The organism is Mycobacterium sp. 852002-50816_SCH5313054-b, assembly GCF_001667185.1.
Classification (GTDB): Bacteria; Actinomycetota; Actinomycetes; order Mycobacteriales; family Mycobacteriaceae; genus Mycobacterium.
Genome location: NZ_LZIC01000034.1, coordinates 1 through 57671, shown reverse-complemented (window position 1 = coordinate 57671; position 57671 = coordinate 1). Strand labels below are relative to the sequence as shown.

Sequence of the window (57671 nt, the reverse complement as noted above, 5' to 3'; positions counted from 1 at the left end):
GGCAGGGAACCGGAACCGTTGCAACGCCTCTCGACCAGCAAAGTCTACGTCGTCCCCCGATCGACGTCTGGACGCCCAACTCATCGCCGAAATCGACAGCTCGCGGATCCTGTCGGCGACGTAGTAGTTACCAAGGTTAACCAGTTTGCAGCCGAACGTATTTCGGAGCGGTGTGCGTTGGCGGCAGTCACGCCATAAGGATAGTCGTCCTATGCAATACGCCCAGAGGTTGACAGGTCTCTGCCAGCCTCGCGGAACGGCGCAGGCGGTTTGCAGCAGGCCGTACGCTGATTCTGTGACCTTGCCGGATCGTGGCCCGGAAGCCCGTGCGCTGCCCGAACTGCACAACGCCGTCGTCGTGGCGGCGTTCGAGGGCTGGAACGACGCGGGCGACGCCGCCAGCGACGCGCTCGAGCACCTCGACGCCATCTGGGAGGCCGACCCGATCGTCGAGATCGACGACGAGGCGTACTACGACTATCAGGTGAATCGCCCGGTCATCCGGCAGATCGACGGGGTGACCCGGGAGCTGGTGTGGCCGGCGATGCGGATCACCCACTGCCGGCCCCCGGGCAGCGACCGCGACGTCGTGTTGATGCACGGCGTGGAGCCCAACATGCGCTGGCGCACGTTCTGCGCCGAGTTGCTGGCCATCGCCGACAAGCTCAATGTCGACACCGTCGTCATCATCGGCGCCCTGCTGGCCGACACGCCGCACACCCGGCCGGTCCCGGTGTCGGGCGCGGCCTACTCCCCCGAGTCGGCGAAGCGCTTCGGCCTCGAGGAAACCCGCTACGAGGGCCCGACCGGGATCGCCGGGGTGTTCCAGGACGCGTGCGTGGCCGCCGGGATCCCCGCCGTCACGTTCTGGGCGGCGGTGCCGCACTACGTGTCCAACCCGCCGAACCCGAAGGCGACGGTGGCGCTGCTGCGCCGCGTCGAGGACGTGCTGGACATCGAGGTGCCGCTGGGTGACCTGCCGGCCCAGGCCGAGGAGTGGGAGCAGGCGATCACCGAGATGGCCGCCGAGGACGAGGACCTGGCCGAATACGTGTCGTCGCTCGAGCAGCGCGGCGACGCCGAGGTCGACATGAACGAGGCCCTCGGCAAGATCGACGGCGACGCGCTGGCGGCGGAGTTCGAGCGCTACCTTCGCCGCCGGCGCAAATAGCCGCGGGTCGCCACCGTCGACTAGTGGCGATCGCAAGCGCGGCGTAGCCGGGCGCCGCGGGTCGCCACCGTCGACTAGTTGGGTGAAAAGCCCTGAGTTTCGCGCAAAATCTCCACGTTGGACGCGGACATGGACCGGCCGAGCGCGGCGGCCTCGGCGTCCATCCGCGGCAACAGCTCGGCGGCGGTCTTGCGGATGGGAAGTTCCCCGAGGGGCGTGGACAGCACCGGCTTGAGCCACCGGAACAGGCCAACCCAGCGCGGGCAGTAGACGCGGTCGGCGCGGGCCTCGATGCCCCGCACGAACGCGTCCGCGCATTCCTCGACGGTGGTGGTCTTGTTCAACGGCCACGGCAGCCTGGCGAGCATCTCGCCGAAGGAGGGGATGTCGGCCTTGCTGTCGCGGACCAGGGCGGTGTCGATCCAGGACATGTGCGCCGAGCCGACGCCGACCCCCCGCTGGCCGACCTCCAGGCGCAGCGCGTTGGCGAGGATCTCGATGCCGGCCTTTGAGGCGTTGTACGGGGCCAGGCCCGGGGCCGCCGCGTACGCGGCCAGCGACGACACGATCAGCACGTAGCCGCGGCGGTCGATCACCGACGGCAGCGTGGCGCGCACAGTGTGGAACACGCCGAGCACGTTGACGTCCAGCACCCGCTTGAATGCCTCCGGGTCGACTTGGAGCACCGACCCGTAGCTGGCGATGCCGGCGTTGGCCACGACGACGTCGATGCCGCCGAAGCGTTCGACGGCCTTGGCCGCCGCCGCCTGCATGGCGGGCAGGTCGCGCACGTCGGCGACCGCGGTGAGCACTCGATCCTCGCCGAGTTCGGCGGCGACCGCCGCCAGTTCGGCCTGGTCGAGATCGGTCAGCACCAGCCTGGCGCCCTTGTTGCGCAGGCGGCGGGCGGCCTCGGCGCCGATCCCCCGCGCACCGCCGGTGATGAAGACGACTTTGTCGTGCAGCGACATCATGGGCGAAACGTACCCCTCTTTACAGCTGCACTCCCAGCAGCGCATCAACCGCGGTCGCCACCAGCCTCGGCGCCGCGGCGTCGTGACCGCCGTACTCCAGCGCGTCGGTTGCCCAACCATCCAGCGCGGCAAGGGATTTCGGTGTATCGAGGTCGTCGGCCAAGTAGCGGCGGACCCGGCCGACGACGTCGGTGGCATCCGGGCCGCCCGGCAGCGCCGTCGCCGCGCGCCACCGCTGCAGCCGGGCGATCGCCTCGTCGAGCACGTCGGAGTTCCAGAACCGGTCGGCGCGGTAGTGCCCGGCCAGCAGGCCCAGCCGGATGGCCGCCGGCTCAATGCCTTTCGCGCGCAGATTCGACACCAGCACCAGGTTGCCGCGGCTCTTGGACATCTTGTGCCCCTCCCAGCCGATCATCCCCGCGTGCACGTAGTGCCGGGCGAATCGCCGTTCGCCGCGGACACATTCGGCGTGGGCGGCGGTGAATTCGTGGTGCGGGAAGATCAGGTCGCTGCCCCCGCCCTGGATGTCCAGGCCGCTGCCGATGCGGCTGAGCGCGATCGCGGCGCATTCGACGTGCCAGCCGGGCCGCCCCGGACCGAATGGCGAGGGCCAGCTGGGCTCGCCCGGCCGCGCGGCCCGCCACAGCAGGGCGTCGAGCTCGTCGGTCTTGCCGGGGCGGCGCGGGTCGCCGCCGCGCTCGGCGAACAGCTGCAGCATGGTGTCGCGGTCATAGCCGGATTCGTAGCCGAACTGTAGGGTGGCGTCGGCCCGGTAGTAGACGTCCGGGTATTCGCCGTCGAGGACGTACGCGGCGCCGGAGGCCAGCATCTTCTCGACGAGTTCGACGACCTCGGCGATCGCCTCCGTCGCCCCGACGTACTCCCGCGGCGGCAGGATCCGCAGCGCCGTCATGTCCTCGCGAAACAGGGCGACCTCGCGGTCGCCCAGCTCGCGCCAGTCCACGCCGTCGCGCTCGGCGCGCTCCAGCAGGGGGTCGTCGATGTCGGTGACGTTCTGCACGTAGTGCACGTCGTGACCGAGGTCCAGCCATTGCCGATGCACCAGGTCGAAGGCCAGGTAGGTGGCGGCGTGGCCCAGGTGGGTCGCGTCGTAGGGGGTGATCCCGCAGACGTACATGGTGGCCTTCGACCCGGCCGCCACCGGGCGCACCTGCCGGTCGGAGGTGTCATACAGCCGCAACTCGGGACCGCGCCCCGGCACCACCGGGACCTGTGCGGAAGACCACGCCTGCATAACGTCGACTCTAAACGCGGGCGAGGTCAGTGAAATTCCTGGCGGATGGCGCCGAGCAGGATCGGCGCCAGCTCCGCGCGGCACATGACGAAGTCCGGCAGGTACGGGTCGAGCTGGTTGTAGCGCAGCGGCGAGCCGTCCAGCCGCGAGGCGTGCATGCCGGCGGCCATCAGCACCCCGGCCGGGGCCGCCGAGTCCCATTCCCACTGGCCGCCCGCGTGCACGTAGGCGTCGACGTCGCCGTCGATGACTGCCATCGCCTTCGCACCCGCCGAGCCGATCGCCACCGGTTGGATGTGCAGCGTCTGGCGCATGCGGTACAGCACCGCGGGCGGCCGGGTGGCGCTGACGGCGATCCGGATGGTCCCCGGGATGCCGGCGCGCGCGGCGTCGGCGGTCACGGTGTCGCTGCGGTACACCGTGTTTCCGCGCGCGGGCAACGAGACCGCCGCGTCGGTGATCTCCCGCCGCCCGTCGGTGGGGCGCTGCCACAGCGCGATGTGGACCGCCCAGTCGTCGCGGCCCGGCGTGGAGAATTCGCGGGTGCCGTCGAGCGGGTCGACGATCCACACCCGGTCGTGATTCACCCGGGACACGTCGTCGTACGCCTCCTCGCTGAGCACCGCGTCGCCGGGCCGCTCGGCCCGCAGCCGCCGCAGGATCAGCGCGTTCGCCAGGCTGTCACCCGCGTCGCCGAGCACCCAGGGATGGCCGAATCCGACCTCGTCGCGCACCTTCAGCAACAGTTCCCCCGCGTCGGCGGCGAGATCGGCGGCCAGCGCGGCGTCCGTCATCTCGTCCGGGGCCGACGTCACCGGTTCAGTATCGCCGACGGCGGAATCGCATTAACCGATGGCGGCGACCCGCCGCGCCCGGCTCCGCCGCGCTTGCGATCGCCTCGCTAGAAAGCCGGCCACGGAATCGGGCGATGGCGGTTGGGCGTGGGCATGATCGGATTGTCCAGCAGCGCGAGCGCGCGCCCGCGCAGCGCCGCGATCTCGGCCCGCGTGATGTGCCCGGCCAGCTCGTCGCAGAGCGAGCCGGTGAGGGCCTCGGCGAGCCCGGCTACCGCCTGGCACGTGTCGTCGTCGATCGGCTTGCCCGCCCAGCCCCACAACACCGTGCGCAGCTTGTTCTCCACGTGCAGGGACACCCCGTGGTCGACGCCGTAGATGTGGCCCTCGAGGTCGCGCAGGACGTGGCCGCCCTTGCGATCGGCGTTGTTGATCAGGACGTCGAACACCGCCATCCGCCACAACCGGATGTCGTCGGCGTGCACCAGGACGACCTCGTCGCCGGCGTAGTCGTAGGCCCGCAGCACCGGCAGGTAGCCCGGCTGCACCTTGTTGGCGGGAAACAGGTCGACCAGGTCCGGGCCCGGCGGCGGGTCAGAGTCGGCCGCGTCGCCGGCCTGCTCGACCCACAGCTGCAGCATCCCCGGGCCCGCCGGCCCGTGCCGAATGATGGTGTAGGGCACGATCTTCCAACCCAGCTGCGTCGCTATCCGGTACGCGGCGAGCTCGCGGCCGGCCAGGGTGCCGTCCGGGAAGTCCCACAGCGGCGCCTCGCCGGAGACCGGCTTGTAGACGCAGTGCACGCGCGACTCGCCCAGCGTCGATTCGCACAAGAAGGTGGCGTTGCTGGCTGAGCGGATGCGCCCGAGGACCGTCAGCTCGCCGTCCCGCAGCACCTCCCGCTCGTGGGCCTCGCTATTCCTCGGGTTCATCGTCGGGCCCGAGAAGCGCGCTGCGCTTATAGCCGTTGGTGCGCGCGCAGATGTGGCCCTCGGGATCCAGCGGTTCGTCGCACAGCGGGCATGGTGGACGCCCGGCGGAGATCACGCGATTGGACCGGGTGGCGAACTGGCGTGCCGATTCCGGCGTCAAGAACACCCGCACCGCGTCGGGCCCCTCCTCGGTGTCGTCGAGCACCACGGAAGCGTCGAACTCGGCGTCGGTGACGGCCAGCAACTCGACCACCACCGTCTGCGCTTCCGAATCCCAGCCGAGCCCCATGGTCCCGACCCGGAACTCCGCATCGACCGGCGTGATCAACGGGTTGAGGTCGTCGACCTCGGCGGGCTCCGGGGGCACCGGCGTGCCGAACCGGCGATTCACCTCGAGCAGCAACGCACCGATCCGTTCGGCGAGCACCGCCACTTGTTGCTTCTCCAAGATCACCGACACCACCCGCGAATCGCCCACCGCCTGGATGTAAAAGGTGCGGTTTCCGGGCTGGCCAACGGTCCCGGCCACGAAGCGGTCGGGCGTGCGGAAGACATGAATTGCGCGGGACATGGCACCTCCAAAATACCGGCTGTTGCCGCTGCCGTGCGATTCGATTGCCCCGCCAGAGCGGAATTAAGCGCGATCAGTCCGACGAGCCGCCGACCACCGCGTCGCTCGTCGGCACGGCCCCGTTCGGCTCAGTTTGTGCCTCGCCCTTCGGTTCACCGTGAGCCTGATCGCCCTTGGATTCGTCTTTCGGTGGCGGCCCGGCCCGCAGCGCGGCGGACAGCCGCGCGCCGGTGTGGTTGACGTGCAACACGAACGGGCGCAGCGGCGTGTAACGGATCACGGTCACCGACCCCGGGTCGGCGGTGACGCGCTGGAACCCGTCCAGGTGCATGCCGTAGGCGTCGGCGACGACGGACTTGATGACGTCGCCGTGGGTGCACGCGACCCAGAGCGCGTCGGCGCCGTGCTGGTCGGCCAACCGCCGGTCGTGCTCGCGGACGGCCGCGACGGCGCGCGCCTGCACCTGCGCCAGGCCCTCGCCGCCGGGAAACACTGCCGCGCTGGGATGGGCCTGGACGACACGCCACAGGGGCTCCTTGGTGAGCTCGCCGATCTTGCGCCCGGTCCAGTCCCCGTAGTCCACCTCGGCGAGCTGGTCGTCGATCAGCGGCTCGAGGCACAGGGCTTCGGCGAGCGGCTCGACGGTGCGCCGGCAGCGCAGCAACGGCGAACTGACGAGAGCCCGGATCGGCAGGTCGCCGATGCGGTCGATCAGCCCGGCGGCCTGCTCCCGACCCTTGTCGTCCAGGTCGACGCCCTCGGAGCGGCCGGCCAGGACGCCGGCGGTGTTGGAGGTCGAACGGCCGTGCCGCAGCAGGATGACGGTCACGACGACGACCGTACAGGGACGGGAGTTGACGTGCGGGATGGTGGCTACCCGCAGCGCCCGGCTACGCCGCGCGTGCGATCCCCGCTAACGGCTTACCGGTACCGCGTGCGCGACGGAATCGCGCACGGCGGCCGTCAGGCTGCGCTCGTCGGTGAGGTCGATGTCGACCAGGCCGCGGACCGCCCTGGCCACCACGTCCTCGGCCTGCGGAACGGGGCCCGCGAGGCGCGGCCGGTAAATTTCTACGACGAGGGACCGGTGCTCAATGTGGAAGGAAAAACTGCGCCCATCACCGACTTGCCCGTACCCGCTGGCGAAGATTCCCGCCGAGATATCTTCGACAGCAAACTCTTTCTCCGCGGTATGCCGGTCCACAATGACGGTCATGACGCGACGATACCTCTCCAGTCCGGCCCGATGCAGGCAACATGGCCATATTGGATGCGAAACCGTTCCTTAAAATTTGACGTTCCCGTAGGTGACGCGAAGGAAAATAATTGCTGCAACGGCATAAGGACAAGAGACGCGCAGTTCAGCACCGTTTCGCCGCGGTGCCGGTTTTGCTGGCCATGGTCGTGGGGGCCGCTGGGTGTTCCTCGGGTCCGTTCAACGGCGCGCCACCGACCATCGAACCTGCCCAGCCGGCGGCGTCTCCGCCGGCGTCCCAGAACCCGGCCGGGGCGGTGCGCCCGCTGGGCGGTCGCGGCGCGGCCGCGATCTTCGACGGCGGCACCCGGCAACTGGCCGTCCTGGCCTCCGGCGCCGACCCGGCGGGCCCCGCCACCCTGACCGAGTTCGGCGATCCGCGCGTGCCGCCCCGCGTGATCGACCTGCCGGGTCCGGCGAGCGCGCTGACGGGCGACGGCCGCGGCACCGCCTACCTGGCCACCCGCGGCGGCTATCTCGTCGTCGACCTGGCCGCGGGCCACGCCACGCAGGTGCCGCTCGCCAGCGCCCCGCAGACCGACTTCACCGCGATCGCGCAACGCGCCGACGGCACGCTGGTGCTGGGCAGCGCCGACGGGGCCGTCTACACCCTTGCCTCCCGGGCGCCGGACTCGGTCAAGAGCGCCACCATCGCCGGCCGGAGCAAAATCTTCGCGCGCGTGGATGCCCTTGCCGCACAAGGGAACACGACGGTGGTTCTGGACCGAGGGCAGACCTCGGTGACGACGATCGGCGCCGACGGCCGTGTCGAGCAGGCGTTGCGTGCCGGGGAGGGCGCGACCACCTTGGCCGTCGATCCGCTGGGCCGGGCGCTCGTGGCGGACACCCGCGGCGGGCAGCTGCTGGTGTACGGCGTCGACCCGCTGATCCTGCGCCAGGCCTACCCGGTGCGGCAGTCCCCGTACGGCCTGGCCGGTTCGCGCGGGCTCGCCTGGGTGTCCCAGACCGCTTCGAACGTCGTCATTGGTTACGATCTGTCAACCGGAATTCCCGTCGAAAGGGTGCGATACCCAACCGTGCAGCAGCCGAACTCGCTGGCTTTTGACGAAGCGTCGGGCACCTTGTACGTGGTGTCGGGATCGGGGGCGGGCGTCCAGGTCATCGAGCACGCGGCGGGTGCGCCGTGACGGCGCCGCGGTGGAGCCGGCTGCCCGCGGGCTGGGCGGCGGAGATGTCGGACGAATACGAGTGGATACCGCTGCGCCTGCCGCCGGAAGTGACCCGGCTCAGCGCGTCCATCCGGCTGTCCATCGAGGCCGAGTACCGCGGATGGGAGCTGACGCGGGTACGCCTCTACAACGACGGCAGCCGGCGGGTTTTGTTGCGCCGCAAGAAGTCTCGCCTGGAAAGCCGGCTGCCCGACCAGCCGGAATTGTGATGTACCGGCTCACCCGCCGGCTGTTTTTCCTGGTCCCGCCCGAGCGCATCCACACGCTGGTCTTCGCGATCCTGCGCGGCGTCACGGCTGTGACCGCGGCGCGGCGGCTGCTGCACCGACTGGCCGGTCCCGCCGATCCGGTGCTGGCCAGCACCGTGTTCGGCGTGCGTTTTCCCGCGCCGCTCGGCCTGGCCGCCGGCTTCGACAAGAACGGCCTGGGCCTGCTCACCTGGGGCGCGCTGGGTTTCGGCTACGCGGAGGTCGGCACGGTCACGGCGCAGCCCCAGCCCGGCAACCCCGCCCCCCGCCTGTTCCGGCTGCCCGCCGACCGGGCGCTGCTGAACCGGATGGGCTTCAACAATCGCGGCGCGGGCGCGCTGGCCCTCCAGTTGGCGCGCCATCGGCCCGAGGTGCCGATCGGCGTCAACATCGGCAAAACGAAGACCACTCCCGCCGGCGACGCCGTCGGCGACTACCGGACCAGCGCCCGGCTGGTCGGCCCGCTGGCGTCGTACCTGGTGGTCAACGTCAGCTCGCCCAACACGCCCGGGCTGCGCGACCTGCAGGCGGTCGAGTCGCTGCGGCCCATCCTGGAAGGCGTCCTTGCCGAAACCTCCTCACCGGTCCTGGTGAAGATCGCGCCCGACGTCTCGGATTCCGACGTCGACGACATCGCGGATCTGGCCGTCGAATTGGGCCTGGCCGGCATCGTCGCGACCAACACCACCGTGTCGCGCGACGGCCTGAGCACACCCGGGGTTGAAAAGCTCGGCGCCGGCGGCATCTCCGGGCCGCCGGTGGCGCGCAGGGCCGTCGAGGTGCTGCGCCGGCTCTACGGGCGGGTCGGCGACCGCCTGGTCTTGATCAGCGTGGGCGGCATCGAGACGGCCGACGACGCGTGGGAGCGGATCACCGCGGGCGCCTCGCTGCTGCAGGGCTACACCGGCTTCATCTACGGAGGGGGCTTGTGGGCCAAGCACATTCACGACGGCATCGCCCGCCGGTTGCACGAGGGCGGGTTCGCCTCGCTGCGTGACGCGGTGGGGTCGGCGGCCATCGACCCGGACGGACCGAAGGAGCCCGGGTAGGCGCCTTATTACGCGTGTGTCGATTAATTCGGTTGATTGCCTTGCGGATACACGGTTGCAGATACACGGTTGTGCATCTGTAGAACTAGCTGTTAGAACAGAGGAACGGCCGTTTTCGTTCGTCACGAGTTTGTCGACATCGTGACTGGTATGACGTAGTTGCCTATTGGGGATTGTCTTCGAGGGGAGACCACGATGTCCTTTGTAGTTGCTGCTCCGGAGGCGATGGGGGCGGTCGCCGGCGATTTGGCGGGCATCGGCTCCACACTGCGAGAGGCCACCGCGGCCGCCGCGGGCCAGACGACCGCAATCACCTCCGCTGCCGCCGACGATGTGTCGCTCGCCATCTCGGAATTCTTCGGTACCTACGGGCAGCAATTCCAAATGATGAGCGCTCAGGCGGCGGCATTTCACCACGAGTTTGTGGGCGTGTTGAACGGCGGAGCGACAGCCTACCTCGGCACCGAGATCGCCAATGCCGAGCAGGCGATGATCGGCGGCTTCACCGCCAGCGGCGCGGCCGCGTCCACGCCGATCCTCGGCGGGCTTCTCGGCTTGGGCGGCTCGAGCGGCGGTGCCGGCCTGCTCGGCGGCTTGCTCGGCGGCGGTTCGGGCGGAGGCGGCCTGCTCGGTGGACTGGACGGACTGCTGGGCCTGGGCACCGGAGGGGGTGGGCTGCTCGGCGGATTGAGCAGCGGGTTGAGCCAGCTCCTCGGCCCCTTCAACAGCATCGGGACCCAATTCGCCAACGGCTTTGGCTCCCTGTTCTTCAACCCCGCGATCCTCAATGCGTTCCCGACCCTGAGCGACTTCTTCGGGCCGATAAACCTCGGCAACCTGACCCCGGGCTTGAGCCTCACCTCTGGGCCCCTCGGCGCATTGTTGGGCCCGACCCTCAACGGCGTCGGACTGGACCTGGGCAACTTCGTGTCCAACGAACTGGTCAACGGAATAACGCTGACCAACGTCGTCGGAACCGTGACCGGGCTCTTCCAGGACGTGCCGCTGCTGAATTCGTTGCTGCCAGGGCTTTTCGCGCCGATGCCGGCAGGCACGGTGCCCTACCCGAACCCGTACACCGTCCTCGGCGACACCACGGTGTTCGATCTGAACCTGATGGGCGCGCAGTTCGCAAGCCACCCGTTCCCGATCCTGAATCAGATTGCCGCCAACCAGAACCACTACGCGCAGATCTTCACGAGCGGGGTCCTGACCGACCTGCAGGGTTTCCCCGCGAACGTGCCGGCGAACATCCAACTCACCCTCGCCGGCGCTGCCACCTTCAACCCGGTTGCCATCGGACAGGACTTCGTCAACGGCACCACCGGGTTCTGGGGGACGGTCGGCTCGTCGCTGACCAAGATGGGCTCGGATCTCACGCAGACGGTTCCCATTGCCAGCAACGACATGGCGATGGCCGGCCAAGCGATACAGGCGGGCAACTACTACGGCGCGGTGCAGGACGCGGCACACGCCCCCATCGATCTCTTCATCACGGGATTCGACACCAGCCACTTGGCGATCGGCGGCAGCATCACCAGCCTCCTCCCGCCCAACTTCCAGATCACCATCGCCGGTCCGGTCGGGTTGGAGGGCCCGGCCGCCGAGTTGCTCCCCATCCTGACCGCCCTCGGACAGCAGCCCGTGGGCCTGGCGAGCCTGGTCCCGCACGGCTCCATCGCCGGAATGATGGTGGGCAACTTCGCCAACGCGATCGACACGCTCGTCAATGCCAATGTCACCGCGAGCTTCGCGGTGAATCTCTCTGGCATACCCCCCGCCGGCACGCTGGCCGGCGCCGCCATCTTCGGGCTGCCGTTGCAGCTGGGCTTTGCGATACTGGGCCCACCGTTCGCCATGGCGAACGGAATCGCCCAGGGGGCAACGGCCTTCGGTGCCGCCGCGCAGGCCGGCAACGTGTTGGGAATGCTCAACGCGATCGGCGACATGCCCGCGTACGCGATGAACGGCTTCCTCAACGGCCAACTCCTCGTGGATCTGCCGCTGCCGATCACGGTGTCGACGCCGGTGCTGGGCTCTCTCACGTTGCCGGCCATCGCCCACGTCCCGTTCGACGGGCTGCTCACGCCGCCCGAACCGCTGACGGTCACCATCCCCGCCGGCGTGGCGGGCATCACCGTTCCCATCAATGCCACCCTCGGCGGCACGGAATTCGGCGGTCTGTTCCCGACGTTGTTCAACACCATTTCGGAATCGATCGCCGCGGCAATCACACCCACCGGTTAGCCAGGATCGCCCCGCGGATTAGTCTTTTCGAAACCACGGGCATGCGAGGGGTCGAGGGCATGGGACACCAGACCTATCTCATCGCCTCCACTCCTCGCTCGGGTAGTTCGTTCCTCGCCGCCGGCCTGGTGGCGACTGGAGTCGCCGGACGGCCCGAGGAGTACCTGGCGGCCGCACACATGGGGGCGTACAAGGAGGATCTGCAGCTATCGCAGGACTGCTCGTGGCCCGAGTATCTGGCGAAGGTCATGGCGTACGCGGCGACGGACAACGGGGTCCGGGGAGTCAAGATTCATTGGCGCGATGTCGTCGCGCTGGCAGCAGCCCTGGGTTTTCGTGACGATCCGGGGGCTGTACTCGAAATGCTCTTCCCGACAGCGGTTTTCGTCAACATCGTCCGCGCCGATCGGCGCGCGCAGGCCATCTCGCTGTTTCGTGCCGAAGCGACCGGCGAATGGTTTCGCTCATCCGCCCCGTCGCAGGGGGCGCGCCCGTGGGGGCTCTACCTGGCCCGGTCCACACCAGGGCGGGCCACGGTCGATCTCACCGCCGTCGCGCCCACCTACGAGCAGATCGCCGGGATCGAACGCCGCCTCGACGCCGAGCAGGCGGCGTGGACCGCCTACTTCCGCACCCGTTCTCGCACGGCCCTGACGGTCCGGTACGAAGATCTCGACGCGAACTACCGCGGCGAGATCGCGCGGGTGTTGCGGTTCCTCGGCGCCGATCCCGCGCACGCCGCTCGCGTGCCCGAGCCCCCGCTCGAGCGTCAGTCCGACCACGTCAACGAACACTGGCGCCGACTCATCGACCGGGGCCACGCGCACCGCGAAAGTGCAACTGCCGACGCGTTTCCCGAGTGACCGTCGGTGGTCGCACTTTCGCGGATGAATCCAGCTACGTCTGCTCGTACGTGCCGTAGATGTAGGCCCGGGCGATCGCATGCTGGAACAGGTTGAATCCCAGGAATGCGGGGCTGGCGTCCTCGGGCAGGTCGAGTTTATCGACGTCCACGGCGTGCACGGCGACGTAGTAACGGTGCGGACCGTGGCCGGGCGGCGGCGCTGCGCCGACGTACCGTCGCATGCCGGCGTCGTTGACCAGGGTCAGCGCCCCACCCGGCAGCTCGTTGCCGTCGCCGGCGTTGTCGGGCAGCTCGGTGACCTCGGCGGGCAGGTTGGCCACCGCCCAGTGCCAGAAGCCGGACAACGTCGGGGCGTCCGGGTCGTAGACGGTGACCGCGAAGCTGCGGGTCTCCTCCGGGAATCCCGACCAGCTCAGCTGCGGGCTGACATCCTCACCCCCGGCGCCCATGATCCCGCTGATCTGCGGGGTCGCCAGCGGCTGACCGTTGGTGATCGAGTTCGACTGCAGGCTGAACAGCGGCAGCTTGGGCAGCGCGTCGTAGGGGTCGGGCGGCAGGCTCATGGGCAGTCCTCTCGTGTCGTGTCGACTAGCAGTGTGTCAGGAAGTGCGCCAGCACCTCGGTGCCGAACCTCAGCGCATCGACGGGTACCCGTTCGTCGACGCCGTGGAACAGCGCGCTGAAGTCCAGATCGGGCGGCAACCGCAGCGGGCTGAAACCAAAACAGCGAATACCCAAGCGCGCGAAAGCTTTCGCGTCGGTACCACCGGACATCATGTAGGGCACCGTGCGCCCGTCCGGGTCGAGCGCCAACACCGCGGCGTTCATGGCGTCGACCAGATCGCCGTCGAAGCTGGTCTCATACGACTCGAAATCCCTGATCCACTCCCGGGTCACGTGGGGGCCGATCAGCTCGTCGACCTCGGCCTCGAACGCGGCCTTGCGGCCCGGCAGGATCCGGCAGTCCACCACCGCCTCCGCCGAGCCCGGGATGACGTTGGCCTTGTACCCGGCCTTGAGCATGGTGGGGTTGGCGGTGTCGTGCAGCACGGCCTTGAGCATGCGGGCGGTCGGGCCGAGCTTGTCGATCGTCCCCGCCAGATCGTCCGACTCCACGTCGAACGTCAGCCCGGTCTCCTCGCTGACGACGGCCAGGAACTGCGCGACGGTGTCGGTCACCACGAGCGGAAACTGGTGCCGGCCCAGGCGGGCAACCGCCTCGGCGACGGCCGTGACGGCGTTGCGGTCGTGCACCATCGACCCGTGCCCGGCCGGGCCGCGGGCGGTCAGCCGCATCCAGGACAGCCCCTTTTCGGCCGTCTCGATCAGGTACAGCCGGCGTTCGCCCCCGTCGCGGCGTGGCACGGTCAGCGAGAACCCGCCCACTTCCCCGATCGCCTCGGTGACGCCGGCGAACAGCTCGGGCCGGTGGTTGACCAGCCATTGGGCCCCGTAGTGGCCGCCGTGCTCCTCGTCGGCGAGGAACGCGAACACCAGGTCGCGGGGCGGCACGATGCCGGCCCGCTTCAGCTGCCGGGCCACCACGATCATCATGCCGACCATGTCCTTCATGTCGACCGCGCCGCGGCCCCACACGTAGCCGTCCCGGATCGCACCGGAAAACGGGTGCACCGTCCAATCCGCCGGCTCGGCGGGCACCACGTCGAGATGCCCATGGATCAGCAGGGCGCCGCGCGAGCTGTCCGCGCCGCGCAGGCGCGCGATCACGTTGCCGCGCCCGGGTGCGCCGGATTCGACGTATTGCGGCAAGTAGCCGACCTCTTGGAGCTGCTCGGCGACCCACTGGGCGCACGCCGCCTCACCCTGCGTGGTCTCGGGTTCGCCGGTATTGGTGGTATCGAACCGGATCAACCGGCTCACCACCTGGACCACATCGTCGCGGGGATCGGCAGGGTCGACGGCCCCAGTATCGATGGTCACAACCACCTTTCCTACCACTGCCGGGCGTGCCGGGCTCGGGCCCGCGGCGGCCGGCGAGCTGGGTTGGGTCCGCGCGGGCCGATCCGATAGCCTTAGCTGCCAACTCTCGTTGGGTCTTGTCCGAGTGGCGGAATGGCAGACGCGCTAGCTTGAGGTGCTAGTGCCCTACTAATGGGCGTGGGGGTTCAAGTCCCCCCTCGGACACAATTTCTTAGCTACACAGATAGGAAACCTGCTCCAAACTCGTCAGAACTGGTTTTCTGTATTTGCTGATGTTGATCGAAGTTGCGTCCGGCGGCCTTCTATATCGCATATAGCTGTCAGGCCAAATGCGCACAGCCCTCATCGACCGGTGAATCGGCGCAGCGCCCATAGCACCAGCCGGTCCCGATCCTTTGAGTCACGTTTTCTGTCGTGTAGGTGCAGTCCTTCGACCAGCGCGGTGATCGCCCGCGCGGCCATAAATGCGTCGCCGTCGGTGAGGCCCTCGCGTTGGAAGGCTTCTTGCAAGGAGCGCTCGGCCACTTCGTGGAAGCCGTGATGAAACTCGGCCACCGCCGGCACATGTGCCGCGCGGTCGTGCACGGTGGCCGTCAGCGATGCGGTGCGGTCGAGTTCATGCAGCGCCGCAAGGACCAGCTCGGTTAGTGGCGGCAGCGGTTCGGTCAGCAGCCGTGCCAGCGCCTCTTCCAGCCGCCGCCGGAGCACCGCGACAAACAGGTCATCTTTGGTGGGGAAATACCAGTGCACGGAGTTGGTCGCGATGCCGGCTTGGGCGGCGATCGCCGCGATGGTGGTATTTCGGAAGCCACCCGGCCCCAGAAACGCGGCTTCGGCGGCATCGAGGATCTCTTCCTCCTTGAGCTGGCGGTCGACCCCGGCACGGTTTTTCGGCACACTCACCTCCTCTTGATTGATAGACAAGAGACAATGTACCGTCTTGATCAACAGTCAAGAACCCTATGGCGGCGTCGGATCCAGACAGGCGTCGCTGCCGCGCCCGGAACGAGGGCGAATGAGAATGGGAGGTTTAGCGCGTGATCGGAACAGACTGCCCGCAGAAGCTGTCAGCGGCGGCACATCTGCTGGGCAGATCCGCCGATAGCCACGACCGTGACAGCAAGCGGCTGCGCGGCAAGGTGGCGATCGTCACCGGCGCATCTCAAGGGCTCGGCCAGCACATCGCGGTCCAGCTGGCAGCCGAGGGCGCCCATGTTGTCCTGGCTGCCCGTAATGCACAGCGCCTCAACGATATTCAATCGCAGATCGCGACCGCAGGAGGCACCGCGCGGGCAGTCGCCGTGGACCTAGCCAACGAGGAGGACTGTGCGCGCCTGATCGACACAACCGTGGCGGCCTTCGGTGGAATCGACATGTTGGTGCTCAATGCGGGTCTAGCGACGCATGGACGACTCGAGGAGCTTGAGTCCTTCGACCCGATCACGGCGGCGATGCGGGTCAACTTCTTCGGCGCCGCCTACCCGACCTATCTGGCGCTGCAGCATCTCGTCGCGGCCCGGGGTGTCATTGCTTATGTGACATCCGGAGCGGGACACCTGCCGATGGCGGGTTATTTGGGCTACACCACCAGCAAACACGCCATGAACGGATTCTTCGAAGCGCTGCGGCTGGAGCTCTATCCCCGGGCTGTGCACGTGTTGACTATCAACCCCGGTGATATGTACAGCGACGATGGGGCCGGGCGCACGGTGATCGGAGCAAACGGCGCTGAGGTCAAGGTCGACTTGTCGGTGCAGCGGCGCAATGACATCCCGCGGGTGGCGGCGAGCACAGTGGCAACACGGTGTGTGGATGCAATCGTCGACCGGCGCCGTGAAGTCGATGCCTCACCGTTAATCCAAAAGATCGGCACCCGCATCCGACCGTTGCTGCCCACCCTGATCGACCAGCGCATCTATGCCAAGACCAAGACGATGCGCACGGCGTTCGCTGATGTGGCCGAATTGCACGCGGTGTCGGCACAACCGGCCGCAGATCCACCCCACAACGTGCCCGACAAACCATAACCGGGTGCACCGGGCGGCCGAACTCAAAAGCACTGGACGTATCCACATGGTGGTCCAATCCCACCCGCTTCCTGAACGTCAAGCCCGACACCAGCACGTGGATCTCCTACGGGGGTGGCCTCCGTCGATGCCTCGGTGCGGCATTCGCCAACACCGAAATGCTCAAGTCCACCGGCGCAGCGCCACACACTACGGTGGCACTGACAGCTCGAACGCGTACGAGTGCACGTTCGCCGGCCGAGGTGGGTGGCTACGTCAATGACACGTCCCTGGTTCGCCGAACTCAAACCGACTGCGCGGCAGACGTTGCCAGTCGACTCGGTACTCCCCACACGAGCTGCGGAACTAGCGGCACTCCTGGGACCGGGGCCGGCGGAGTGGGCGGTTGAATTGGGTGCTCTGATGGCGGCCAGCATCGCCGCAGCAATCCCGGAGCTGGCCGTGGATGCGGTCGCCGACGAGGTCCACAAGGGCTGTGAGGCCGTGGCGCTGGGCGCCCTGACTGCGCTCGCGCTAGACGACGACGTGACGTTCGCGCCGATGCCGGAGGTTCTCACGGGACCGATGGAGGTGGTGGCGCGCGGCATCGGTATCGAACACATGCTGCGCAGCATCCACGTCGCCCACGCCACCGCCGCGGGCGTGCTGCTCGACGCCGCCGAACGCGTGGTGCCCGAGTCACAGCGCTTCGTCGAGATGAGGCGGATCAACCAGGCACTGTTCGGCATTGTCGACGTCCTGACCGAACGAATGGCCGGTGAATACACTCGCGCCCACGAAGCGTGGCTGAGCAATTCGGTAGCTCTGCGCATGGAGATCGTGGAGGACCTCCTGCAGGGAACCGCTGTTCCGCTCGAGCGGGCCACCCGGATCCTGCGATACGACATGAGCCGCTGGCACCTGGCCGTGATCGTCTGGACTGATGCGACCATGCCCGCTGAACCCATCCAGCTCAGAACTGCTGCTGCCGAAGTCCTTTCCGCTGCGGGCTGCGTCTCGACGCTCGTTCTTCCAGTGGGAGCCCACCGAGTTTGGGCGTGGGGCTCGCGAACGGCGCACGCCCCCGCACCGGCCGCTTCGTCGGCGCCGCCGCCGGCGGGCGTGCGCGTCGCGATCGGGCTGGCGGGTGCCGGCGTCGAGGGGTTCCGGGACAGCCATCGGCAGGCAGCCGAGGTAGCGCGGGTCGGCGCCATGTCGACGCGTGACGCGTCGTCGTTCTGCTATCAGGACCTCGACATCGTCGCGATGCTCAGCACCGACCTGCCGGCCGCCCGCGAGTTCGTCGCCCGCGAACTCCGCGACTTGGCCGGTGAGACCGAATCCGTTGCCACGCTGCGTCGCACCCTCAAGCGTTACCTCGACCGGGACAGGAGCCTGGCCGCCACCGCGGCCGATCTCCACGTCGCGCGCAACACCGTGGCCTACCGGGTGCAGCGCGCCGAGCAACTTCGTGGCCGGCCCGCGACCGATCGCCGCCTGCAGCTGCACGCTGCACTCACGCTTGCCGACGAACTCGGTGACGCGGTACTGCCGCCAGTAGCGGCACCATTGGACTGAAGTCCAGCCGGAACCGCTCAATTCTGGACTTGAGCCCAGGCGTTGGTTGGTCGCCGCGCAGTTGACTGAGCACGGAGCCCGTCGAATGACGGGCAGACGTGGAGCAGTCAGTGGTCGTACACCTCGTCCGATACCAGGACAACAAGCGAACCTCGTGGGGTGTCCTCGCTGGTGACGTCATCTCGCCACTCACCGGGCCATACCCCCGCACCGCCGACCTCATCGAACGCGGTGAATCCGACTGGCTGGCGGCGGAGGCCAATCCCGGTGAGGTGGCGCTGACCGACGTCGAGCTGCTCTCTCCGGTCACCACGCCGTGCCGGCTGATGTGTCAGGGCGCCAACTACCGCCAACACGCCATCGAGTCCGGGATGAACCCCGACGACCGCGCGTTCAACCTGTTCTTCGACAAGACCGACGCCGCCGTCACCGGGCCCTGCACCGCGGTCACCCGCCCGGCTCACGTCACCCTGCTCGACTACGAGATCGAGCTGGCGCTGGTCCTGCGCCGAACGGTAGACGCGCCGGCCACGGTGACCGTTGAGAACCTGCACGAGTACGTCTTCGGCGTCACCATCGCCAACGACCTCTCCGCCCGCGACATCCAACTGCCGCAGGGACAGTTCCTCAAGGGCAAGAGCTACCGCGGATTCTGTCCGCTGGGGCCGGTGCTGGCGATGCTGGAACCCGACGACTTCGGTCTGCTCGACGACCTCGAGCTGCGACTCGAGGTCAATGGGTCGCTACGGCAGACCGACAACACCGCGAACATGCTCTACCGGCCCGCCGAGACGCTGACCGAGTTGAGCGAGTTCTGCAACACCAGTCCCGGCGACGTGCTGCTGACCGGCACCCCGCACGGCTGCGTGGCGACCTCCCCGCCGCCCCTGGTCCGCCGACTCGCGACCGCGCTGCTGCCCGAGGACAAGTTGTGGGCGGCCTTCGTCAAGCAAAACCAACGCAAACCCTACCAGCGCCCCGGTGACGTCGTCACCGCGTCCATAGGCAACGCCGCTGGAACGCTCGACCTGGGTACCCAGCGAAACACCATCATCGCCCCCAATCAGTGGAGAATGGATCCGCGATGAGCGCCACACCCAGCCCGCTGCATCCCTCCGGCCGGGAGAACCACGACAGCACGACCTCCGCGCCTGATCTCGCGGAACTTCCGGACCGCCCCGTACCCGATTACATCGCCCATTGGGTGGTCAAGACCGCCCGCTGCGCCGAGATGATCGACTGGTACGGACAGGTTTTCGGCGCCCGCGTCGTTCATGAAGACAATCAGATCGCCTTCCTCACTTGGGATCACGAGAGCCATCGGCTGGCGCTGGTCAAACTTCCGCCGCCGTTGCGGTATGTCTTCCCGCTGTCGCGGTGGCGCCGCAAGGCCTACGGCATCGACCATCTCGCCTTCACCTTCACCTCGGTGGCGACGTTGCTGTTGACCTATGAACGGCTAAAGGGAGTCGGCATAACGCCGGTCTGGTCCATCTACCACGGGCCGACGACCAGTCTGTACTACGAGGATCCCGAAGGTATCCGGCTGGAATTTCAGACCGAGAACTTCCCCACCGCCCAGCAGACCGCCGACTACTTCTACAGCGACGAGTTCAGCGAGAACCCGATCGGCACGAACATCGAGCCGGACTACCTTCTTGAACAGCTCCGCGCAGGTTCAGATGAACAGCACCTGCTCAAGCGTGGCGCCGGTACTCGCCCCGGTACCAAGCCCCGGTCGAACAAGCGTGCCATTACCTGGAAGACGCTGTGAGGCATGGGTTCTGATTCGGTTGTCATCATCGGCGCCGGCGCCGCAGGGTCCACGCTGGCCTTGCTGCTGGCCCGCTATGACATTCCCAGCATGCTCATCGAGCAGCGCAGTGATCCGCGCCTGCACCCGGCCGCACACGTGATCAACGCCCGCACCCTGGAGATCTGGGATCAGGCATCGCCTGCGCTGGGGCGTGCCCTCGCGTCGATCACTCCGCCGATCGACACGGTCAACATCATTCGCTGGTGCACCGACGTGCGCACCGAAGCGTTCGGGGAGATCGACCTGCTCTCTCAACCCGAGCGGCTCGCCGAAGTCCGTGCGCACAGCCGCTATCTCATCTCCCACATCGGTCAGCACCTGCTCATGCCGGCGATGTGGGAAGTCCTCGACAACGAACCCCTCGTCGACTTCCGGCGCGGGTGGCGCGCCGAGACGGATGCCGAGAGGTTGATCCTGCGCTCGTCAGGCGCCGAGCCGACCGTCGTATCGCCGCGGTATGTCATCGCCGCGGACGGGGCGAACAGCATGCTGCGCGACGCTGCCGGGATCGCCATGAGAGGTCCGGTACTGGCCAACATGTGCAGCGTCTTCTTCAACGCACCCGAGCTGTACCCCGACGGCGCCGACCGGCCGCTGCTCAGTTGGATCTACCATCCGCGATTCAGCGGCGTGATGATCGCCCACGCCGACGATGACTACGTGCTGATGACCCCCTATCTGCATGAGGCGCAACCGATCGCCCGTGACAGCCGGCGATACTGGGATCGCGTCCTGCCCAACGTGATTGGCTCCAGCGACTACCGGATCCGCTCCACGGGAACCTGGACCATGACCAAGCAGATCGCCGATCGGTTCCGCCGCGGATCGCTGCTGCTCATCGGAGACGCGGCTCACCGATTCCCCCACACTGGCGGCTTCGGGCTCAACAGCGGCGTGCAGGACGCCCACAACCTCGCCTGGAAACTCGCCGCGGTCCTGCACGATGGGGCATCAGGATCGCTGCTGGACACCTACGAGACCGAACGGCGGCCCGTCGTCACGCGGTTCGCCGAGCAGAGCACCGACAACCACTTCAAGCTCGACGAAGTCACCGCGCCGCTGGGCATCACCAACCGCTCGCTACACCAAGCGACCGAACTCATGGGCAAGCTGCCGCTGAACTGGGTTCCCGATCCGGTCATCGCTCGCGTTGCCGACGCCATGACCGCCGCTCAAACGTCACGGACCAAACGGCTGCTGCGCCAGAGCGCCCGCAGCAGGCGACTGCGGCAGCGCATGGCCGCTGCGATTCCCTGGCAAGAGGAGCACTTCGTGGCCAGCGGCCTCGAATTCGGCTACGCCTACGCTAGCCCGTTGATCGACGCCGCCGAGGGCCCTTGTCCTCACGAGGACGTTGCCTCCTATCACCCCACCACCCATCCCGGTGCACGCCTACCGCACGCGTTCATCCGCGGCCAAGACAATTCGGAGGTGTCGACCCACGACGCGATCGCCCTCAGAGGGCTCACCCTGTTCACCGCCGACCCGCAAAGCTGGACCGAGGGCCTCGCCCGCACCCCGACGACGGTGCCGCCCACGGTGGTCGCGCTGACCGCCGCAAGCGAGGACCGTCACGCCGCGATGATCGAGCTGTTCGAGGTCGGCGAACGTGGTGCCGTCGTGGTGCGACCCGATGGCCACGTGGTGTGGCGCACCGGCTCAGGCCCGCTGGCGGTCGACCGGCTGCGAAAGTTCGTCGAACGCGCCTGGCGTGATGTCTATCCGCACGCGAGCGCCGACGTAAATCAACACTCCGCCTAGGCCGCGAAGGAATCCCTGACACCGTGACGATCCCTCATCCCTTGGATGCCGTGCCCAGCGCCGAAGCGCGGGCGGCCACGCCCGACCTCGACCTCATCGCCTCGCGTGTGCTGTGGCTGTCGACGGCGATGGTCCACCACGCCAACCGAATTCGGCCGAATCCCAGTGGCCTGAAAGTTGGCGGACATCAAGCATCGTCTGCCTCAATCGTGGGCATCATGACAGCGTTGTACTTCGGGCAACTCCAGCCCGACGACCGGGTCTCGGTGAAACCGCATGCCTCCCCGGTACTGCACAGCATCAACTATCTGCTCGGAACACTCGACGATCGGTATATGACGACGTTGCGAGAATTCGGCGGCCTGCAAAGTTATCCAAGCCGGTCCAAAGACCCCGACCCGGTCGACTACTCCACGGGATCGGTGGGAATCGGTGCCACCGCCCCTATTTGGGCTACGTTCGCTCGCCGGTACGTCGACACCGTATTCGGGGGCGCCGGAACGGGACGCCAATACTCTCTGGTGGGCGACGCAGAACTGGACGAGGGCGCGATCTGGGAAGCGGTCATGGATCCCACCGTGCAGGAACTGGGCGAGATCGTCTGGATCGTCGACATGAACCGCCAGTCCTTAGATCGCGTCGTACCCCATATCGCCTCCCAGCGCCTGCAGGACATGTTCACCGCCGCGGGCTGGCAAGTGCTCACTGCGAAATTCGGAACGCTGCTCGAAGAGCTGTTCAGCCGACCCGGCGGCGATCCGCTACGTACCCGCATCCTGACCATGCCCAACCCCGAATATCAACGCCTACTGCGCTGTTCAGCTCACGAACTACGCTCGAGGCTGCCCGGGAACGGCTCGGATGCCGCCACTGTTGCCGCCGTGATCGAGCATCTCGACGACGCCACACTGTTGAAGACGATCGGCAACCTCGGCGGCCACGACATCATCACAATGCAACAGGCCTACGACCAGATCGACGACTCCCGTCCCACGATCATCCTCGTCTACAGCATCAAAGGGCACGGGCTACCCACCCAGGGTCATCCGCAAAACCACTCCTCGCTACTAACCGATGAACAGTTCATTCAGCTGGCCCACACATTAGGCGAAGACTCTCAAAATCCCTTCCGGCGCTTCGACTCTCAGTCATCGCCCGGCCAGCTCTGCGAGCAGACCGCCGAACGATTAAGCCGGCGCGAGATTCGCACCACTGAACCACCGCCAGTGCCGACCGACCTGGGACGTACCCCTGCGGCGGTGTCGAACACCCAAAGCGCGCTGGGGCGCACGCTGCTCGATCTCACCCGCGAGGCACCCGACGTCGCACGACGAGTCGTCACCGTCAGCCCCGACGTCAGCTCCAGCACCAACCTCGCCGGATGGCTAAACAAAGTAGGCGTCTGGTCACCTTCGGAGCGGCCCGACTGGTTCGCCGACGACACCGACACCATCATGCACTGGCGCGAACAGCCCACCGGGCAACACATGGAACTCGGCATCGCCGAAGTCAACCTGGTAGGCCTGCTCGGCGAGCTCGGGGCTACGTGGAGCCGGTGGGGCCAACCCCTGTTTCCCATCGGAGTCCTCTACGACCCATTCGTCGAACGCGCCTTGGAGCCATGGTCTTTCGGCATCTATGCCGGCGGACAATCCATCCTGGTCGGCACTCCGTCGGGGGTCACGCTGGCCGCTGAAGGCGGGGCGCACCAATCGATCAAGACGCCGTCGATCGGCCTCGAACAGCCGGGCTGCATCAGCTACGAGCCGGCTTTCGCTACCGAGGTCGAGTGGATCCTCTTGCAATGCATCAGCAAATTGGGACGACCCGACGGAACGTCGTCCTACCTTCGGCTGTCCACCCGGCCGGTGCGCCAGGAACTAGCCAGAATCCCGCAGGATCCGGCCGCCCGCGAACGCCGACGCCGCCACGTACTCGCCGGTGCGTACACGCTACGCCCGGTCGCCACGCCGGCGGTCTGCATCGCCGCGATGGGCGCGCTGGCCACCGAGGCCGCCGACGCCGCGGACCGGCTCGCCGACATGGGCGTTGACGCCGAAGTCGTATGCGTGACGAGCCCAGACCTCCTCTACCGCGCCGTCCGGAGTCGCGACGGGCTGACCGAGGCATCCTCCTGGATCCTGGATCAAGTCTTCCCCATCGAGCGATCCGCACCCATGGTCACCGTTCTCGATGGGCATCCGCATACCCTCGCTTTCCTGGCAACTATCAATCAGGTGCGCTGTAAATCGTTGGGAGTAAACACGTTCGGGCAGGTTGGCGACCTCGACGCCGTGTACCGCTACCACGGCATCGACACCGACAGCATCGTGCGCGTAGCGCTTGACGTCACCTCGTGAAACCCCAGAATCGAGGCCGCCCTGCACTTTAATCGCCAAGTAGCGATGATTAGATGCGCCACCTTGCTTAACAATTCGGCGCGTTTGTTCACCATCGTTGCATCTCGCAGCGGCAGCGCGACGACGGGAGAATTCGGCGTGGCGCCAGCCGGGGATATCGTCATCCTCGCCTTATTGTTCGACAGCGTTTTTCCTGTCGTCGCCGGGTATGGAAACGCGTTGGCGGACAAGGGGAATGTTGACATCAGCAACCCCTTCAATGCGGCGGCCGATGGGCTCGCCATCCCCGATGACACCTCGGTCGCACTGGAAGTCGCCAAGGCGGCCCCGCCCGGCGCCAGTGTGGTGAAGGCATTCAACACCGTCTTCGGCCATGTGCTCGAGAAGGGCCCGACGCCGGATGTGTTCATCGCCGGCGACCAAGCGGAGGCCAAGGCGCGCGTGTCGACATTGATCGAGAGTCTCGGGATGCGTCCGCTGGACGTCGGCGGCTTGAACATGGCGCACTGGCGGGAGAGAACGGGCCTGGTCCTCATGGGTCTCGCTCGTGACGGGCTGGACAACTTCGACATTGCCCTCGGCGCCACCGAGTTTCCCGGCTGAGCCGCACAAAGTATTTCACGGCTGAGCCGCACAAAGTAGTGGACGAACACGGGCACTGCCGTCCGCACTCAATCAGCGATGGATCGAGATTCGCCATGTCGGATGTCAACGTCAGCCGACGAACGTCCGTTTGGAGAGGGTTTACGCGATGAGATTGCGGTCTCGACCTCGTTGTGCAGAGCCGGGCGGGAATGTGGTGGTCGACAGCTAGCTGTTGCGCAGTCCTCGATAACTCACGCCGTAAACTCGCTGGTCAGAGACTCAGTTGAAAGATCTCGACCCGTGTCGTAGGTGGCCAAGTCCCCCCTCGGACACACGACTGAGGCGAGCGAAATGAACGCTCGCGTTCATTTCCGAGCCGATGGAGTGTGTTGAGCGGCGAAGCCGCGATCACACATCCGGCGACACGACTCAAGCCGGCCGTCGCCTTAACTTGTCGCAGTTGCGGAACGTAATCAAGGCGGAGCCCAGGCTCGCGTACCCCTATCTGATCCGACCATCCGGTCCCGCACAGCCAGTATCACCTGACCCAGCGCGCGGTTGGCCTCGCGCGGAAGGCAATAGTGCCTCGGTTCCGTGCACAAACGGATCAAAGGCGGGACGGACCGCGTCGATAACTTGGGCGCGGGTCCGCTCGTCCTTGCCTTGAAGTGCTAGACCGACAGTACCCAGCTGTCTGATGAAACCGATCAACTCCGGCCCGGGCAGGGTGCACTCGACGTCGATCGGCTGGAGGTCGACGTCGGCCCAGCCCCCCGCGTCGAGGATCGCGGCGACCCGTTGCGGGTCGGCGAAGGAGAACTGTCCCGGGCCGTCTGCCGCGGGGGCGGCAAGGTTCGGCAGCAGCGGGGCCGCCTCACGCAGGCCGGCCGTCATGAACGGATTCTCCGCGGCGCTGCGCCAGGCGATGACGTGAAGCGCCGTCGTCGGTCGTGGCGCGCCGCAGGTTCGCGAAGGCCTGGACCGGGTCATTGAAGAACATGACACCGAATCGCGAGATGATCGTGTCGACGCTTGCGCGCTCAAACGGATGTGTCTGCACGTCGGCGAGGATGAAACTCGCTGGTATGCCCTCCCGTTCGGCCCGGGCGCGGGCGGCGGCGATCATCGGCTCGGACACGTCGGCGCCGACGCACCTGCCCTCGGCGCCGAGCCTGCGCGCGACGGCGAGTGTGGTGCCACCGGTACCGCAGCCGACGTCGAGCACCCGTCGCCCCGATCCGGCAACCACGCCGTCGACGAGCAGGTCTTCCAATCCCTTCATCATCTGGTCCAGCAGGTCCTGCGCGTCGACCCAGGCGCATCCAGTTGTTGCGTTCCAGTGATTGGTCTGTTCGTCGTCGGTCGGTTGTGTGATGTCCATCGGTCGATTCCTTGAGGAATCGTTTGTAGGGTGCATTGGCCAGAGTCCTTTGATTCCAAGGAAATTGGTGCCACATATATGTGCGGCCGTCAGAACCAGCTGTCGCCCATCGGCCGTCGTTCACCAAAACTCGACTTAGCTGGCCGTGTGGCTTTCGAGCCCGTCATTGCCGCCAACGCTCTGGGACTGCGGTTCATGATTCAGCTCGCCGTTGACGGTGGTCCGGTTCATTCCGGTGTCGGTAGGCCGGCGTCCTCGGCCAACAAGCTCTGCACAATCGATGTGGCCGCGAGCGAACCTGTCGCGATCGCCGAGGCTACCTGCGGCATTTGTGCACTGGCGTCGTCCCCGGCCGCGAAGACTCCAGGAACTGTTGTCCGGCAGAGCGCATCGATTGCGATGGGACTCGCCGTCGCTGGCGTCGGCTCGCCGAATCCGACCCCGAGCTGTTCAACCAACTGCGACCGCTGATGCAGTGTCGTCGCGACGAGCAGACCGCTGCGTGCCAGCCGGGTTCCGTCGGTGAACACGATGGCTTCCAATTCGCCATTGGTTGAGGCGAGTTCGGCAACGGGCCGGTCGTCGACCGCGATGCCTACCGCGGCCAACTGAGATCGGGCGTCACCATCGAGCTCCGCAGGTCCTCCAGTTAGGAGCACAACGTCGTCGCTCCATCCCCTGAGCAATACCGACGATTGCACTGCCCGCTTGCCGTTCGCCAATACCGCCAACGGTTGATCGCGAACCTCCCAGCCGTGGCAGAACGGGCAGTGGAACACCGACCGCCCCCACAACTGCGCGAGCCCGGGCAGCGCAGGCGGCCGGTACTCCATACCAGCGGCCAGCAGCACCCGACGCGTGCGTTCACGCCGACCGTCGGACAGTTCCAGTTCGAACACATCTCCGGCACGCTCACCCGCCACCACCTCACCGGTCCGCACTTCGACGGACGGATAGGCGGCAATCTCACGCCGCCCGGCCTCGTACAGCTCGCCCGGCGGGCGGCCGTCGTGACCCAACAACCCACCGATGCCGTGGGCGGCCAGGTTGCTCTGCTGACCCGCGTCGACCAGCAGCGTTCGCCGCCGCGCCCGGCCCAATACCAGAGCCGCGCTCAAGCCCGCGGCTCCGCCACCGACGACGATGCAGTCCCATGTGGTGCTCATGACCTGATCCTCCTCATTGTTTCGAGTGTTTATGGGGTGGCTACCTGTCCTGCTATGCCGCGCCGTCTTCGATGCGCGATCCGCCCGTTCGGTCATGCTCCAGCGGTCCCGACCGTCGAGGGTGTGGGATCGGTTCCCAACAGTCTGCGGACGGAGATCCGCGAACCGAATGGCTGCAGCATCTGACTGGCCGGCCTGGTGCGCACGTTTAACGGCCACCAGAACCAGCGGCCCAGTAGCGCCGCAATCGACGGTGTCAACAGCGATCGCACGATCAACGTGTCAAAGACGAGGCCCAGGCAGATCGTGGTGCCAATCTGCTGGATCATGACCAGGTCGCTGACGATGAACGAGCCGAGGGTGAAGGCGAACACCAGTCCTGCGGCGGTGACCACTCCGCCGGTGCCGCCGATCGCGCGGATGATGCCGGTATTCAATCCGGCACCGACCTCCTCCTTGAATCGGGAGATCAGGAGCAGGTTGTAGTCCGCCCCGACCGCGAGCAGGATGATGATCGCGAGGGCGGGCACGAGCCAGAACAGCTGGACTCCGAAGATGTACTGCCACAACAGTATCGATAGCCCGAGCGCGGCTCCCAGTGAAAGGACGACGGTGCCCACGATCACGATGGAGGCCACGAAGCTGCGGGTGATGAGGATCATCACCAGCAGGATCAACGCGACCGCCGCCAACGTGACGATCATCAGGTCGTACAGCGATGCCTCTTGGATGTCCTTGTACGTCGACGCCGTCCCGGCGATGTAGATGTTCGCGTCGGCCAGGGGGGTCGCCTTGATCGCGTCGAAGGCAGAGTTCCGGATGGCGTTGATGTGCGAGATGCCCTCGGGGCTGGCGGGTTTGCCCTCGTGGGTGATCGTCATCCGGGCGGCGTTGCCGTCGGGCGACATGAACAGCTCGAGGCCGCGCTTGAAATCGGCGTTGTCGAACGCCTCCGGTGGCAGGTAGAACGAATCGTCGTTCTTGGCATCGTCGAAGGCCTTGCCCAGCTCGGTGGCGTTCTGCAGCGCGTCTTGACCCTGTTTCAGCGTGCCGCTGATGGTGGCGTAATTCGACTGCAGCAACGCGCGATTGGTCTGCTGGATGTCGACCTGGGGTGGGATCAGCGCCAGCACCTGCGGTTGCAGCGCGTTGAGTTTGTCGAGGCTCGCGGTGATCTTGCCGAATTGTTCACTGAGTTTGTCGATTCCGTCGAGTGAGTCGAACACCGATCGCAGGGCCGCACACGACGGGATGTCGAAGCAGTGTCGCTCCCAGTAGAAGTAACTGCGGAGCGGCCGGAAGAAGTCGTCGAAGTTGGCGAGGTTGTCTCGGATCTCGTTGATGGTGTCGACCGTGTCGTGGAATGCCCGCACCTGCTCGGCGGTGGCATCGGTGGCTTGCTGTTGTAAGGAGAGCTGACGTTGCAAGATGTCGATCGCTTTACCGGTCTGATCGATTTGGGTCAGGAGGTCGCGGGCCCGGTCCCCCTGGTAGCTCAGGTTCATGACCTGGCCCGCGCTCTGGGCGCTGATCTGAAATGGAATGGAACTGTGCTTGATTGGCGTACCGAGGGGTCGTGTGATCGACTGCACCAGTGCGACCCCGGGGGTGTGCAACACCGCCTTGGCGACGCGTTCCAGGGTCAGCATGTCCGATGGATTGCGCATGTCGTGATCGGATTCGATCATCAGCAACTCGGGGTTGAGCCGGGCCTCCGAGAAGTGGCGTTCCGCGGCGGTGTATCCGATGTTGGCCGGGGCGCTGTTGGGCATGTAGGGCCGTCCGTCGAAGCTGATCTGCGCTCCCGGCAGGGCGAGTAGGCCCACCGCGGACACCGCCAACGAGGCGACGAGCACGGGCCCCGGCCACCGCACGATCGTCGTGCCGACGCGGCGCCAGCCCGTGGAGCGACGCACACGTTTGGGATCGAGGAACCCGAACCGCGAAGCACTCGTCACCACCGCCGGCCCGAGGGTCAACGCCGCGGACAACGTCACGACGAGGCCCAGCGCCGTAGGGATGCCGATGGTGCTGAAATACGGGAGCCGGGTGAAGTGTAGGCACGCCACTGCTCCGATGATGGTGAGTCCGGAGCCTACGATGACATGGACGGTGCCACGGAACATGTCGTGGTACGCGGCCTCGCGATCTAGGCCCTTGCCCCGGGCTTCTTGGTAACGCCCGACGAGGAAGATGGCGTAGTCGGTGCCCGCGGCGATGGCCATGCCCGTCAGAAGGTTCACCGCGTAGGTGGAGAGGTCGAACAGGCCCGCGTTGCCCAGCAGCGCGACCACCCCCCGCGTTGCGGCGAGTTCGACGGCGACCACAACGAGAACGATCAGCATGGTGACCACGGAGCGGTAGACGATGAGCAGCATCACCGCGATGACGAGAAACGTGACGGCAGTGATGAGGTGGGTGCCTTCGTTGCCGATCTCGAAGTTATCGGTGATCAGCGGGGCGGCGCCGGTGACGTATGCCTTGACCCCTGGTGGGGGCGGCGTGTCGGCCACGATCTGGCGGATGCTGTCGACGGAATGATTGGATCGCGACTCGCCCTGGTTGCCATCGAGGTACACCTGAATGAGCGCTGCCTTGCCGTCCTTGCTCTGGGCGCCGCCCGCGGTGATCGAATCGCCCCAGAAGTCCTGAACGTGCTGGACGTGTTCGGTATCTGCTCGCAATTTCGCGACGAGGCCGTCGTAGTAGGTGTGCGCGTCCTGGCCCAGCGGCTGATCGCCTTCGAGCACGATGACGGCGGCACTGTCGGAGTCGAACTCGCCGAACTTCTCCCCAATGTGCTTCATGGCCATAACCGACGGAGAATCAGGCGCGTTCAACGCCACCGAACGCTCGGTACCGACAATCTCGAGTTGGGGTACCAGTATGTTCGTCAGGCCGGCGACCGCGATCCAGATCAGAATGATCGGTAGGGCGAGTGTGCGGATGACACGCGCTGCCCGAGAACGGTCGGAGCCCTCCGCCCCGTGCTGGCTCACGCCGTCTTGTCCAGACAGGCGATGTATCCGTTCACGTCGTTGGAAGACCTTTCATCCTTGACGATGCCGTTGACGGTTATGCGGCAGGTGATGCTGCTCGAATCTCCCTGGGCGCGTAGGTCGGCGAACAGCGTCGTATCTTCGGTGACCAAGTCGTGCGACCACGGCAGGGGTGCGTCGTCGACGCGCTGGGGTTGAGCGTTCTCATCGAGGAAGTTGATGGTTGCCCGCGCGCCGGGGTCTCCGAGGACCTGCAGGTGGACCCGTTTGGGGTTGAATCCGGTGTTCTCGGGCGAATCAGCTGAGGGCCTTGATGTTTGGTCCTGCGAGCCGAAGATGCCGTGCAAACGGTAGGCGCCGCTGACGACCAAAACCACCACGATCATCGCCACGAGCACCGCCCAATGGCGGGCGGCCGCCCTTCGTATCGGTGATGTCAGCATGGGAAGCCTTTCATGTGCGACCACCTTTTCCGGTCCGACGGCGTCGAGGACGCCGTCACGCTGCTCGACCCCGCCAGTAGCAACCTGGTTGACATCCGTGTCGTACCTACTACCTCAAATCCTGCGTCAATCAGGCCGCGGGCGGCGAACTTGGCGAGGCCCGAGCTGGCGCCAGTGACCAATGCGACCGGTCGTGAACTTGCCATGTGAATCGTTTCCTAACTTCGTGGGTTGCTTCAGTCCGATGACGCCTTGGCTGGGTCCTGTCAACCCTTCGACTTCTGGATGGTTGGACGCCGTCAGGCGGTTCAACCCTGCTGGCGCCAACCAGGTTGAGACGCGTTCAGACGAACATACACGTTTAATATCGGAACGTTAGTGTTCTATTCCCGGGCGATTAGGATCACATGGTGGCTGTCTCAACAAAGCACCTCTCGGGCGTGCAAGCGCGCACCAGGGCGGCGATCCTCGCGGCGACGGCTTCTGTATTGGCCGCGAACCGGACGGCCACCATGCCGGAGATCGCCACCGCGGCCGGGGTCGGCCGCACAACGCTGCACCGTTACTTCGCGGACCGCGAGACGCTGATCTACGAGGCGACCCTGGACTCGATCCGCGTACTTACTGAAGCGGTGGACGAGGCCGCCACCGACGACGGACCAGCACTCGAGGCGATGCGGCGCTTTGTCACCGCGGCCGTCTCAATCGGTGAACACCTGGTCTTCCTCTTCGGTGACCCGGCGGTGCTGCGCGACCTCCGACCGGCCCAGTCCCCGAACGAAGAGCTGGTGATCAACCTCATCGCACGCGGACAACGCGAAGGCGTGTTCGACCCGGACCTCAACCCGACTTGGATCCGGCACGCGCTCTACGGATTAATCCTGCGAGGCAACGAGCAAGCCATGGCCGGTGCACTGCCGCGGCACACCGTCGCGCCACTGATCGCCCGGACCTTCGAGCGCGGCATCTGTCCGGCTGGCTAGCGCAGCTGGAATGCGACGAGGACCGGCACAGCAGCCCCGCCCGCGGCGATAAGCCGCTCGCCTCTGCATGTGACGCGTCGGACTCGAACCCGCCAAGCACCGTGGCCTGGCGGTGATATATCCAATTCCGTTGCCACACTAATCAATTGGTCCGCAAACACCTTTGTGTAGACGCATAGGGCATCGCTGTACCCGACAATCGGCCCGCCGCCGACAGTGGTGCCGTACTCCGCTTCGGTCGGACGGACCTCGCGTACGAGCGTGAGATCACCGGGCAATGTGCGACTGGCATACGAACCGCCGATGCCGCCGATCGTTCGTCGCGCGTTGACCTGCGCGTGCAACGAAGATTAACAAGCTCTCGCGACACGCCGAAGTCTTGTCAAAGTAGCCAGGCGTGTCTTGTCAATCTTCATTGCATCTCGACACCTGCCGGATCAGCGCGTGCTGACTGTAAAGAATGAAAGGAACCTGGCATTACCGGGTCGGCACCTGGTCGTGCCATTCGAGGTCACCACCAGTCACCTGGGCATCCGTTCGCCAGCTGCGAGATCGCTGGTCAAAGACTTAGTTGAAAGATCTCGACCCGTGTCGTAGGTGGCCAAGTCCCCCCTCGGACACACGACTGAGGCGAGCGAAATGAACGCTCGCGTTCATTTCCGAGCCGATGGAGTGTGTTGAGCGGCGAAGCCGCGATCACACATCCGGCGACACGACTCAAGCCGGCCGTCGCCTTAACTTGTCGCAGTTGCGGAACGTAATCAAGGCGGAGCCCAAGGCTCGCGTACATCTCGGCTCGCTCCCCCCGGTCGCCGCACCGAGCACGGCTGACAGCCCACCCAGTTCCTCGACCAATTCGCTGATCTGCGCGGCAGACATGACACGGGGCCGCTCCGCTTGATCAAGGAACAGCCTGAGCCAGCGTGCAGAGAAGTAACCACCTTCGGCGCGTCAGCCTCGATCGGCGCGATCGAGGACACCCCGGCCCGCTTACGCGGACTATGCACCTTCACCTGCAGCTCTTCTTCGCGCCATCGCCGGTGCACCTTCTTCTTGTTCACCTCACGGCATTCGTCGTAGCGCAACGCCGCCCAGGCACGCCGAAACCCATGGCACGGGTGCTTGGTGGCATACGAGCGTAGCCAGGCCCTCATCTCGGCGTCGGGATCGGCCGGGGTCTGCGCCAGTGGTAGGCGTCGGTGAGTCGAGCGGGCCAGACCAACCGTTTTGCACGCCAACCGTTCCGACATGCTTAAGGTCTCGGTGAGCGTCGCCGGTGACACACCGAGTTCAGCGGCGATCTCCTCGCCGGTCATGCCTTCGGCAGCCAACTCGTCCGCACGGCGCGGCTTACGCACGACGTCTTCCGCGGAGTGCCGCTTCCGACCAGCCATATGTCCATCGTCCCTTCTGGCCCAACATCGGGCCACAGGACTCTAGAACTTGCTGGACTCACTCACCGGGAACACGCCACCGGCGCGCCTGAGACCCCGGTATTCGCAGTAGGAGTAGCTGGTCGTGATTACACTGCAGCCGTGGTGAACGCACGGTATGCGTATTGCGGCTTGCTCGATGACTTCGCCGCCCGAGTCCATGACGGACAGCCGATTCAGAACCTCGATAAGCTCAACGATCATCTAATTCGCGCGGTGCTCGCAGGCGACCGACTGATCATCAATGATGGGTACATCCTTATGAACCCAGCCATACGACAGGCCATCATCCGTCCAAAAGACAGCCCGTTTCGGAGCCTGTTCCAGAGCGAGTTCATCATGATCGTGTCCCGCAACGGGGGTGATCTGCCGGGGCTTTGCGCGCACATGGCAAAAGCCGGAATCACGTCGGCGATAGACCTCTTGAAGAGCCCTCTTTACAAGCAGGAGTTGGAACCCGCGCTCGCGGAGTGGTCTGCCGAACTGAACTCGAGCGATGTGAACTGGTCACGCGCTTGGCCGGCTCATAAAACTGACTACCTCTACGGCAAGCTCTCGGGTCGCGTCCTTGAGTCGCTCATAGCGGCAACTCCCAAAGATGAACAGTTAGAGCGCTTCCGTGACGACCTCGGCGATAAGGTGACGTCGCGAACCGCCTGGGAGAACATCGCCAACAGCCTCCACGCAAGCGACCAACTCTCGGTTGAGAACAAGACCCTTCTGATGGCGGGCGCCAACGAGGCCTACCAGTACACGTGGGGCTGTAACCTCACCGATAAGAACAATCCGATGAGCGTGCAGGCGCGGACCAGCGAGTTCCTAGATGATCTCAACCAGCCGGTCGGCGAAGCAGGCCCGCGAGCCAGGCCGGGCGTTCGGGTGTTTGTGCCCAACGTTTCAATAGCCGGCAAGGGCATACGCCGGAATTGGGAGCTCCTAGCCCAGGTCGCAAGCCGGAAGGAAGGCGGCGCGGCGGCAGCCAAGAAGAAGTTTCGGGATGACCTAGAGGCGTACTACACCGGCCAGGGAATTACCCAGAAGCAGATGCAGGCCAGCGCGCGCGCCTACTCAGGGTCCCTGGCGGCAATCTTCGGCCGGGACAAGAAGCTGAAGACCGGGGTCGATCTCTTCTTCACCGCGGTAGGGATCGGCGCCACGATAGGCGGCACAGTGGGACTCCTGCCCGGTGCCGCCGCGGGCGCGGCAATCGGGATTGGAATCGGCGTTGCCGGCTTCGCCGTGCCGCACCTGCCGCCAACGCGTGATCTGATCTCGCGGCTCGGACAGACCAAACCTCGCAAATGGATCAGCGAGTTGGACCCCCAGGACCCCCAGAACTGCGTCTCCTCCTTCGAACTCGACCCCGAAAAGGTCGCCTTGAATCTCAAGGGTGTCCCCGTTTTCAAGAGTTAACTATGCACCGCCGCAGAGAGCCGATTTGGAAACTACCACCAGCCAACCGGTGTTCACCGAGCGCAACCGCCAGATCGACAGCGCGGGCAGTGTATTCGCGCCCCCTCTGGTGGTCGCGAACAATGCTGATTACTTCTGTCCGCAGGCTGACGCCATAGTCAGGTCAAACCCAGCTGGAACGTCACAACTCGTGTCGCAGATGGCCAAGTCCCCCCCTCGGACAGCGGCGAAGCCGCGATCACACTGGTTTTACGGCCCCGCACGTCGCCTGGGCGGCGGGTAGACGGCCCTGGCGATCGTCGCCGACAGCCAGCCGATCCCCCATCCGAAGCCAACCAACAGGAACGTGCGCCGGGTGTCTGCGCCCGCCACTGCCGAAACCCCGATCAAGATGACGGCCCAGACCACCGCGCAGGCAATGCTGTAGGACGTGTAAGTGCGCCGACCCATTTTCGTTCCTCTCGTGTCACCGCCAATTCCCCTCCCGCACAAGGCTATCTGAGTGATCAATCTCACCGGCGAAATCCGGCCAAGCGGACTTCTTCGAGAATCTCGACGCCGCACGTACGCTGGGTAAAAGCCAGTAGCCTGCGAATGCGACCAATGACCCCACCCAGCGGCTTCCTCCGGCGAACGGCGACGCGCACGTTCCGCGACCGCCGCGAGGCCGGGCGCGTGCTGGCCGAGGAGTTGGCGTCCTACCGCGACAAGGACGGCGTGCTGGTCTTCGGCCTGGCGCGCGGCGGGGTCCCCGTGGCCTGGGAGGTCGCCGCGGCGCTGCACGCCCCGCTGGACGTCTTTCTGGTGCGCAAGCTCGGGGTCCCGCGCTGGTCGGAGCTGGCGATGGGCGCGCTGGCCAGCGGCGGCGGGGTCGTGATGAACGACAACGTCGTCGCCAACCTGCACATCACCGACGACCAGGTGCGCGAGGTGATCGCCAGCGAGACAACCGAACTCAACCGGCGCGAGCAGGCCTACCGGGGCGGGCGCCCCCTCGCCGATCCGCGCGGCAAGGTCGTGATCCTGGTCGACGACGGCATCGCCACCGGTGCGAGCATGCTGGCCGCCGTCCGCGCCCTGCGGGCCGCGGGACCGCAATCAATCGTCGTGGCGGTCCCGGTGGGACCCGCGTCGACCTGCCGGGAAATCGGGCGGGAAGCCGACGACGTGGTGTGCGCCACCATGCCGCCCGGGTTCGAAGCCGTCGGGCAGGTCTACGCAGACTTTTGCCAGGTCAGTGACGATGAGGTTCGCGAGCTGCTGAACACGCCGACCCGCTGAAGAGCTACGTGGCCCGGTCGTCGCTGGACTCGAGGCCCTGGGAAGACTCGTCGGCGGCGGCGTCCTCGGCGACGGGCTGGTCGCCCTCCTGCGGGACCTCTTCGGGGTAATCGACCGCGGGTTCCTCGACGTCCCCGGCTTCTTCCACGACGGCGTCACGATGCTGCCGTTCCCGCAACGCGTCGACGATCAGCAGCACCACGCCGATGACGCTGGCACCGATGCATACCCATGCGACCAACTCGTTGCTGGTGACCACGGCGAACACCAACGCGACGAGCCCGATCAGGGCGAGTACCAGCGCAATGATCAGCATCGGTCATCCTCCAGCCGACGACGGGGACTGCCAGGTCTAGTGCAGGCTAGTGTGCCGAGCTGGAACCCTGGCGAGCACCCCGGCACGATCGCCCGGCTAGTTATTACCCCGATTGAATTGGTCGAACCCGCCGGCGTCGGCACTGGAGTCGACGGGCGCCGCCGACCCGCGCTGGCCGAGTTCCTCCAGCTGGGATTCCAGGTAGGTCTTGAGCCGGGTGCGGTACTCGCGTTCGAAGGTGCGCAGCTGCTCGAGGCGGCCTTCCAGCACGGTGCGCTGCTGATTGATGGTTCCCATGATTTCGGAGTGCTTGCGTTCGGCATCGGCCTGCAGGGCGTCGGCCTTCTCCTGGGCCTGGCGCAACTGGGTCTCCGAGCGGGTCTGGGCGTCGGACAGCATCGCGTCGGCGCGCTGCCGGGCCTCGGTGACCGTGGTCTCGGCGGTCTGACGGGCTTCGCTGACGATCTGCTCCGCGTTGGCGCGGGCGTCGGCCAGCATCTTGTCCGACTCGGCCTTGGCGGTGCTGGTCAGCCGGTCGGCGGTGTCCTGCGCCAGGCTCAGCACCCGCGCGGCCTTGAGGGCCTGTTCCTCGTTGGTTCCCTGCGGCGCCGCAGGCGCCGGGGGCGGCGGGGGCGCGACGACCGGCGCGGCCTTGACGGGCTCGGGCTCGGGCTCGAAGGCCGGGATCGCCTGGGTGGGCTGAGCGGCGCCGCCGCCACCACCGGCGGCCAGCTCGCGGTCCAGCTCCTCGATCCGCTGACGCAGATCGGAGTTCTCCTCGATGAGCCGCGTCAGCTCGTTTTCCACCAGGTCGAGAAACGCATCGACCTCGTCTTCGTTGTAACCGCGCTTGCCGATCGGCGGCTTACTGAACGCCACATTGTGGACGTCGGCTGGTGTAAGCGGCATTGTTCGTCCCCTCGAGTTCCTGTCAAACGATCTGGAAAGTGTAGAACGGAGTGGTTGCCGTCGTGCAACTGCCGTCCATCCTGTCACACCAGACTCGGCGGTAGCCGATTGCCCAATAATTAAGACCCAATTTCACACACTAAGACCAATAAAATCCAAACCCTTAAAATTTTTAAATTGCGGCGGCCGAACCGACACTAAAACGTGGCCGAACCGTCTCCCGGCTTTGGGCCCGGTCGTTGCGGCAGGGCTCATGTCTGCGCAGCGCCGAACGCCAGTTGCATGCCGATGAACGCGACCAGCAGCAGCACCATGATCGACAGGTCGAAGCGCACCGCACCGATGGTGAGCTGCGGAATCAGGCGCCGCAGCAGTTTCACCGGCGGGTCGGTGATCGACATGATGATCTCGAGGATCACCACGGTCAGGCCGGTGGGATGCCAGTCACGGCTGAACGAGCGGATGAACTCGACGACGACCCGGGCGATGAGCAGCAGCCAGAAGATGAACAGCGCAAATCCAAGGATCTGAAAAAACAGCACCAACTGGAGCCCCGACCTAACCGATGAGATGACCCGAATGTCAGGCGCCAGCGTACCGATTCTCGGGTGCGGGCACACATCTCACGTGCGCCGACCCCGCTAGCGGGCGGAACGGGTGCGTCTACTGGTAGGCGTAGAAGCCGGTCTCGGCGATCCGGCGACGCTCCTCCGGCGAGACGTCGACATCGGCCGGCGACAGCAGGAACACCTTGGTCGCGACCTTGTCGAACGACCCGCGCAACGCGAAGGCCAGGCCGGCGGCGAAGTCGACCAGCCGCTTGGCGTCGGCGTTGTCCATCGACACCAGGTCCATGATCACCGGGGTGCCGTCGCGGAACCGCTCGCCGATGGTGCGCGCCTCGCTGTAGTCCTTGGGCCGCAGCGTAGTGATCTTCGACAGTGGGCTGCCTTCCTCGAACAGCATCGCCATCCGGCGCGGGTCCATCGCCAGCGCGCCGCGGGTGGAATTGCGCAACCACGAACCGAGGCGCGGACGGCTCATCTCGGGCCGTTCGAACTCGCGCGGATGCACGGGGCCGTAGCGGCCGTCGTCCGCGTAGCCGCCGCGGTAGCCGCCGGTCGGCGGCGCGTAGTCGGCCGGCTCGCCCCGCGGGTCGTCGTAGTCGCGCCCGTCGTAGCGGCCTTCCAAACGCCCATAGCCGTCGTCGAACCGGGGGCGCGGGAAACCGCGGGAGGGAGCCCGGTCGTCGTAGTACTCGTCGTCGTAGTCCTCCATCGGAGCCATACCGAAGTAGGCCTTGACTTTGTGCAGTGTGCTCATCGCGTAAACCCTTCTAGCCCCTGGGAATATTGGTGTCTGTGATGAAGATGTGACTACAGTGACTACTCACGGTGACGGTAGCCGCCTCGGACCCAATAGCGCGGTACCGACACGCACACATGTCGAACCATGTTTGACGGCTATTTCGAAGTCGTTGGACATGCCGGCGGACAGTCCCAGCGCGTTCGGGTGCGAATCCAGCACCCGGCGGTGTTCGGATCGCAGCAGGTCGAAGGCCCGAGCGGGGTCCCAGTCCAGCGGCGGGATGCCCATCAGCCCCAGCAGCTCCAGGCCCGGGGATTCCTCGACCTGCGCGCAGACCTCGTCGACGGCGCCGGTCGCGGTGATGTCGACGCCGCCCCGCGACACGTCGCCGTCCAGGCTGACCTCGACATAGACGCGCAGCGGCTCCTCCCGGCGCCCGTCGGCCAGCGCCGCCGACACCGCCCGGTCGAGCGCGGTGACCAGGCGGGTGCTGTCGATCGAGTGGGCGGTGTGGGCCCACTGCGCCAGTGAGCGCGCCTTGTTCCGTTGAATCCGGCCCACCATGTGCCAGTGCATATTCCGCAAGTCGTCTCGCCCGGAACTACCGGCCAACCGAGCGACTTCGGCGGCCTTCGCCGTGGCTTCCTGATCGCGCGATTCGCCAACGCACCGACAACCCAATCGAGACAAAGTCGCAACATCGGTTGCTGGAAAGAATTTGGTAATTGGTAGAAGTTCAATTTCGCTGACATTGCGACCCGCCGCTTCCGCGGCCGCCGCAAGTCGCGATCGCACGGCGGCCAACGCGTGCGTCAATTCGGATTCGCGGTCGCCATGGTCGTGGGCCAGCATGTCCCCCGCCATGCCGTCACTCCATCCAGATCAGCGAGGCCAGCCGCCCGGTCGGGGCGTCCCGGCGATGACTGAACAGCGCCGGGTCGTCCACCGTGCAGCGTGGATCGACGTCGATCGCCGTGACGCCCAAATCGCGCAGCTGGCAAGCGATTCCGGCGCGCAGGTCGAGTCCGGGGGTGCCGGCCGCGGTGGTGGTGCGGCTGCCCGGCAACGCCGCCTCCACCTCGTCGGCCATCGCGGCGGGCACCTCGTAGTTGCGGCCGCTGACCGCAGGGCCGAGCAGCGCCGAGATGTCGCCGGCCTGCGCGCCGCGGGCCACCATCGCCTCGACCGTGCGCGCCACCACCCCGCGCTGGGCGCCGACGCGGCCGGCGTGCGCGGCCGCGACCACACCGGCGCGCGCGTCGGCCAGCAGCACCGGAACGCAGTCGGCGGTGACCACCGCCAGCGCCAGGCGCGCCGTTCCGGTCACCAACGCGTCGGTGTCCTCGACCGCGGCGCCCCGCGGGCCGTCGACCGCCTCGACCCGATCACCGTGCACCTGGTTCATCCACACGATCCGATCGCGGCCGGGCCGGTCGGCGCGCAGGCCCAGGGCCGCGGCCAGGCGCTTGCGGTTCGCGGCCACCGCGGCGGGGTCGTCCCCGACGTGGTCGCCGAGGTTGAAGGTGTCGAACGGCGGCGCCGAGACACCGCCCGCGCGGGTGGTCGTCACCCGCCTTATGCGAACGCTCACGTGACCAGTATCCGAAGCGCCGCGCCCGCCAGCGGGCAGCGCCATCCGGCCGCGGCCGGTTTGTCGCGCACTGGCAAGCAAATTGAGACCCTCAGCGGCGCATGAAGGGCGGCACGTCGACGTCGTCGTCGTCGCCGCCGATATTCAGCGTCGAACCGTTGGTGTGAACCGGAACGCTGACCGCGTCGACGGGCTCGAACAACGTGGAGCTGAGCTTGCCGGACTTCGCCGCCTCGATGCGGTGGGCGCCGCCCTTGTCGGCGGCGCCGGCCCCGGTGACCGGCTTGCGCCCCGGTCCGGCGGCTTCGAAGCCCGCGGCGATGACGGTGACGCGCACCTCGTCGCCCAGCGAGTCGTCGATCACGGTGCCGAAGATGATGTTGGCGTCCTGGTGGGCGGCGTCCTGCACCAGCGAGGCCGCCTCGTTGATCTCGAACAGGCCCAGGTCGCTGCCGCCGGCGATCGACATCAGCACGCCCTGCGCACCCTCCATCGACGCTTCCAGCAGCGGGGAGTTGATGGCGATCTCGGCGGCCTTGAGCGACCGGCCCTCGCCGCGCGCCGAGCCGATACCCATCAGCGCGGTGCCGGCGCCGGACATGATGCCCTTGACGTCGGCGAAGTCGACGTTGATCAGGCCCGGCGTGGTGATCAGGTCCGTGATGCCCTGCACGCCGTTGAGCAGCACCTCGTCGGCGCTGCGGAACGCGTCCATCAGCGACACCGCGGCGTCGCCCATCTGCAGCAGCCGGTCGTTGGGGATGACGATGAGCGTGTCGCAGCTCTCGCGCAGCGAGGCGATGCCGGTTTCGGCCTGATTGCCTCGCCGTTTGCCCTCGAACGAGAACGGCCGGGTGACCACGCCGACGGTCAGCGCGCCCAGCTTCCGGGCGATGCTGGCGACGACGGGCGCCCCGCCCGTGCCGGTGCCGCCGCCCTCGCCGGCGGTGACGAACACCATGTCGGCGCCGCGCAGCAGCTCCTCGATCTCGTCCTTGGCGTCCTCGGCGGCCCGGCGCCCGACCTCGGGGTCGGCGCCGGCGCCCAGCCCGCGGGTGGAATCGCGTCCGACGTCGAGCTTGACGTCGGCGTCGCTCATCAACAGCGCCTGGGCGTCGGTGTTGATCGCGATGAACTCCACGCCCTTGAGGCCCTGTTCGATCATCCGGTTGACGGCGTTGACGCCGCCGCCACCGATACCCACAACCTTGATAACGGCCAAGTAATTGTGCGGGGGGGTCATCATTCGTCTTCCTCCCTGGTGGGACTCGGTGTGTCGGCCTGGCAAACCCTCAACCTCAACCATAGAGTTAGAGTTATGTCAAGTAGTTCCGCGCAAACAGAACGGTATGGGTAGCACGCGCGCTTATCCCGCAGGCGCGCCGACGCGCCGCACGCAAATTTTTTGGTCGCGCGCCGGCGCTGCCGACCTGCTCGGCTACTTGACGGTCGGCAGGTCGGGGCTGGACACGTCGTAGGTCTTGCCGGGCTGCGTCAACAGCGCGGCCAGCTTTTCGGCCTTCTCGTCGGTGCGGTCGGTGGTCCCCCAGATCACCACCCGACCGTCGCCCAGCGTCAGGGTGATCGAGGCCACCGACGGGGCCGCGATGCGGCCCACCTGGCCCGCAACCTCGGGGCGCAGGGCGATCAGCACCTGCAGGGCGGCCTTGGTCGCCGGGTCGTTGGGCCCCGGATCGGCCACGTCGAGGTAGGGCAGCGCCGGCGGCGGCGGGCCGGTCGCGAAGTCGACGCCGTCGCGGTCGAACAGGTGCGGGCCGTCCGGAAAGTCCTTGACCACCAACGGGACTCGCTCGACGATGGTGATGCGCAGCGCCGACGGGTACTGGCGTTGCACCCGGGCACTGGCCACCCGCCGGATGGCGGCCACGCGCTCGGCGACCTGGTTGGTGTTGATCTGCAGCAGCGGCGTTCCGGGCCGCACCCGCGCCGCATCGAGCACCTCCTCGCGCGTCACCGTGCCGATCCCGGTGACGACGATGTTGCGCGCCGACATCGCCGGCGTGAAGTAGAGGATGAGCCCGAGGCCGACGCCGACGACGGCCACGATGACGCTGCCGAGCAGCATTTTCAGGCCGCGGACGACGCCCCGCGCGGCGGGTTTGGGTTGGTTGACGATGCGCCCGGTGGCCCGGCGCTTGGCCTCGCGGCGAGCCTCCTCGATGGCCCGCGCGCGGTCCTGCGCGGCGCGGCGCTCGGCCCGTTCGCGGCGGGCCCGCCGGCGTGGCCCCTCGAATTCGGCCTCCTCGGCCGGCGCCGCGTCGTCACCCGCGCCGGTCGCGATCGGTTCGGTGATCACGCCGTCGGCCTGCTCGGGGCCGGCCGGGGTGGGCTGGTCCGGCTCGGTCATCGCAGGACCCCCGGCCGGCCCGGCGCGCTGCGGTTGGCCCGCACCCGCAGCGCGGTCACGATCTCGGGACCCAGCAGGGTCACGTCGCCCGCGCCCATCGTGACGACGACGTCGCCGGGGCCCGCGGCCGCGGCGACCACCTCGGCGACCGCCGAGAAGTCCGGCAGGTAGCGCACCGGGACGCTGACGTGCTCGGCGACGCTGGCGCCGCTGACACCGGTGAGCGGTTGTTCGCGGGCTCCGTAGACGTCCAGGACGAAGACCTCGTCGGCGGCGTCCAGCGCGCGACCGAAATCGGCCGCGAAAGCCTTTGTGCGCGAATATAAATGGGGCTGAAACACCACGATGCAGCGGCCCTCGCCGCCCTGCTCGAGCAGCGCGCGAACCGCCGCGAGCGTGGCGGCGATCTCCGTGGGGTGGTGGGCGTAGTCGTCGAACACCCGCACCGCGGCCTGGCCGGGTCCCGAGACTCCGACCAGTTCGAACCGGCGGCGCACGCCCTCGAACCCGGCCAGCCCGTCGAGCACCGCATCGGCCTCGGCGCCGATCTCGATCGCCGCCAGCAGCGCACCCAGGGCGTTGAGCGCCATGTGCCGCCCGGGCACCGACAGCCGCATCACCCGCGGGTGGGGCTCCGGCGCCAGTTGGATGTGGGCGACCGCCCCGGTGCCCTGCTGGTCCCACGACAGCAGCGTGGCCGCCAACCCTGCACCGCCCGAGCCGTAGCGCAGCACCCGGATGCCCAGCTCCGCGGTGCGGTCGGCCAGCGCCGCGGCCCCCGGGTCGTCGGTGCACACGACGAGCGCCCCGCCGGGGGTGAGCCGCTCCACGAACGAGTCGAACACCCCGACGTACGCGTCGGCGCTGCCGTAGAAGTCCAGGTGATCGTTCTCGATGTTGGTGACGACCGCGACGTCGGGCGCGTACTCCAGCAGCGAGCCGTCGCTTTCGTCGGCCTCGGCGACGAAGCAGTCGCCGCTGCCGTGGTGGGCGTTGGTGCCGGCCTCCCCCAGGTCGCCGCCGACGGCGAACGACGGGTCCCGCCCGCAGTGCTGCAGGGCCACGATCAGCATCGACGTCGTCGTCGTCTTCCCGTGCGTGCCGGTGACCATCAGCGTGGTGCGCCCGGCCATCAGCTTGGCCAGCACGGCCGGTCGCAAGATCACCGGGATGCCGCGCCGGCGGGCCTCGACCAGCTCGGGGTTGGTCTTCGGGATGGCGGCGTGGGTGGTGATGACCGCGGTGACGCCGCCCGGCAACTGATCCAGCGACGACGCGTCGTGGCCGATGCGGATCAGCGCGCCCCGGGCCCGCAGCGCGTGCAGGCCGCGCGACTCCTTGGCGTCGGACCCCGACACCAGCCCGCCCCGGTCCAGCAGGATGCGGGCGATGCCCGACATTCCGGCTCCGCCGATGCCGACCATGTGCACCCGCCGCAGCTCGGGCGGCAGCTGCTCGGCGGTCACGTCTTTCTCCCGCCGACCCGCGCCCGTCGCGCGATGTCCAGCGCCGCCTGGGCCACCTGGCGCGCCGCGTCGGGGTGTCCAACCCGGGCGGCGGCCGCCGTCATCGCCGCCAGCCGCGGCGGGTCGTTCAGCAGCCCGGCCACCTCCCGGGCGACCAGGGCCGGCGTGAGGTCCGCGTCGGTGACGATGATGCCGCCACCGCCGTTGACCACCGGCAACGCGTTGAGCCGTTGTTCGCCGTTGCCGATCGGCAGCGGCACGTAGATGGCCGGCAGGCCGACGGCCGAGACTTCGGCGACCGTCATCGCCCCGGACCGGCAGATCGCGAGGTCCGCGGCGGCGTAGGCCAGGTCCATCCGGTCGAGGTAGGGCACCGCCACGTAGGGCGGGTCGCCGGGGCCGGGCGCGCGCAGGTCGAGGGTGTTCTTGGGTCCGTGCGCGTGCAGCACGCTCACACCCGCGGCGGCCAGGTCGGCGGCCGCCCCGGAGACGGCCCGGTTGAGCGACACGGCGCCCTGGGAGCCGCCGAACACCAGCAGCACCCGCGCGTCGTCGGCGAAACCGAAGTGCCGGCGGGCCTCGGCGCGCAACGCCGCACGGTCGAACGCGGTGAGCGTCGCCCGGATCGGCACGCCGACCACCTCGGCGCGTGGCAGGCCGCAATCCGGCACCGCCGACAGCACCCGGGCGGCGCCGCGGGCGCCGACCCGGTTGGCCAGCCCGGCGCGGGCGTTGGCCTCGTGAATCACCACCGGGACGCGCCGCCTGCGACCGAGCCCGCCGCGCGCGGCCAGGTAGGCCGGCACGGCGACGTAGCCCCCGAAACCGATCACCACGTCGGCGTGGACGGCGTCGAGCACCGCGCGGGCTTCCCGGACCGCGCGCCACACCCGGGGTGGCAGCCGCGCCAGGTCACCGCTGGGTTTTCGGGGCAGCGGGACCGGCGTGATCAGCTCGAGGGGATAGCCGCGCTCGGGCACCAACCGGGTCTCAAGCCCGCGTCGGGTGCCCAGCGCGGTGATGCGGACCTGGGGATCCAGCGCGCTGAGCGCGTCGGCGACGGCCATCGCGGGCTCGACGTGGCCGGCCGTGCCGCCGCCGGCCAGCACGACCGACAGGACCGCATTGGCCGATGATGCGGCACCGGCGGGCGAGGGGTTTCCCCCCAGCCCGCCGGTCGGCTGTCTGATCGTGCCGTTCACCCGTAACGCTGACCTTCCAATGTGCGTGCTCGCCGTGTCGGACGCTGACCGGCGTACCGCTGGCTTGATCCATGATGCCCTCCCCGCACCCGCGGGGCGCCCCCAGACTGGCGCGCCGGCCGGCCGGCCGTTCGGCCGGACGCCTTGCGCAGCGGCTTGTCGGCGGTGCGCGACGCCTTCCGGCCGGGCGCCTTGGGGGCCTTCCGGGGCGCCGCCGCACCGTCTCGCTTGCGGTCGCGGAAGGACTCGATGCGGCTCGGCGCGTACGGCCGGGGCAGCGGCAGCCGCAGCAGCTGGTTCATCTTGTCGTCACGGCCGGCCCGCAGCGCGGCCACCGCCTCCGGTTCGTGTCGCGCCGCGTTGGCCATGATGCCGATCATGAAGAGCGTTGCCGCCGTTGATGTTCCGCCCGCGGAGATGAGTGGCAGCTGCAGGCCGGTAACCGGCAGCACGCCGATGACGTAGCCGATGTTGATGAACGCCTGACCGAGGATCCACATGGTCGTGGTGGCGGTCACCAACCGCAGGAACGGGTCGGCGGACCGGCGCGCGATCCGCATCCCGGTGTAGGCGAACAGGCCGAAGAGGGCCAGCAGCCCGAACGCCCCGATGAAGCCCAGCTCCTCGCCGATGATGGCGAAGATGAAGTCGTTGTGGGCGTTGGGCAGGTAGTTCCACTTGGCGACGCCCTGGCCGAGGCCGTCGCCGAAGATGCCGCCGTGGGCCAGCGCGAACTTGGCCTGCCGGGCCTGGTAGCCGGTGTCCTGCGGGTCGTTCTCGGGGTTGATCCAGGACCGCACCCGGTCCGAGCGGTACCCGGCCGACATCGCCAGGACCGCGCCGGCCATGAAGACGGCAGCCAGCGAGGCGACGAAGACGCGCAGCGGCAGCCCGGCGTACCAGAGCAGGGCCAGCAGGATGATGCCCAGCGACACCGTCTGGCCGAGGTCGGGCTGGGCGACGATCAGCGCCAGCGCGATGACCGCGGCCGGGACCAGCGGAATCAGCATCTCCCGCAGCGACGCCCGCTCCATGCGCCGGGCCGCCAGCAGGTGCGCACCCCAGATGGCGAACGCGATCTTGGCCAGCTCGGAGGGCTGCATCGAGAAGCCCGCGATCACGAACCACTTCCGGGAGCCGTTGGCCAGGTTGCCGATCCCGGGAACCAGCACGAGCACCAGCAGGATGATGGTGATGAGGTAGCCGGTGAAGGCCACGCGCCGGATGAATTGCACCGACACGCGCATCGCGACGTAGGCCGCGATCAGCCCGACGACCGTCCACAGGACCTGCTTGGCGAAGATCACCCAGGCCGATCCGTCGGCGCCGTAGGAGCGCACGCCCGAGGCGGACAGCACCATGGTCAGCCCGAGCGTCGTCAGCAACCCGGTGACGGCGACGATCAGGTGAAACGACGTCATCGGCCGGCCCAGCCACGCGCCGAACCGGCTGTGCAGACCGCCCGGCATCGCGGCCAGCCTGGCCTTGGCGCCCGCGTGGGCCTTGGCGTCGGCCTGTTCGGCGGTGGCCTCGATCGCGTCCGTCGGGGCCTCCACGTCCGGGGCTTCCGAGGAGTCGGAGGTGTCCGGCCCGGGCGCGGCGCCCTTGCTTCCCTTGCCCCGGCGCAGCCGCCGGGTCAGCGCGTTAGCCACGCCCACCTACCGGGCCGCCGCGCGCACGGCGGCGGCGAACGCGTCGCCCCGGGCTGCGTAGCCAGCGAACTGGTCGAACGACGCGCCGGCCGGCGCCAGCAGCACCGTGTCGCCGGGCTGGGCGAGCTCCCGGGCGGCGGCCACGGCCGCGGTCATGACGCGAGCGCCGAGGTCCCCACCCGAAGGTCTCACTTCTGTCACATCTGTATCAGAAACCACAGCAGTCGCATTCATATCAGCATCCTCGCCTGTCACAACCTGGACGACGGGGACATCCGGCGCGTGTCGCGATAACGCCTCTGCAACCTGACCGCGATCCCGGCCGATGAGCACCGCGCCGACCAGCCGGGACGCGACCCTGGCGACTTCGGCATCGACGGATGCGCCCTTCAGCAAACCGCCGGCCACCCACACCACGCGCGGATAGGCCAGCACCGACGCTTCGGCGGCGTGCGGGTTGGTGGCCTTGGAATCGTCGACGTAGGTGACCCCGTCGGCGACGACGACGACCTCGGCCCGGTGTCGGCCCACCCGGAACGACGCGACCGCGCCGGCGATGGCTTCTGGCGGCACCCCGACGCTGCGGGCCAGGGCCGCCGCGGCCAGGGCGTCGAGCACGCCGACCGGGCCCGGCACCGGGATGGAGTCGGCGGCCAGCAGCGCCAGGTCGTCGGCGAAGGCGCGGTCGATCAATTGGCCGTCACGCACGCCGAGCTCGCCCGCGCCGGGCTCACCGAGCCGGAAGCCGGCGCGCACCGGCGCGGCGGCGGTGGCCAGCAGCGCGGCGGCCCGGGCGTCGTCCAGCCCGACCACGGCCACCCGGCCGCCCAGGACCCGGGCCTTCGCCGCGGTGTAGTCGGCCATCGTGGAGTGCCAGTCGAGGTGATCCTCGGCGATGTTGAGGACGACGCCGGCCTCGGGCCGCAGCGAGGGCGCCCAGTGCAGCTGGAAGCTGGACAGCTCGACGGCCAGCAGGTCGGCCGGCCGGTCGAGCACATCCAGGACCGGATCGCCGATGTTGCCGCACAGCACGCTGCTTCTGCCACCGGCGGCCAGCATGGCGTGCAGCATCGAGGTCGTGGTGGTCTTGCCGTTCGTCCCGGTCACCACCAGCCAGCGGCGGGGCGGGCCGTAGTGGCCCGCGGCGTCGAGCCGCCAGGCCAATTCGACGTCGCCCCAGATGGGCACGCCCGCGGTCGCCGCGGCGGCCAGCAGCGGCGTGGCCGGGGAGAACCCGGGGCTGGTCACCACCAGGGCGTAGTGCGAGATCTGCCCCGTCGCCGTCGATGTCGGCACGGTGGCGACGCCTTGTTCGGCGTAGGCGCGCAGCGTGGCCGGGTCGTCGTCGCACAGCGTCGGCGCGGCGCCGAACCGGGTCAGGGCGGCCAGCACCGCCCTGCCGGTGACGCCGCCGCCGGCCACCAGCACGGGCGCGCCCGGTCCCACGGGGTCAAGACCGCTCATCACGCACCGACGGTGGCCAGCCACTCACCGTAGAAGAGGGCCACGCCCAGGCCGCAGGCGATCGCGGTGAGTAGCCAGAAGCGGATGATCACCGTCGTTTCGGCCCAGCCGGCCAACTCGAAATGGTGGTGGAAGGGCGCCATCCGGAACACCCGGCGCCCGGTGGTGCGGAAGGCCAGGATCTGCAGCACCACGGAGGTGACCTCCGCGACGAACAGCGAGCCCAGCACGACGGCGAGGATCTCGGTGCGGCTGGTGACCGACAGGCCGGCGATGATCCCGCCCAGCGCCAGGGAGCCGGTGTCGCCCATGAAGATCTTGGCCGGGGCGGCGTTCCACCACAAAAAGCCGATGCAGGCGCCGGCGGTGGCGGCCGCGATGATTGCCAGGTCCAGCGGATCGCGCACGTTGTAGCAGCCCAGCCCCGGGGCGGTGACGCACGCGTTGCGGTACTGCCAGAAGGTGATCAGCACGTAGGCGGCGGTGACCATCGCCATGCAGCCCGCTGCCAGCCCGTCCAGGCCGTCGGTGAAGTTGACCGCGTTGGACCAGGCGCTGACGATCACCACGCAGAACAGCACGAACAGTCCGGGAGCCAGTGTGACGGTGGCGATTTCGCGGACGTAGGACAGGTTCGCGCTGGCCGGGGTCAGGCCGTTGGCGCTGTGGAACTGCAGGACCAGCACCCCGAACAGCACCGCGGCGGCGATCTGGCCGACGGTCTTGGCCGTCTTGTTCAGCCCGAGGTTGCGCGAGCGGCGGATCTTGATCAGGTCGTCGAGGAACCCGACGCCGCCGAGCACGGTGGCCAGGCCCAGCACCAGCAGACCCGACGCCGAGATGCCCTCGCCGTCGAACGCCAGCCCCGCGAGGTGCGTGCCGAGGTATCCCGCCCAGATGCCGGCCAGGATCGCCACGCCGCCCATCGACGGCGTGCCGCGCTTGGCGTGGTGGGTCGGCGGGCCGTCCTCGCGGATCTGGTGGCCAAAACCCTGCTTGGTGAACAGCCGGATCAGCGCCGGCGTCAACAGGATCGAGACGGTCAGCGCGATGGCGACGGCGATGAGGATCTGTCTCACGGGCGCGCCCCGTCCGGGTCATCCGAGGCCAGCGCCTCGGCCAGCGCGCCCAGGCCTGCCGCGTTGGACGCCTTGACCAGGACCACGTCGCCGGGTTGCACCTCGGCCCGCAACAACGCCAGGGCGGCGTCGGCGCCGGGCACGCTGACCGACTCCGTGCCCCAGGAGCCCTCCATGACCGCCCCGTGGTGCATGGCGCTCATCGACCTCCCGGTTCCCACGACAACGAGTCGTGACACATCTAAGCGCACCGCGAGCCGGCCGATGCGATCGTGCTCGGTTATCGCGTCCTCGCCGAGCTCGGCCATCTCGCCCAGCACCGCCCAACTCCTGCGCTTTTCGGCGGGCCCTTCCCCGCCGCCGTGAGCGATCCAGGCGAGCGCCTGCAGCCCGGCCCGCATCGAGTCGGGGTTGGCGTTGTACGCGTCGTCGATCACCGTGACGCCGTCGGCGCGGGTGGTGACGTGCATGCGATGCCGCGACACCGGGCCCGCGGCTTGCAGCGCGGCGGCCACCTGTTCGACCCCGGCGCCGCATTGCAGCGCGACCGCGCCGGCGCACAGCGCGTTGGTGACCTGATGGTCGCCGAACACGCCGAGCCGCACGTCGACTGCGCTGTCCATCGCGTGCAGGGTAAAGCGCGGCCTGGCCAATTCGTCGAGCGACACTCCCTCGGCCCACACGTCGCTGGGTCCCGACGCGGTGTGGGGAGCGCGGCTGACCCGGACCACCCGGGCCGCGGTGACCTGGGCCATCGCGGCCACGACCGGGTCGTCGACGTTGAGGATGACGACGCCGGATGACGTAACGGCTTGTGGCAGTTCGGCTTTGGTGCGCGCGATGGCTTCCCGGGAGCCGAACTCGCCGAGATGGGCGGTGCCGACATTGAGGACCACCCCGATCGACGGCGGGGCGATGTCGGCCAGCGCGGCGATGTTGCCGGGATGCCGCGCCGACATCTCGAGAATGAGGTAGTCCGTGCTACGGGTCGCGCGCAGCACGGTCCAGGGGTGGCCCAGCTCGTTGTTGAACGATCCGGGCGGGGCGATCACCTCACCCAACGGATCGAGCACGGCGGCCACCAGGTCCTTGGTCGAGGTCTTTCCCGACGACCCGGTGATCCCGATGATCCTCAGGCCGCCCGCGACAAGTTCGGCCGCCACCGCCCGGGCCAGCTTGGCCAGCGCGGCCAGCACCGCCGCACCGGAACCGTCGGCGTCGTGCTCGAGCACCCCGGCCAGGCCGCCCCCGGCGGCGCGGGGCCGGGGTTCGACCACGATGGCGGGCACCCCGACCGGCCGGGCCGCCAGCACGGCGACCGCACCGGCCGCGGTCGCCGCGGCCGCGTGGTCATGCCCGTCGGAGCGCGCCCCGGGCAGCGCCAGGAACAGCCCGCCCGGGCCGACTTTGCGCGAGTCGAATTCGACGGTTCCGGTGACGCGGCGGTCCGCCGCTGCCTCCGGCGAGATGTCGGCCAGTGTGCCGCCGACGATTTGGGCGATCCGGGCGACGGTCAGGTCGATCACTGCCGAGTCCTTCGGGCCTGCAGCGCCTCCGCAAGCTCCACGCGGTCGTCGAACGGGCGCGTCTGCCCTGCGGCTCGCTGCCCGGTTTCGTGGCCCTTGCCGGCGACCAGCACCACGTCGCCGGGGCCGGCCCAGGCCACCGCGTGGTCGATCGCCGCGCGGCGATCGGCGATCTCGACGACCTCGGCGGCGCCCTGGGCGGCCCCGGCCAGGATCTCGCGGCGGATCGCCGCGGGGTCCTCACCGCGCGGGTTGTCGTCGGTGACGATCACCAAATCTGCCAGCTCGGCGGCGATTTCGCCCATCGGCGCCCGCTTGCCCGGGTCGCGCTCGCCGCCCGCGCCGAACACCACCGCCAGCCGGCGACCGGGCCGCGCCAGTGCGGTCAGCACGGCCCGCAGCGCGCCCGGCTTGTGGGCGTAGTCGACCAGCGCGAGGAATTCCTGGCCGCGGTCGACCTCCTCCAGCCGTCCGGGCACGCGGGTCTGCAGCAAGCCCGGCGCCGCCTGCTCGGGGGAAACCCCCACCGTATCCAGAATCGCCAGCGCGACAAGGCAATTGGCGACGTTGTAATGGCCCGGCAACCGGACGCCGACGCGATGGTGCACGCCGGCGGGATCCACGACCGTGAACTCCTGTCCCCCGGCGCCCATCGGCGCCACGTCCGTGGCGCGCCAGTGGGCCGATTGGCCGGCGGCGCTGACGGTGATCGCGTCGCCGGCGCGCTCGGCCATCGCGCGCCCGGCGTCGTCGTCGATGCACACCACCGCGGTGTCGGCGCGCAGCGGCGAGGCGGGGTCGAACAGCACGGCCTTGGCCTCGAAGTAGTCGGCCATCGTGGGGTGGAAGTCGAGGTGGTCGCGCGAGAGGTTGGTGAAGGCGCCCACCGCGAACGTGGTGCCGTCCACGCGGCCCAGGGTCAGCGCGTGGCTGGAGGCCTCCATGACCACGGTGTCCACCCCGCGCTCGGCCATCGCCGCGAGCATCGCCTGCAGGTCGGGGGCCTCCGGGGTGGTCAGCGCGCTCGGGATGTCGGCGCCGTCGATGCGGATGCCGATGGTGCCGATCAGCCCGGCCGTGCGGCCGCCGGCCCGCAGCCCGGACTCGACCAGATAGGTCGTGGTCGTCTTGCCCGACGTCCCGGTGATCCCGATGACGGTGACCTTCTCGGACGGGTTGCTGTACACCGCGGCGGCCAGGCCGCCGAGCACGCGGCGGGGCGCCGGGTGCACCAGGGTGGGCACCGCGCCGGCGTGGGAGGCCATCTCTGCGACGCCGGCGGCGTCGGTGAGCACCGCCACGGCACCGCGTTCGATCGCGTCACCGGCAAAGCGGGCGCCGTGCGTGGTCGAGCCCGGCAGCGCGGCGAACAGGTCGCCGGACCGCACGTCCTGCGCGCGCAGGGTCACACCGGTGACGGTGGGGTCGACAACGGCGACCCCGTCGGCCAGCACCGCGCCGACCTGGGCCGCCAGCGCGGACAACCGGGCGCCCGAGCCGGCGCGGGGGCGCAAATCAGTGGGCACCGAGACCACAGCCGCACCTCCCTCCGACGTCACCCCTGTCGCCACGATCAGCCCTGACACCCTACCTAGCCGCACCGGCCCCGGGGGTTACCCGCGGCCCGTCCCGATTCAGTCTCTGCTCCCCAAGATTCCTTCAGGCCGTTGCCGCAACCTTCGGATGCCCGGCGCATTGGCCGGGTAGCGGCAACCCGGCCGCCACCGGATGAAGGGTCCAAACCATGAAGATCACTCTCGCCGCAGCGGGCCTGCTCACCGCCGCCGCCCTCACCGCGTGCGGCTCAGCCGGCCACAGCGACGCCTACCACAAGGGATTCACGTTCGCCGACGGCAATGACTTGGTCCAGACCCAGGCCGGCATGATGGGCGCCTCGACCATCTGCGGCTCCTGGGCGACGAATCAGGCTCAGGGCCTCAACCAGCAGGAGTGGATTCAGGGCTGCCAGGACGCCCCGGCCAAGAAGAAGGGCTGAACCGGCTGCGGGCCTGCCCGGGCCGGCCGCCCGTGCGGCCACCCCTAGGTGGCCTGCAACGTCAGCGGCGGGCCGGGATCCGGTGACAGCGGCACGTTCTCCCGCTGCATCAGCCAGCCGGCGATGTTGTGGAACAGCGGGGCCGCCGAATGCCCGGGCGAGCCGTCGGCGTTGCGCTGCGGGTTGTCCATCATGATGCCGATGACGTAGCGGGGATTGTCGACGGTGGCCATGCCGGCGAACGTGATCCAGTAGACGTCGTCGAAGTAGCAGCCGCACCCGGGGTTGATCTGCTGGGCGGTGCCCGTCTTGCCGGCCATCTGGTAACCGGACACCGCGGCCGCCGACCCGGTGCCCTGTTGGTAGCCCATCGGGTCCTTTTGCACGACGGCGCGCAGCATGCCGCGCACGGTCTGCGCGGTCTGCGGCGAGACCACCCGGACACCTTCGGGGTGCGGTTCCTCGGTCCGGGTGCCGTCGGGTGCGATGGTGGCCTTGATGATCCGCGGCGGTACCCGCAGGCCGTCGTTGGCGATGGTCTGGTACATGTCGGTCATCTGCAGCAGGGTCATCGAAAGGCCCTGGCCGATAGGCAGGTTGGAGAAGGTGCTGCCCGACCATTGGTCGATGGGCGGGACCAGCCCCGCGCTCTCACCGGGCAGCCCGACGTTGGTGCGCTGGCCCAGCCCGAACTTGCGGACCATGTCATAGAAGCGCTCCGGGCCGACGCGCTGCGCCAGCATCAGGGTGCCGACGTTCGACGACTTCCCGAACACGCCGGTGGTGGTGTAGGGCATCACGCCGTGGTCCCAGGCGTCGTGGATCGAAACCCCGCCCATCTGGATCGAGCCGGGCACGTGCAACACCTCGTCGGGGTTACTCAGCCCGTATTCGATGACCGAGGACGCGGTGATCACCTTGTTCACCGATCCGGGCTCGAAGGGCGAGGACACCACCAGGTTGCCCAGCTGCCTGTCGCCCTGGCGTCCGATGTCCTGGGAGGGGTCGAAGGTGTTGTCGTTGGCCATGGCCAGCACCTCGCCGGTCTTCGAGTCGAGCACCACGGCCGAAACATTATGCGCCCCAGACAGATTCTTGGCCTGCTGGACCTGCTGCTGCACGTAGAACTGGATGTCGTCGTCCAGGGTCAGCTGGACCGTCGACCCGTTGACCGCCCGGTGCCGGTTGCGGTAGCTGCCGGGGATGACGACGCCGTCGGACCCGCGGTCGTAGGTGACCGAGCCGTCGGTCCCCGACAGCACCGAGTCCAGCGAATCCTCCAACCCCAGCAGCCCGTGGCCGTCCCAGTCGATGCCGCCGACGATGTTGGCCGCCAGCGATCCGCCGGGATACTGGCGCAGATCCTGCCGCTCGGAGCCGACCTCGGGATACTTCTCGGAGATCGCGCTGGACACGGCCGGGTCGACGGCGCGCGCCAGGTAGACGAAGTTGTCATTGCTCTGCAGCTTCTTCAGCACGGTCTGGTAGTCCGGCTTGTTGTTCAGCCGGGTGGAGACCTCCTTGGCGATGTCGCGCAGCCGCTCCTGCGGGTCGGGGGCGGCCGAATTCTTCCGCTTCGCATCTTCGAGTTGCTGGCGAATCCTCTTGGGCTGGAACGTCAACGCTCGCGACTCGATGGTGAACGCCAGCTGTTGGTTGTTGCGGTCGACGATGCTGCCGCGCACCGCCTTCTCGACGTCGGTGACCTTGAGCTGGCCGGCCGCCTGGGCCCGCAGCTTGGGGGCGTCCTTGACCTGCAGCATGAACAGCTGGGCACCCGCGACCAGCATCAGCACCAGGATGACGGCGTTGCCGGCCCGGTGCCGGAAGACGAACGACGCGCCGCGCGACCCCACTTCCACGATCTGGCGGGTGCGCCGCTGCCGCGCCGAGTGACCGGCGCCCACGGTGTCGGGCCGCGCGTCGGCGCGGGTTTGCTTGGACTCCTTGGCTTTCCGGAACATCTTCGGCCCGCGCGCGTCCGGCGGCTGCGGGGCTTGCTTGGGCTTACGGGCCCGCTTCGGTTGCCGGACCCCCCTGGGCTCCTGCGGTTTACCGGGACCGCGGGTCGACCGCGCGGACTGCGACCGGCTCGTGCGCCCGGCGTCGCCGCGGCTCACCGGGCGGCGCCCGGCGTCGCGGCGGTCAGGGGGCCGACCTGTCCGCCGTTAGCCGGCACACCGGGCTGCGCCGGGACGCCGGGGACGACCGGGGCCACCACCTGGGGGGCGCCCGACGCGATCCCCGGCCGCACCGGAACCGGCACCTCCGCCGGTAGGGTCGCCGGGACGGGAGCAACGGGCAAGCCGCCCAACGGGATCGGCACCTCGGCGGGCCCCGGGGCGGTCGCGGCTGCCGCCGGGCCGGGCAACCCCGGCAAGGGCACGACACCCTGGAACTGCCCGGTGGCCGGGCCGCCGGGCATCCCCGGCAACGGCGCGGTCGGCTGCGAGGGCAGGTGCTGGCCGCCCACCGTCGACGACCCGTCCGGGGCGCGCAACAAGGCCTCCGGACCCGGCCTGGCCGGCACCGCCGGGCCCCCGGGCGCGGGTGGCACCCGGACCGGGACCTCCGGCGGGAGCGCCGGCGGCGGCGGGGCCGGCGGTGGCGCGTCGGAGAGCTTGGTGTTCAGCGGCGGCGGCGGGACGCCGTCGGCCGGCTTCGGGGTGCCCACCACCACCCAGTTGCCCGACGGGTCCTGGACCAGGTGCGCGGTGTCCCTGGTCGGGATCATGCCTTGCTTGCGGGCCGCCTCGGCCAGCGCCGGCGCGGATTCCGCCTCGCGCACATCGCGTTCCAGCGCCTCCTTCTGCTCCTGCAGCATCCGGTTCTTCGCGCGGGCGTGGCTCAGCTGGTACGAGCGCTCGGCGGAGGCGGTGGACAACCACAGCGTCAGGCCCAGGCCGAGGCCGAGCGCGCCGATGATCAGGACGACGAACGGAACCTTGGCCGCCAGCGTGCGCGGCCGCAGGTCGACCGACGCGAGCCGGATGGCCAGGCGCTCGGACAACCGGGGGCGAACAGCCTTGGGCGCCTTGGCTTTCCGCGCTTTGGCGCGAGCCTTGGCCTGGCTCGCGCTTTTGGGCCGGCCGGGCCGCTCCGCCGGCCGGGCGATGGGGCTGGTCTGCGGCCCGGACTTGTTCGCCCCGGCCTCGCGGGCGTTCGCCGACGCCGGCCGGGTGCGCCGCGGCGACACCGAGTCGGCGGCGGCGCGCCTGCCCTTGCGGGTGGAACCGTCGCGTCCGCCGCGGCGGTCACCGCCACCGCGGCGCTTCGGCGCCTCGCGCTTTACCTTCATGAGTCGCCTTTCCCACTCGCGTGCTGTGATTGCACCCGCTGCTCCAGCCGTTGCAAGGCCCGTAATCGCACGGCGGCACTGCGGGGGTTGCGGTCGATCTCGGCCGCGTCCGCGCGTTCGGCGCCGCGCGTCAACGACCGGAATTGCGGCTCGTGGCCGGGAAGTTCGAACGGAAGGTCCACCGGCGTCCGCGAGGCGACCGCCTCCGCGAACACGCGCTTGACGATCCGGTCCTCCAGCGACTGGTAGGCCAACACCGCGATGCGTCCGCCCACGCGCAGCGCGTCCAGTGCGGCGGGCAGTGCGTCGCGCAGCGAGGTCAGTTCGTCGTTCACGGCGACCCGCAGCGCCTGGAAGGTGCGCTTGGCCGGATGCCCGCCGGTGCGGCGGGCGGGCGCCGGAATCGCTTGGTAGAGCAGGGCTACCAGCTCTGCGGTCGAGGTGAACGGGGTCCGGGCGCGCTGGCGGACGATCTGCACGGCGATGCGGCGCGCGAAGCGCTCCTCGCCGTAGCGGTGCAGGATGTCGGCCAGCGCCGCCTCGTCGTAGGTGTTCACGATGTCGGCCGCGGTCAGCGGCGACGTCGGATCCATCCGCATGTCCAGCGGTGCGTCCTGGGCGTACGCGAAGCCGCGTTCGGCGCGATCGAGCTGCATGGAGGAGACGCCGAGGTCGAAGAGCATGCCATCGACGGATTCGACTGCGGCGTAGCCGGATTCGTCGAGGGCTCCGGCGAGGCCGTCATACCGGGTCTGCACCAGCGTGACTCGGTCGGCGAACGGCGCCAGCCGCCGCCCGGCGATGTCCAGCGCGCTGGGGTCGCGGTCGAGCCCGATCAGCCGCAGGCCGGGCAAGTCGGTGAGGAAGCGCTCCGCGTGCCCACCCGCGCCGAGGGTGGCGTCGACGAGGACCGCTCCCGAGCCGTCCGGGTGGTGACGCGTCAGGGCGGGGGTGAGCAGCTCGACGCAGCGCTGCAGCAAGACGGGCACGTGGCCGAAGTTGTCCGAAACATCTGCCACCGCAACGCCTCCCCGGACCTGGCGGGCGGCCCCTGCACCCGGGTCCCTGTCCGAAGGCGCGAACCTGGCGTTGGGGAAGTACGCCAGGGTCGGTTCGGGCAGAGGCCACGATGCACGGGCACGCGCCTCAGATAATGTCGCCGAGTGCTTCATCGCTGGCCGCGGAGAAGTTCTCTTCGTGGGTCTGCTGGTAGTCGTGCCAGGCTTGCGCATCCCAGATCTCGAGGTAATCGACGGCACCGATCACCACGCAATCCTTGGACAGGTTCGCGTACCGGCGGTGGTCGGCCGACAACGTGATCCGCCCCTGCGCGTCGGGATGCTGCTCGTCGGTGCCGGCGGCGAGGTTGCGCAGGAACGCTCGCGCCTCGGGGTTGCTGCGCGACGTCTTGCTCGCCCGCCGCGCCAGCTGCTCGAATTCCGTCCGCGGGTAGACGGCGAGGCTGTGGTCTTGGCTCTTGGTGACCATCAACCCCCCTGCCAACGAGTCGCGGAACTTGGCGGGCAACGTCAGTCGCCCCTTGTCGTCGAGTTTGGGCGTGTAGGTGCCGAGAAACACCAGCTCACCTCCCACACCGGTCACCCAAACACTTCAGCCACCATACCCCACAGTCCCCCACTTTGCCCCATTGATGGGGTGTCGTCGCCGACTTTTCCGGGTTATCCGCCACCACCGGTCGTCACCGGGCCACCCGATGGCCCGTGCAGGCCGGTCGCTCCGCAACCGTGATCTCCGAAAACGACACGTCAGAGGGGTGAAATGGCCGAGTGGGGTGCGGT

Annotated in this window: 51 protein-coding genes, 1 tRNA gene and 3 pseudogenes; 18 read left to right on the top strand and 37 right to left on the bottom strand. The window is 68.2% G+C overall.

Annotated elements, in window-relative coordinates; genetic code table 11:
* Positions 1 to 301: 301 nt before the first annotated feature.
* Complete coding sequence (locus A5787_RS06700; protein WP_197506979.1) at positions 302 to 1171, top strand: PAC2 family protein; 870 nt, start codon at positions 302 to 304, stop codon at positions 1169 to 1171.
* A 74-nt stretch (positions 1172 to 1245) separates the two neighbouring features.
* On the opposite strand, the gene A5787_RS06695 is transcribed toward A5787_RS06700, so the two are convergent.
* The 7 genes from A5787_RS06695 to A5787_RS06665 all read right to left on the bottom strand — a co-directional run bounded on the left by A5787_RS06695 (position 1246) and on the right by A5787_RS06665 (position 6913).
* Positions 1246 to 2145 carry an SDR family oxidoreductase gene (locus tag A5787_RS06695; RefSeq protein ID WP_066963485.1) on the bottom strand — a complete coding sequence of 300 codons (900 nt, stop codon included), beginning with the start codon at positions 2143 to 2145 and terminating at the stop codon, positions 1246 to 1248.
* A gap of 19 nt (positions 2146 to 2164) precedes the next feature.
* On the bottom strand, positions 2165 to 3400 hold the full coding sequence (mshC, locus tag A5787_RS06690; protein ID WP_066963483.1) for a cysteine--1-D-myo-inosityl 2-amino-2-deoxy-alpha-D-glucopyranoside ligase: 1236 nt from the start codon (positions 3398 to 3400) through the stop codon (positions 2165 to 2167).
* Between the two features lie 26 nt (positions 3401 to 3426).
* Positions 3427 to 4194, bottom strand: a complete 768-nt coding sequence (locus A5787_RS06685; protein ID WP_066963511.1) for a 3'(2'),5'-bisphosphate nucleotidase CysQ — start codon at positions 4192 to 4194, stop codon at positions 3427 to 3429.
* Between the two features lie 107 nt (positions 4195 to 4301).
* On the bottom strand, positions 4302 to 5126 hold the full coding sequence (locus tag A5787_RS06680) for an SCO1664 family protein (RefSeq protein ID WP_082977104.1): 825 nt from the start codon (positions 5124 to 5126) through the stop codon (positions 4302 to 4304).
* On the bottom strand, positions 5110 to 5697 hold the full coding sequence (locus A5787_RS06675) for a DUF3090 domain-containing protein (protein ID WP_066963477.1): 588 nt from the start codon (positions 5695 to 5697) through the stop codon (positions 5110 to 5112). The genes A5787_RS06680 and A5787_RS06675 overlap by 17 nt, the downstream gene beginning before the upstream one ends.
* A gap of 73 nt (positions 5698 to 5770) precedes the next feature.
* A complete protein-coding gene (locus tag A5787_RS06670; RefSeq protein ID WP_066963475.1) occupies positions 5771 to 6526 on the bottom strand; it encodes a histidine phosphatase family protein in 756 nt (251 codons plus the stop codon).
* Between the two features lie 84 nt (positions 6527 to 6610).
* A complete protein-coding gene (locus A5787_RS06665; RefSeq protein WP_066963473.1) occupies positions 6611 to 6913 on the bottom strand; it encodes a hypothetical protein in 303 nt (100 codons plus the stop codon).
* A 182-nt stretch (positions 6914 to 7095) separates the two neighbouring features.
* On the opposite strand from A5787_RS06665, the gene A5787_RS06660 reads away from it, so the two are divergent.
* The 5 genes from A5787_RS06660 (at position 7096) to A5787_RS06640 (ending at position 12549) form a co-directional block, all read left to right on the top strand.
* Positions 7096 to 8100, top strand: a complete 1005-nt coding sequence (locus A5787_RS06660) for a YncE family protein (RefSeq protein ID WP_156763800.1) — start codon at positions 7096 to 7098, stop codon at positions 8098 to 8100.
* Positions 8097 to 8351 (top strand): DUF5703 family protein, encoded by a 255-nt coding sequence (locus tag A5787_RS06655; protein ID WP_066963468.1) that lies wholly within the window; start codon positions 8097 to 8099, stop codon positions 8349 to 8351. Before A5787_RS06660 ends, A5787_RS06655 begins: the two co-directional genes overlap by 4 nt.
* On the top strand, positions 8351 to 9439 hold the full coding sequence (locus A5787_RS06650; protein ID WP_066963464.1) for a quinone-dependent dihydroorotate dehydrogenase: 1089 nt from the start codon (positions 8351 to 8353) through the stop codon (positions 9437 to 9439). Before A5787_RS06655 ends, A5787_RS06650 begins: the two co-directional genes overlap by 1 nt.
* Before the next feature lie 195 nt (positions 9440 to 9634).
* Positions 9635 to 11686 carry a PE family protein gene (locus tag A5787_RS27640; protein WP_066963461.1) on the top strand — a complete coding sequence of 684 codons (2052 nt, stop codon included), beginning with the start codon at positions 9635 to 9637 and terminating at the stop codon, positions 11684 to 11686.
* A gap of 59 nt (positions 11687 to 11745) precedes the next feature.
* Complete coding sequence (locus tag A5787_RS06640) at positions 11746 to 12549, top strand: Stf0 family sulfotransferase (RefSeq protein ID WP_066963458.1); 804 nt, start codon at positions 11746 to 11748, stop codon at positions 12547 to 12549.
* Positions 12550 to 12583: 34 nt separating this feature from the next.
* Here A5787_RS06640 and A5787_RS06635 read toward each other — a convergent pair whose 3' ends face one another.
* Together A5787_RS06635 and A5787_RS06630 are read right to left on the bottom strand one after the other, a co-directional pair.
* Positions 12584 to 13114: a YbhB/YbcL family Raf kinase inhibitor-like protein gene (locus tag A5787_RS06635; RefSeq protein ID WP_066963455.1), complete on the bottom strand. Its 531-nt coding sequence runs from the start codon at positions 13112 to 13114 to the stop codon at positions 12584 to 12586.
* Positions 13115 to 13139: 25 nt separating this feature from the next.
* On the bottom strand, positions 13140 to 14492 hold the full coding sequence (locus tag A5787_RS06630; RefSeq protein ID WP_066963452.1) for a M20/M25/M40 family metallo-hydrolase: 1353 nt from the start codon (positions 14490 to 14492) through the stop codon (positions 13140 to 13142).
* A 118-nt stretch (positions 14493 to 14610) separates the two neighbouring features.
* On the opposite strand from A5787_RS06630, the gene A5787_RS06625 reads away from it, so the two are divergent.
* A tRNA-Leu gene (locus tag A5787_RS06625) sits at positions 14611 to 14696 on the top strand.
* Positions 14697 to 14834: 138 nt separating this feature from the next.
* On the opposite strand, the gene A5787_RS06620 is transcribed toward A5787_RS06625, so the two are convergent.
* Complete coding sequence (locus tag A5787_RS06620; RefSeq protein ID WP_197506977.1) at positions 14835 to 15440, bottom strand: TetR/AcrR family transcriptional regulator; 606 nt, start codon at positions 15438 to 15440, stop codon at positions 14835 to 14837.
* Between the two features lie 89 nt (positions 15441 to 15529).
* On the opposite strand from A5787_RS06620, the gene A5787_RS06615 reads away from it, so the two are divergent.
* From A5787_RS06615 to A5787_RS28055, 7 genes are all read left to right on the top strand, one after another.
* Positions 15530 to 16519: an SDR family oxidoreductase gene (locus A5787_RS06615; RefSeq protein ID WP_066963448.1), complete on the top strand. Its 990-nt coding sequence runs from the start codon at positions 15530 to 15532 to the stop codon at positions 16517 to 16519.
* A gap of 402 nt (positions 16520 to 16921) precedes the next feature.
* Entirely contained in the window at positions 16922 to 18076 is a 1155-nt protein-coding gene (locus tag A5787_RS06610) for a CdaR family transcriptional regulator (protein ID WP_231993865.1), read from the top strand.
* Between the two features lie 98 nt (positions 18077 to 18174).
* Positions 18175 to 19164 carry a fumarylacetoacetate hydrolase family protein gene (locus tag A5787_RS06605; protein ID WP_231993864.1) on the top strand — a complete coding sequence of 330 codons (990 nt, stop codon included), beginning with the start codon at positions 18175 to 18177 and terminating at the stop codon, positions 19162 to 19164.
* Positions 19161 to 19850: a VOC family protein gene (locus A5787_RS06600; protein WP_082977101.1), complete on the top strand. Its 690-nt coding sequence runs from the start codon at positions 19161 to 19163 to the stop codon at positions 19848 to 19850. The genes A5787_RS06605 and A5787_RS06600 overlap by 4 nt, the downstream gene beginning before the upstream one ends.
* Before the next feature lie 3 nt (positions 19851 to 19853).
* Complete coding sequence (locus A5787_RS06595; protein ID WP_066963441.1) at positions 19854 to 21653, top strand: FAD-dependent monooxygenase; 1800 nt, start codon at positions 19854 to 19856, stop codon at positions 21651 to 21653.
* Positions 21654 to 21781: 128 nt separating this feature from the next.
* The gene (locus A5787_RS06590; RefSeq protein WP_231993867.1) at positions 21782 to 24013 is read left to right on the top strand and encodes a pyruvate dehydrogenase; all 2232 of its coding nucleotides are present in this window, start codon (positions 21782 to 21784) and stop codon (positions 24011 to 24013) included.
* Positions 24014 to 24097: 84 nt separating this feature from the next.
* On the top strand, positions 24098 to 24616 hold the full coding sequence (locus tag A5787_RS28055) for an NADPH-dependent F420 reductase (protein ID WP_231993863.1): 519 nt from the start codon (positions 24098 to 24100) through the stop codon (positions 24614 to 24616).
* 483 nt (positions 24617 to 25099) lie between these two features.
* Here the strand turns inward: A5787_RS28055 and A5787_RS28050 are convergent, their stop codons facing one another.
* From A5787_RS28050 to A5787_RS06560, 5 genes are all read right to left on the bottom strand, one after another.
* Positions 25100 to 25492, bottom strand: a complete 393-nt coding sequence (locus A5787_RS28050; RefSeq protein WP_066963439.1) for a hypothetical protein — start codon at positions 25490 to 25492, stop codon at positions 25100 to 25102.
* On the bottom strand, positions 25473 to 25979 hold the full coding sequence (locus A5787_RS28045; protein WP_066963437.1) for a class I SAM-dependent methyltransferase: 507 nt from the start codon (positions 25977 to 25979) through the stop codon (positions 25473 to 25475). The genes A5787_RS28050 and A5787_RS28045 overlap by 20 nt, the downstream gene beginning before the upstream one ends.
* A 227-nt stretch (positions 25980 to 26206) precedes the next feature.
* Positions 26207 to 27145 carry an NAD(P)/FAD-dependent oxidoreductase gene (locus tag A5787_RS06570; protein WP_066963434.1) on the bottom strand — a complete coding sequence of 313 codons (939 nt, stop codon included), beginning with the start codon at positions 27143 to 27145 and terminating at the stop codon, positions 26207 to 26209.
* A 92-nt stretch (positions 27146 to 27237) separates the two neighbouring features.
* Entirely contained in the window at positions 27238 to 30144 is a 2907-nt protein-coding gene (locus tag A5787_RS06565) for an RND family transporter (protein WP_066963431.1), read from the bottom strand.
* Positions 30141 to 30587, bottom strand: coding sequence for an MmpS family transport accessory protein (locus A5787_RS06560; RefSeq protein ID WP_066963428.1), 447 nt, complete (start codon positions 30585 to 30587; stop codon positions 30141 to 30143). Before A5787_RS06560 ends, A5787_RS06565 begins: the two co-directional genes overlap by 4 nt.
* A 410-nt stretch (positions 30588 to 30997) precedes the next feature.
* On the opposite strand from A5787_RS06560, the gene A5787_RS06555 reads away from it, so the two are divergent.
* Positions 30998 to 31570, top strand: coding sequence for a TetR/AcrR family transcriptional regulator (locus A5787_RS06555; protein WP_231993862.1), 573 nt, complete (start codon positions 30998 to 31000; stop codon positions 31568 to 31570).
* A gap of 25 nt (positions 31571 to 31595) precedes the next feature.
* On the opposite strand, the pseudogene A5787_RS28040 reads toward A5787_RS06555, so the two are convergent.
* A pseudogene (locus A5787_RS28040) lies at positions 31596 to 31884 on the bottom strand (peptidase M42); the annotation flags it as partial.
* 447 nt (positions 31885 to 32331) lie between these two features.
* Positions 32332 to 32724 (bottom strand): transposase, encoded by a 393-nt coding sequence (locus tag A5787_RS28765; RefSeq protein ID WP_369829090.1) that lies wholly within the window; start codon positions 32722 to 32724, stop codon positions 32332 to 32334.
* Positions 32725 to 33105: 381 nt separating this feature from the next.
* On the opposite strand from A5787_RS28765, the gene A5787_RS06545 reads away from it, so the two are divergent.
* Positions 33106 to 34416, top strand: a complete 1311-nt coding sequence (locus A5787_RS06545; protein WP_156763796.1) for a hypothetical protein — start codon at positions 33106 to 33108, stop codon at positions 34414 to 34416.
* 249 nt (positions 34417 to 34665) lie between these two features.
* Here A5787_RS06545 and A5787_RS06540 read toward each other — a convergent pair whose 3' ends face one another.
* Positions 34666 to 34866, bottom strand: coding sequence for a hypothetical protein (locus tag A5787_RS06540; protein ID WP_066963418.1), 201 nt, complete (start codon positions 34864 to 34866; stop codon positions 34666 to 34668).
* A 144-nt stretch (positions 34867 to 35010) separates the two neighbouring features.
* Between A5787_RS06540 and A5787_RS06535 the strand changes: the two are divergent.
* A pseudogene (locus A5787_RS06535) lies at positions 35011 to 35697 on the top strand (phosphoribosyltransferase); the annotation flags it as partial.
* A 4-nt stretch (positions 35698 to 35701) separates the two neighbouring features.
* Here the strand turns inward: A5787_RS06535 and A5787_RS06530 are convergent.
* From A5787_RS06530 to A5787_RS06460, 15 genes and pseudogenes are all read right to left on the bottom strand, one after another.
* Positions 35702 to 36013, bottom strand: coding sequence for a hypothetical protein (locus A5787_RS06530; RefSeq protein WP_066963414.1), 312 nt, complete (start codon positions 36011 to 36013; stop codon positions 35702 to 35704).
* Between the two features lie 96 nt (positions 36014 to 36109).
* Positions 36110 to 36922, bottom strand: coding sequence for a DivIVA domain-containing protein (locus A5787_RS06525; protein ID WP_066963412.1), 813 nt, complete (start codon positions 36920 to 36922; stop codon positions 36110 to 36112).
* 251 nt (positions 36923 to 37173) lie between these two features.
* Positions 37174 to 37467 (bottom strand): YggT family protein, encoded by a 294-nt coding sequence (locus tag A5787_RS06520; RefSeq protein WP_066963410.1) that lies wholly within the window; start codon positions 37465 to 37467, stop codon positions 37174 to 37176.
* 118 nt (positions 37468 to 37585) lie between these two features.
* A complete protein-coding gene (locus A5787_RS06515; protein ID WP_066963408.1) occupies positions 37586 to 38245 on the bottom strand; it encodes a cell division protein SepF in 660 nt (219 codons plus the stop codon).
* Positions 38246 to 38311: 66 nt separating this feature from the next.
* Positions 38312 to 39094 carry a YggS family pyridoxal phosphate-dependent enzyme gene (locus A5787_RS06510; protein WP_066963405.1) on the bottom strand — a complete coding sequence of 261 codons (783 nt, stop codon included), beginning with the start codon at positions 39092 to 39094 and terminating at the stop codon, positions 38312 to 38314.
* A 4-nt stretch (positions 39095 to 39098) separates the two neighbouring features.
* Positions 39099 to 39821 (bottom strand): peptidoglycan editing factor PgeF, encoded by a 723-nt coding sequence (gene pgeF, locus A5787_RS06505; RefSeq protein WP_066963402.1) that lies wholly within the window; start codon positions 39819 to 39821, stop codon positions 39099 to 39101.
* Positions 39822 to 39912: 91 nt separating this feature from the next.
* Positions 39913 to 41064, bottom strand: coding sequence for a cell division protein FtsZ (gene ftsZ, locus A5787_RS06500; protein ID WP_066963504.1), 1152 nt, complete (start codon positions 41062 to 41064; stop codon positions 39913 to 39915).
* Positions 41065 to 41259: 195 nt separating this feature from the next.
* A complete protein-coding gene (gene ftsQ / locus A5787_RS06495; protein ID WP_066963400.1) occupies positions 41260 to 42189 on the bottom strand; it encodes a cell division protein FtsQ in 930 nt (309 codons plus the stop codon).
* Positions 42186 to 43655 carry a UDP-N-acetylmuramate--L-alanine ligase gene (gene murC / locus A5787_RS06490; protein WP_066963397.1) on the bottom strand — a complete coding sequence of 490 codons (1470 nt, stop codon included), beginning with the start codon at positions 43653 to 43655 and terminating at the stop codon, positions 42186 to 42188. Before murC ends, ftsQ begins: the two co-directional genes overlap by 4 nt.
* 9 nt (positions 43656 to 43664) lie before the next feature.
* A pseudogene (murG, locus tag A5787_RS06485) lies at positions 43665 to 44857 on the bottom strand (undecaprenyldiphospho-muramoylpentapeptide beta-N-acetylglucosaminyltransferase); the annotation flags it as partial.
* The gene (gene ftsW, locus A5787_RS06480) at positions 44854 to 46509 is read right to left on the bottom strand and encodes a putative lipid II flippase FtsW (protein ID WP_066963502.1); all 1656 of its coding nucleotides are present in this window, start codon (positions 46507 to 46509) and stop codon (positions 44854 to 44856) included. The gene ftsW and the pseudogene murG, both read right to left, overlap by 4 nt.
* Positions 46510 to 46515: 6 nt before the next feature.
* The gene (gene murD, locus A5787_RS06475) at positions 46516 to 47973 is read right to left on the bottom strand and encodes a UDP-N-acetylmuramoyl-L-alanine--D-glutamate ligase (protein ID WP_066963391.1); all 1458 of its coding nucleotides are present in this window, start codon (positions 47971 to 47973) and stop codon (positions 46516 to 46518) included.
* On the bottom strand, positions 47973 to 49052 hold the full coding sequence (gene mraY, locus A5787_RS06470; RefSeq protein WP_066963388.1) for a phospho-N-acetylmuramoyl-pentapeptide-transferase: 1080 nt from the start codon (positions 49050 to 49052) through the stop codon (positions 47973 to 47975). Before mraY ends, murD begins: the two co-directional genes overlap by 1 nt.
* On the bottom strand, positions 49049 to 50578 hold the full coding sequence (murF, locus tag A5787_RS06465) for a UDP-N-acetylmuramoyl-tripeptide--D-alanyl-D-alanine ligase (protein ID WP_066963385.1): 1530 nt from the start codon (positions 50576 to 50578) through the stop codon (positions 49049 to 49051). The genes mraY and murF overlap by 4 nt, the downstream gene beginning before the upstream one ends.
* A complete protein-coding gene (locus A5787_RS06460; RefSeq protein ID WP_231993860.1) occupies positions 50575 to 52164 on the bottom strand; it encodes a UDP-N-acetylmuramoyl-L-alanyl-D-glutamate--2,6-diaminopimelate ligase in 1590 nt (529 codons plus the stop codon). The genes murF and A5787_RS06460 overlap by 4 nt, the downstream gene beginning before the upstream one ends.
* Before the next feature lie 158 nt (positions 52165 to 52322).
* Here A5787_RS06460 and A5787_RS06455 point away from each other — a divergent pair, with 158 nt between their 5' ends.
* The gene (locus tag A5787_RS06455) at positions 52323 to 52574 is read left to right on the top strand and encodes a hypothetical protein (RefSeq protein ID WP_066963379.1); all 252 of its coding nucleotides are present in this window, start codon (positions 52323 to 52325) and stop codon (positions 52572 to 52574) included.
* Positions 52575 to 52618: 44 nt separating this feature from the next.
* Here A5787_RS06455 and A5787_RS06450 read toward each other — a convergent pair whose 3' ends face one another.
* The 4 genes from A5787_RS06450 to mraZ are packed head-to-tail and all read right to left on the bottom strand — an operon-like array spanning position 52619 to position 57450.
* On the bottom strand, positions 52619 to 54694 hold the full coding sequence (locus A5787_RS06450; protein ID WP_066963376.1) for a penicillin-binding transpeptidase domain-containing protein: 2076 nt from the start codon (positions 54692 to 54694) through the stop codon (positions 52619 to 52621).
* Positions 54691 to 55872 carry a hypothetical protein gene (locus A5787_RS06445; RefSeq protein ID WP_066963374.1) on the bottom strand — a complete coding sequence of 394 codons (1182 nt, stop codon included), beginning with the start codon at positions 55870 to 55872 and terminating at the stop codon, positions 54691 to 54693. The genes A5787_RS06450 and A5787_RS06445 overlap by 4 nt, the downstream gene beginning before the upstream one ends.
* The gene (rsmH, locus tag A5787_RS06440) at positions 55869 to 57044 is read right to left on the bottom strand and encodes a 16S rRNA (cytosine(1402)-N(4))-methyltransferase RsmH (RefSeq protein WP_156763793.1); all 1176 of its coding nucleotides are present in this window, start codon (positions 57042 to 57044) and stop codon (positions 55869 to 55871) included. The genes A5787_RS06445 and rsmH overlap by 4 nt, the downstream gene beginning before the upstream one ends.
* Positions 57019 to 57450, bottom strand: coding sequence for a division/cell wall cluster transcriptional repressor MraZ (mraZ, locus tag A5787_RS06435; RefSeq protein WP_066963500.1), 432 nt, complete (start codon positions 57448 to 57450; stop codon positions 57019 to 57021). The genes rsmH and mraZ overlap by 26 nt, the downstream gene beginning before the upstream one ends.
* Positions 57451 to 57671 lie beyond the last annotated feature (221 nt).

What these genes read in the sequence shown, in the direction of transcription:
- A5787_RS06695 (WP_066963485.1), bottom strand. Translation starts at nt 2,145, where the DNA reads ATGATGTCGCTGCACGACAAAGTCGTCTTCATCACCGGCGGTGCGCGG.
- mshC (WP_066963483.1), bottom strand. Translation starts at nt 3,400, where the DNA reads ATGCAGGCGTGGTCTTCCGCACAGGTCCCGGTGGTGCCGGGGCGCGGT.
- A5787_RS06685 (WP_066963511.1), bottom strand. Translation starts at nt 4,194, where the DNA reads ATGACGGACGCCGCGCTGGCCGCCGATCTCGCCGCCGACGCGGGGGAA.
- A5787_RS06680 (WP_082977104.1), bottom strand. Translation starts at nt 5,126, where the DNA reads ATGAACCCGAGGAATAGCGAGGCCCACGAGCGGGAGGTGCTGCGGGAC.
- A5787_RS06675 (WP_066963477.1), bottom strand. Translation starts at nt 5,697, where the DNA reads ATGTCCCGCGCAATTCATGTCTTCCGCACGCCCGACCGCTTCGTGGCC.
- A5787_RS06665 (WP_066963473.1), bottom strand. Translation starts at nt 6,913, where the DNA reads ATGACCGTCATTGTGGACCGGCATACCGCGGAGAAAGAGTTTGCTGTC.
- A5787_RS06660 (WP_156763800.1), top strand. Translation starts at nt 7,096, where the DNA reads ATGGTCGTGGGGGCCGCTGGGTGTTCCTCGGGTCCGTTCAACGGCGCG.
- A5787_RS06650 (WP_066963464.1), top strand. Translation starts at nt 8,351, where the DNA reads ATGTACCGGCTCACCCGCCGGCTGTTTTTCCTGGTCCCGCCCGAGCGC.
- A5787_RS27640 (WP_066963461.1), top strand. Translation starts at nt 9,635, where the DNA reads ATGTCCTTTGTAGTTGCTGCTCCGGAGGCGATGGGGGCGGTCGCCGGC.
- A5787_RS06640 (WP_066963458.1), top strand. Translation starts at nt 11,746, where the DNA reads ATGGGACACCAGACCTATCTCATCGCCTCCACTCCTCGCTCGGGTAGT.
- A5787_RS06635 (WP_066963455.1), bottom strand. Translation starts at nt 13,114, where the DNA reads ATGAGCCTGCCGCCCGACCCCTACGACGCGCTGCCCAAGCTGCCGCTG.
- A5787_RS06610 (WP_231993865.1), top strand. Translation starts at nt 16,922, where the DNA reads ATGGCGGCCAGCATCGCCGCAGCAATCCCGGAGCTGGCCGTGGATGCG.
- A5787_RS06600 (WP_082977101.1), top strand. Translation starts at nt 19,161, where the DNA reads ATGAGCGCCACACCCAGCCCGCTGCATCCCTCCGGCCGGGAGAACCAC.
- A5787_RS06595 (WP_066963441.1), top strand. Translation starts at nt 19,854, where the DNA reads ATGGGTTCTGATTCGGTTGTCATCATCGGCGCCGGCGCCGCAGGGTCC.
- A5787_RS06590 (WP_231993867.1), top strand. Translation starts at nt 21,782, where the DNA reads ATGGTCCACCACGCCAACCGAATTCGGCCGAATCCCAGTGGCCTGAAA.
- A5787_RS28050 (WP_066963439.1), bottom strand. Translation starts at nt 25,492, where the DNA reads ATGACGGCCGGCCTGCGTGAGGCGGCCCCGCTGCTGCCGAACCTTGCC.
- A5787_RS28045 (WP_066963437.1), bottom strand. Translation starts at nt 25,979, where the DNA reads ATGGACATCACACAACCGACCGACGACGAACAGACCAATCACTGGAAC.
- A5787_RS06570 (WP_066963434.1), bottom strand. Translation starts at nt 27,145, where the DNA reads ATGAGCACCACATGGGACTGCATCGTCGTCGGTGGCGGAGCCGCGGGC.
- A5787_RS06560 (WP_066963428.1), bottom strand. Translation starts at nt 30,587, where the DNA reads ATGCTGACATCACCGATACGAAGGGCGGCCGCCCGCCATTGGGCGGTG.
- A5787_RS28765 (WP_369829090.1), bottom strand. Translation starts at nt 32,724, where the DNA reads ATGAGGGCCTGGCTACGCTCGTATGCCACCAAGCACCCGTGCCATGGG.
- A5787_RS06540 (WP_066963418.1), bottom strand. Translation starts at nt 34,866, where the DNA reads ATGGGTCGGCGCACTTACACGTCCTACAGCATTGCCTGCGCGGTGGTC.
- A5787_RS06530 (WP_066963414.1), bottom strand. Translation starts at nt 36,013, where the DNA reads ATGCTGATCATTGCGCTGGTACTCGCCCTGATCGGGCTCGTCGCGTTG.
- A5787_RS06525 (WP_066963412.1), bottom strand. Translation starts at nt 36,922, where the DNA reads ATGCCGCTTACACCAGCCGACGTCCACAATGTGGCGTTCAGTAAGCCG.
- A5787_RS06515 (WP_066963408.1), bottom strand. Translation starts at nt 38,245, where the DNA reads ATGAGCACACTGCACAAAGTCAAGGCCTACTTCGGTATGGCTCCGATG.
- A5787_RS06510 (WP_066963405.1), bottom strand. Translation starts at nt 39,094, where the DNA reads ATGGCGGGGGACATGCTGGCCCACGACCATGGCGACCGCGAATCCGAA.
- ftsZ (WP_066963504.1), bottom strand. Translation starts at nt 41,064, where the DNA reads ATGACCCCCCCGCACAATTACTTGGCCGTTATCAAGGTTGTGGGTATC.
- ftsQ (WP_066963400.1), bottom strand. Translation starts at nt 42,189, where the DNA reads ATGACCGAGCCGGACCAGCCCACCCCGGCCGGCCCCGAGCAGGCCGAC.
- murD (WP_066963391.1), bottom strand. Translation starts at nt 47,973, where the DNA reads ATGAGCGGTCTTGACCCCGTGGGACCGGGCGCGCCCGTGCTGGTGGCC.
- A5787_RS06455 (WP_066963379.1), top strand. Translation starts at nt 52,323, where the DNA reads ATGAAGATCACTCTCGCCGCAGCGGGCCTGCTCACCGCCGCCGCCCTC.
- A5787_RS06445 (WP_066963374.1), bottom strand. Translation starts at nt 55,872, where the DNA reads ATGAAGGTAAAGCGCGAGGCGCCGAAGCGCCGCGGTGGCGGTGACCGC.
- rsmH (WP_156763793.1), bottom strand. Translation starts at nt 57,044, where the DNA reads ATGAAGCACTCGGCGACATTATCTGAGGCGCGTGCCCGTGCATCGTGG.